This is a genomic window from Halanaerobium sp. DL-01, assembly GCF_003338615.1.
Lineage (GTDB): Bacteria > Bacillota > Halanaerobiia > Halanaerobiales > Halanaerobiaceae > QPJE01.
In genome coordinates, this window is the sequence record NZ_QPJN01000005.1 from 1 (window position 1) to 57,671 (window position 57,671).

The window sequence follows — 57,671 nt, forward strand, 5'->3', positions numbered from 1 at the left end:
AACTAATTCTCATCAGTTTTGAAGGAGAATTATCCACAAATTTGCCTGTTGATAACTTTTGATTTGTTTCTAAATAAAAAATGGGGAAACTCTATTTTATGGTATAGACTTTCCCCATTTTTTATATACTGCTGCAAAAAGGGGAGATGCAGGAATATTGAAATTTTTAGTCAATGAATCTTAACGAAATGAAGGAAGAAATAGGGTTGAACTGCAGGATGGAGTGAGCTAATCATGAGTCAGGAGGACTCATTGATTAGTGTGCCCTATTTCACACCCGAATTGAGTTTTAGATAAATCTAAAAATTTCGTTGATGACTAAAGCCCCCTTTTTGCAGCTTGAAAATAAATTTTGGGGAAACTCCTGTTTATGGTATTGCAGGTGCTGCTTATGCCAATGTCATTGCCCGTGGAGTTGGCGGCATTTTTATTAATCCCCGGCATGTATCTTTTGGGGGAAATGCATCAGAGTTATTAACTGCTGTATTTTTTTTCGTATTCACTTCTCATTATGATATTTTTATTATCTTTAAGATGGTCTGCTGCCATTATTCCATATAAATGATCTATCTCATGCTGAAAAAGTTCAGCCATATCATCTGTAAATTCTCGCTCTATATTTTCTCCTTCTGGAGTTATATAATTTACTCTAATTTTTTTATGCCGCAAAATCTTTACAAAAAAAGCTATATCCATACTGAAACAGCTGTCCCAGACATAAAACATTTCGCTGCTTTTCCAGTTTATCTCTGGATTGATCATTATTATCTCTTCATCAGGCACACTGGCATAAACTACTTTTTTTAAATAAGCTATCTGTGGAGCGGCAAGTGCTCTGCCGGTTTTCTTCTCCTGCTGCAGATTAATTAATGTATCTTTTAAGTCTTCAACAATTTCTTCCAGATCTTTATCAAATTTTTTTATCGGTTCAGATTCTTCCCTTAATATTGGATTACCCAGTTTTAAAACTTCTTTAACAGCCATTTTTTCTCCTTTCTAATCTTCCCTCTTTATTTTAAGATTATTATTTAAAATTCAAGCAGCATTTCAATATGGGGTATACCGTCTTCCAGATAAACTTCAGAAACATTTTTATAACCCAGACTCTGATAAAAATCATTTAAATATTTCTGGGCCGAAATACGGATCGAATCTGCTGCAAATTTTTCTTTAATAAAAGCTGCAGCAGTTTTCATCATCTTTTCCGCATACCTCTTCCTTCTAAATTTTTCTGCCACAAGCACCCTGCCGATTGAAGGTTCACTGTAAGAAAGTCCGGCCGGTAATATTCTTAAATAAGCAGCTATCTCCTCATTCTCTTCATAATAGAGGTGATAGGACTGCTGATCTTTGTTATCACATTCTGCATAAGGACAGTTTTGTTCTACTACAAATACATCTATTCTCGCTTTCAGGATTCTGTATAAAATATCTGTATTAAGTTGATTAAAATGTTTTATCTTAAAGTTCATTATTTAAGCTCCTGTTCTTCAAAAAATTATTTTCAATCATTTCAGCTGGTGCAGGTCTGGCAAAATAATAACCCTGATATAGATAACATCCGTTTGCCGCCAAAAAGTCAAGTTCTTCTTCTGTTTCTACCCCCTCTGCCACAACTTCCAGATCAAGTGTCTGGCCCATCATTATTATTGTTTTTACAATATTAAAGTTATCTCTCTTATGCAGAAAAGATTTATCTATCTTTAACTTATCTATTGCAAAGCGGTTCAAATATTCCAGTGAAGAATATCCTGTACCAAAATCATCTATAGCTATTGATACTCCCAATTTTTTAAGCCTGTTTAAAACATCTATTGTATATTCCACATCTCTAATAGCTGTTCTCTCAGTAATTTCTAATTCCAGAAATGCTGGATTTACATCATAATCATTTAAGATTGATTTTATTTTTTCTATAAAATCATCTTCCTGAAACTGCTGAGGAGCAATATTTACAGACATCTTTAAATCATTATATCCTTTCTCATTCCAAATTTTAAGCTGTTTGATAGATTCGTTTAATATCCAATCTCCTAGTTCCAAAATCATACCTGTATCTTCTGCTAATGGAATAAAATCCCCCGGTGAGATGAGTCCGCTTTCCGGATGTTTCCAGCGAATAAGTTCTTCTACACCAATAATTCTATTTTTTCTGCCGTCAACCTGTGGTTGATAGTAAAGTTCAAACTGCTCTTCTTTGATTGCATAGCGAAGCTTATTTTCCAGATTCATTCTGCCGGAAAGTTTCCCATCCATTTTTCTATTATAAAAAGCTATCTTACTTTTATCCTCGGCAAAATGGACAGCAATTCTGGATTTTTTTAATAGGCTGCTGCAGTTTTCATCTGGAACAGCTGCTTTTGCTATTCCAATTTTAGGTTTTATATATATAAGTACTTCATCTATTTCATATGGAAAAGAAAGATTTTTTAAAATTTCTGAAGCAAAAGACAGCATTTTTTCTCTGCCGCTTCTAGAAGTAAAATAAAAGATAAATTCATCATTTTTGCGGGCTATAATTGTTTTATTGTCCAGTTCCTTATTAAGCCTCTGATATATTTCTTTTAAAAGCTTATTTCCTTTTTGAAACCCATAATTGCTGTTAATGAGATTTAAATTATCTGTTATAAGAGTGAATAAATAAAGGTTTTTACTGGAATTTTTATTGTTTTCAAGTGCATCACGTAGATTCATCTGTAGAAAATTCATATTCGGCAGTCCGGTCAGAGGATCATTATAGGTTAAATTATTTATTTTATTCAGCATAGTGTTAAAACCTCTGGTAAGTCTGCCAAATTCATCCCTGCTCTCATAGGTTAAATTTAAATCCAACCTGCCTTTTTCCACTTCTTTAAATGCAGAAATAAGTCGGTTAACTTGTTTGTTGAAATAACTGGAAATATCCAAAATTATAAAAAACATAATCAGTGTTACAGCTGCAAAAATTACCAGTGAAAGATAAAGTGTCTTATTTCTGACTTCGTTTATTTTTTTTATTGAACTCCCAACAATTTCATTGAATTCTGTTTCATAACCACCTGAACCAACAAAAAGGTCTGTGCCAGCTATCGGCTCTACATAACCATATTTTGTTTCTATATTACCTGTCTGTGGATTTATATAAGGATATGTTACCTGACCTCCACCCTTTTTTACTACTTCTAACATCTCTTTTATCAGATATCTGTTTTTTATACTATACCCCATCCTGTTCTGACCTTCGAGTTCCGGTGTTGGAGGTAGAGAAATCGTTTTTCCTTCCAGACTGTATATATAAAAATAATTGTTTTCCAGATCGGCATTTCTGTTTATATCTGCAATCAAATTCTCTTTTTCTTCATCTGTTAAATTATCATTATTCTTATAAATTTCAGCAAAAACAATTGCCCTTGTTCTTACAAGATTTTGATATTTATTATAGAGCTGTTCCAATAGTTTTTCTTCCAATACTGCCTCATTACTGCTGGATAGATTTTCAAATTGATAGAATACTGCTGCCATTAAAAAAATCATTGCTGCTAAAAAGCTGAGCCCTATACCAAATAAAATTTTATTTTTTATAGATAGATTCCTGAATTTCATCAATTTCAACTACTCCTTTTAAATAGTAATATTAATCAATAAACTGGTGTGATTTATTTCTGTATTCAATTTTTTTATTAATTTTAGGCTGATAATCTTCTGATAGTATAGATATTCAATAGACTTTCCCCATTTTTTATATACTGCTGCAAAAAGGGGAGATGCAGGAATATTGAAATTTTTAGTCAATGAATCTTAACGAAATGAAGGAAGAAATAGGGTTGAACTGCAGGATGGAGTGAGCTAATCATGAGTCAGGAGGACTCATTGATTAGTGTGCCCTATTTCACACCCGAATTGAGTTTTAGATAAATCTAAAAATTTCGTTGATGACTAAAGCCCCCTTTTTGCAGCTTGAAAATAAATTTTGGGGAAACTCCTTAGATATTCAGTTTTGATTTTTTATATTTTATGAGATATAATAAGTTTAGATAAAATTATAAGGAGGGATCATTTATGCCACATATTGTTTTTGACGGACCTAAACTCAGCAAAGAACAGAAAAAAGAACTTGTAAAAAATTTCACTGATACTGCCAGCAAAGTTACAAATATTCCCAAAAAGTCATTTGTTGTAATGATCAAAGAAAATAACCTGGAGAATATTGGTGTTGGAGGAGAACTTTTATCTGAAAAAAAATAAATATTATTTCGGAAGTTAAAAAATAAACTTTAACTAAAAAGCTCCCTGGAAATCTTGTTTGACAGCTTAATTATTTATTTCCCGGGAGCTTAAATTTATAAAAGTCCAAAAATGTCCTTCCCAATCCCCCTGACCACATTTTGAATCCTTTCTTTTTTTGTTTATAAATTGCTACCTCAAACCATAAAATATTGAAATTATTATTTCTACAAAAACTGATCTGATATTAATTTAATTATTACTGATGATTTTCTGTTTAGTATTTTACAGCTGACTTTTCGGATTTAGATAGAAGTATATTACTTGTAAAAAGTGCTATAACAGTATAAACAGCCATAATTAACCAGCTTAAACTGTATGAACCTGTTTTATCTGCAATAAGACCAAAAATCGGTGGCCCAATTATTATTCCAAAACGTACAAAAAGTAGTGAAAGTCCCACACCTATACCTGTATTTTCGTCTCCCAGCTGTTTGGACACAGCAGAAAAATACAGACCATTCCAACCTCTTCCTACACTTCCGAGAACAAAAGCAATAAATAATAATATAGAGATATGAGGATCTAATTTGCTGAGAAATGATAGTACAGCTGCTGTTAAAATTATTAAAACTGCAAGCAGATTAAATCCAGTCTTATCATTACCTCCCAAAAACCTGTCATTTAATATTCCCCAGCCAGGTCTACCTGCCATACTTCCCAGCTGAAAAACCATAAAACCAAATCCAGCAGCAACTTCAGAAAAACCAAAATCTGAGTAAAGATAAAGAGTAAAATGAGTAGCAGTTATTCCTGATGCGACTCCGAACATAATTCCCAAAAAACAAAGAGCCAGCAGATATTTATCTTTAAAAAGTATCTTAAGCTGTACAGAAATAGCCGGTTTTTTATTTTTATCTTTTTTTTCACCATCTTTCCCTTCAGAATCTGCTGATTTTTTATTTTTATAGAAAATGAAAAAGATTAGTGAAACAACAAAATAAGTAAAAGACAGCAAAATAACCGCTGCTTTCCATCCTGCTGCAGATGCAGTCCAGGGTAAAATGCTTGCGGCAATAACTCCTCCTAAAGAAAGTCCCAAAGTTATAATTCCAACTGCAGTAGATCTGTTTTCTTTTGAAATCCATTCTGCAACACCTTTTGTTCCTGTCGGCAGAATAATACTCAATCCAAGTCCTGTTGCTGATGCCAGAAGGAGCATCATCACAAAATTGATAGAATATGAATGCAAAAATATAAAAACTCCCATACAGCTGAGCCCTGCTATCATAGATTTTTTAGTTCCCCATTTGTCAGCTATCCAGCCAGAAAAAATCGAAACTGACACCGAACTTATGTAGATAAAAGTAGAATATAATCCTAATTGAGCTTTACCCAGACCATATTCTGCCTGAATAAATGGAAAAAGAGTCATGATACCATTTCTATAAAGTCCACCAGTCATTGTAGCCAGTGTAATAATTATCAGCACTTTCCAGTTAAAATTCTTCCCTGCTTCATTCTCCTTTTTAAGCATTAATAATCCTCCAATTATCGATACATAATTTAAAATGACCATTTTAAATTATTATATCATCACTTAAATTGCATTAACAGGTTAAATTGAAAATTTTTAGGATTAGATCAATAAATTTGATTTCTGCTTCAAAAAAATTGGTTTCCCGAAATATTTCAAATTTCCCAATGGCAGATTTCGTTCTGATTTCAAATCATAACATTTATTTTTTATTTGAGTTTGTTCTTGAGTTGCAGAAATTTTCCTAATTTTAAATAAAATTCAGATAAAAAAAGAGGGCAAAAAACTAAAACTGCCCTCTCTATAAATATATTAAATTTTAAAGACTATCTCCAAAATCTTCTCTAAATTTTCCCACCAGTTTTTGCTGCCAGTTTGAAGTGGTCTTTAATTTGCCGAAGAAAAATCTCAGCACTTCAGGTTCTTCAGTAAATTCTAATCCACCTATCAATTTGCGGTTTTTATAAAGCCAACTTATTCTGTCAGCAGCATATTTAACCTGAGAGAGGGTAAATACTCTTCTGGGCAGAGCCAGACGGAGCAGCTCCATATTGGATAAAGTTTCATTACCATCTTCATCTCTCTGCTCTGACATTGTACCCCTCTCCATACCTCTAACCCCACTAATGAGATAAACAGCGGCTACCAGTGCTCCTGCCGGATATTCTGTCTGAGGTATATGGTCAACAAACTGCATAGCATCTATATGACAGCCCAGTCCTCCAGGGGGTGTAACTACAGGCACATCATTCTTTTTCAATTCTTCTGCCATAAACTTTATAAATTGTGGTCCCTGATTAACCATGTTTTCATCCATTGTCTCTTCCAACCCAACTGCAATTGCTTCCATCTCTCTTACTGACATGCCACCATAGGTTGAAAAGCCTTCATAAAGAGGCAGCAGTTCTCTCATTTTAAGAAAGATATCCCTATCACTGGTACATATTCCACCACCACGTGCATTGCCCAGCTTACGAGCTGAAAAGTAAATAATATCCATTAAATCTGCTATTTCTTGTGTTATTTCCGCTATACTCATATCTCTACATTTTTCTTCTCTTGTTTTTATAAAGTAGAGGTTATCTGCCAGCAGACTTGCATCAAAAACAATTTTTATATTTTCCTGATTGCATAATTCTCTAACCTCTCTCATGTTTGACAGAGAAACTGGCTGACCACCGATAAGGTTTGTTCCTGCCTCTATACGTACAAAAGGAATATTTTCCGACCCATGCTCTTTAATCAAATTTTTTAATTTCTCCAGATCCATATTTCCTTTAAATGGATGGCTGCTTTCAATATTTAACGCTTCATCTATGTAAACTTCTTCAACCTTACCACCATTTGCTACAATATGTGCCTTAGTGGTAGTAAAGTGGTAATTCATTGGTACAACAGATCCTTCTTCTACCATAGTAACAGATATAATATTTTCACATGCTCTTCCCTGATGTGTGGGGAGAAAAAATTCTTTGCCAAAAATACCATTTAAAGTTTTTTCTAATCTGGTAAATGTTTCAGATCCTGCATAACTGTCATCTGCCATCATCATTGCTGCCTGCTGTCTGTCACTCATGGCATTAACTCCACTATCTGTGAGCATATCCAAAAAAACATCTCTATTATTTAATAAAAAAGTATTATTTCCTGCTTCTATAATTGCCTCCAGCCTTTTTTCGATTGGCGGGAGATTTAATTTCTGTACAATCCTGACTTTATGCATTTCTAAAGGAACATCTTCTTCAGAATAAAATTTAATTTGATTTTGACTTCCGTTAGCTACCATACTACACTCTCCTTTAATATTTTTAGTTTATTAAATATTCCTTGATTACTATTTTTTACCATCCTGCTGTTTGCTCTAATTAAATTAAACTTTAGCCTACTTGGAACAAAGCAACTGAATTTACAAACAGATTCCTACTTTTATCACCCCCAAAAAAACAAAATCGCCCTTTTAACAGGACGATAATATCGCGGTACCACCTGAATTAACCTAATAAAATTAGATTCACTCTTTTGGAAGCAGTTAACTTCCTCACCAAATAACGTCGGAACACGTCTGAATCTACTGTTTTCAATTCAGAAACTCAAGGGTGTATTTCAGTCAGCAGCAATTACCAGTTCCCAGCTTACCCGGCTCTCTTAAAATGCTTAAAGACTTACTTCTCCCCATCATAGTTGTTAGATTTTATTTACATTATATTTATTATATTTAATTTTACCACATCTGTCAAGTTATCTTTCTCGAGGAGTTTCCCCAAAATTATCCTTAAGATTGCAAAAAAGAGGAAAGTATTTATTATCCTCTGCTGATCAAAAACTTTTTTATTAGGCTGAATGTCATCATTATCAGAAAAGCAGCCGTCATCCCAGCAAAAAAAGCTATTATACCTGTAATACCTGTATACAATTTGCTTTCTGTTTTAACCGCACTGTTTAAAAGCTGCAAAGCTGAAAAAACTAAAAGAGCACCCAAAACTCCAAAAGGAATGATATTAACTAATTCTTGAGAAGCAAAGAAAAAAGCAGCAGTTAATATAATAACACCTGATATAATATTTGATCCTCCAGTTCTGGCCCCAAAACGGTACTGTGCAGCCAGTCCACCTGCCCCATGACACATTGGAAATCCACCAAAAGCAGATGAAATTAAGGACATCAGACCAATACTTCCCACTATTTTTCTCTCAGACACATTTCTATCCAGCAAATCTTTTATCAGAAGAGATGTTGCCAGTACTGCATTACCTAGAGTTAAAGGCAGTTGAGCTAATGTTCCTTTAATAAACCCTGACCACAGTTCTACTCCAGCAGGCAATGTTAAAACAGGAAGATTAAATGCTGTGGTTTCCGGAAAACCATAATTATATATGCCCACTCCAAGACCAAGGACAAAAACTATCAGTGAAGATATATCAGATATTGGTAGAAAGTAGAACAATATTATGATAAAAGCTGAAATTAGACCAATTAATAAATCATCAGCAATAAAATTTAGTGCGGTTTTAGAGAGTGTCAGCGCCAGACCAAACTGTATACCTCTAATTAACCAGTGTGGAACATATCTTTTTATAAATTTCATACCATCAGTCAGAGCAACTATTAAAAAAATAATACCTGTCATTATACCTGCACCAGCAATTTCACCTGCAGTTAGGGCTCCACTTATTGCAATTGCTCCAATTGCCTTCATTGGTTCTACCGGCATCGGCAGCTTGTAATATATGCCTGTTAATATATAGCTTATACCAAAAAAGAACAGTACAGGCGCAATATTTATTTTAGTAACTGCTGCCACACCAAAAATAATAGGGATTAAAGTACCAAAATCACCTACTGCTCCTGCTGCCTCTTCTATATTGAATCTAAAATCTTTCTCCACAGCTAAAATAACACCTACTTTCTAATTTTTGCTACAGCACTGGCCGAGCGACCTCTAATTTAATCAATTTCTATAACCTCTACAGAAATACTATTTTCTTCAAATTGAGGCAGAATATCTTCCTTTTTCCCAACAATAACTGTCAAAAATCTACCTGGATAGATATATTTCTCAAAATATTTGTTTACGTCTTCAGCAGACAAAATATTATATGCCTGAATAAATTTATTTATATAATTTTTATCTCTTTCTTTAAATTCAATATTAAAAATCACTGACTGAAGCAAATCTTCTTTTCTGCGGTAGCTTTTGGGAAAAAAAACATTTCTTCTGTTAACTATCTCAAAAATATCATCTTCTGTTATTTGCTCTTTTCCCTGAATAATCTTTTCTATTTCTTTATTTATGGATTCCACGGCCAGATAGGTTTTTTCTGGCTTTACAGATGTATTTAAAATATAATATCCGCCAGCTTTTTTATCTACATATTTTGAATAAATATTGTAAACTAATCCTTTTTCCGCACGCAAATTTTTGGAGAGTCTGGAAGTTAAATCTCCTCCTCCAAATATTTCATTTCCGAGTGTAAAAGCTATTCTGTCTTTAAAATATCTAATATCAAGATTATATCCCATTTTGATTTTAGCCTGTGTTGCATCTTCTTTGTTTATCAAAATAACTTTTCCATAATTACTCTCTTCTGCAGTTACTGTAGGCTGTTTCCAGAATTCACTGCTGTTTTTCCAGCTGCTAAATTCTTTATGTAGTTTTTTCAGCATTTTTTTGCTGTCAAAATCACCATATAAAATCATAATTGTCTTATTAGGTCTAACTGTTTTATCATAATATTTTTTTAAGTTCTCTGGGGTATAATAATCTAAATTATCAAGCAGCAGATCCAAATCATGTGCATAAGAATATGGATGTCCTAAGTAAATATTTTTAAAAAAATACATTTCTAAAAGGCTATTTTGTCTGGTTTTGGACTGCTGTATATTACGCTCTCTTTCAGCTAAGAGTCGGCTGCGGTATTCTGCTGCAAAATTGGGCCTTAATAAAATCTCCTTTAAAAGAAATATTAATTTATTTTTTTCTGAAGTTAATGCATTTCCGCTAAATGATATATAATGATCAGAACTGGACAAATTTAGATCAACAGCATTTAATTCTTTAAACCTGTTCAGCTCTTTTTCTCCATAATTTTGTGTTCCTGTATTCATTACTGCAGTCATAAAATCTGTTATACCTGCATTATCTTCATTCTCTAAAATTCTTCCACCCTTTATATAACCTTTGATATCAATATATGGCAGGCTGTGGTCTTCTAAAAGATAGATTTTAAGCCCATTATGGAAAACAGCAGAATTATAATTAGGAATATCTAAATATGGAATAGGATTGGTGTTTTCCGATAATTTGCTGTAAAGCTCCTGTGTAAAATCAACTTCTGCAGAGGTATGGATTGTAAAAGTTATTAAAAGAGAAGTAATAATCAGAATTACAAACAGCTTTTTTCTCATTTTTATCACCCTTATTAAAATTTAATTATTAACAAAAATAATCTTGAATAAATATCAGCTGCTGATCTCAAATACAAGTTTTTACTTTTAACTTAAACTGCTGTCAGATTTTATTTTTTGGGCATAATATAACCTATTGTCCGACTGCTTTTATTAAAATATTTTTTAGCGGCATCTATTATATCTGCTTCAGTTACACTGTTAATTCTCTCTATTTTTTCTCTGTAAAATTCTGGTCTGCCGTATTTAATGTAATCTCCAATAATCATATCCGAAAAATTACTTATATTCTTCTGTGCTAAAATAAGATTTTTAGTCATTCCTTTTTTCATAATTTTTATCTCTTCTTCGGAAACACCATTTTCTATTATTTTCTGCAGTTCTTTTTCAAAACCCTGTACTACCTTTTCTATATTTATTTCTGAATTAGGAATTAAAACAATTCTAGAAAAATTCGGGACAGATAATGACGTCCTATAAGCATTAGCGTCAAGCAATATATTCTGCTTCTGTTTAAGTTCTTCTATTATTCTAGATGTAGAATTGTTGATCAATATATTATGCAGAAAATCTACTGCTTCCATATCTGGATTATCGCCAGACGGCAGTTTATAAAACATTACTATATAGGGTACTCTTGTTACTTTCCTAATCTTAACCACTTTTTCCTCTTTTTGCTCTGGAAATTTAAATTTAGCTTTTTTAACTTTTTTGGACTCATAATCACCAAAATATTTTTTTACCAGCTGATAAGCTTTTTCTCCTGTTACATCACCACTTATAGATATAACAGCATTGCTTGGTACATAATAATTTTCGTAATAATTATATATATCATCCAGTGTAATCTGTTCTAAATCTTCTTTCCAACCGATTATTCCGTGTTCTAATGGAGTATTTTTAAATGCAGCAGCATTAATTTCTTCGACTGCTGAACTAAAAGCATCATTTTCTATATACATCCTTCTCTCCTGAATTACAACTTCTTTTTCCCGCTGAAATTCTTTTTCAGAAATATTAAGATTTCTCATTCTATCAGCTTCAATAGCAACAGCCAATTCGAGGTTGGATGAAGGAAGTGTTTCATAATATTTTGTTCTCCAGTGAGCAGTTGAAGCATTTTCTGAACCCCCAACATCTTTTATCATTTCCGATATCTGGCCTTTGTTTAAGGTGTCTGTTCCTAAAAACATAAGATGTTCCAGCAGATGTGAAATACCGGTTAAACCTTTTTTCTCATCGATTGAACCAACATCATAATATATCGAAAAATTTACAATCGGAACTTTATGGTCTTCAAATACAAATAATTCTAATCCATTGTCCAAACTATAATATTTATAATCTACTTCAGGAATAAATAGATCACTATCAGCATTTTCAGCCTGAACTGCCGATATTATTATAAAAGAAATTAAAATAAAAGTAAAAATAATAAATAAATTTTTGTTGATTTTTTTCATAATTAATCCAGCTCCTTTTCCAAATTTATATATAATTTTATTTTTTAAAAAATAAAGCATTATTTTGCTATTGCAAATAATTCTACCAGTAGTTTTAGACCAAATTAAAACTATTGATTTTTTACGACTGAATCAATAAGTTGGCTTACTAGCTGGACCACTTTTTCTTTATTGATATTTCTATTTTTATTGTTTACAGTTACAGAAATTGTATAAATCTCACTTTCCGGCGTTTTTTGTAAAATATAAGTAAAATTTAAAACACCTGGTTCCAATCCATTTTTATAGCCTGCCAGATAGTAATTTTTTTTCTGTACAAGCCCGGAATTAATCTTTATTTCTTCTGCATCCTTTAATTCAAAAATAATTCTGGCAAGCTCTTCCGTACTTAAAAACCACTCCAGCTTATCAATTGAAACAGGCTTATCTCCAATTTCAACATTTTTCAGTTTTTCGGAAGAGATTTCTTTTAAAATTTTTCTTTTCTCCTCCACTGATGAATTCAGATACTGCTCTCTTATCTCTTTTTTGTCAGAAAATTTTAAAATAAATAATTCTCTTGTTTTTAAAAAAGGAATGTTTTCTTCAGAGAATTCAGCTTCTAACTTTTTATGACCCAGATAATCAAACAGATGATCTGACGCTGTATTATCATTCTGAGAAATCATTAAAATACTAAGAGTTTTTAATGTAACCGGTGTCCCTTCCGGCCAATTCTGTATAATTCCAAAAGGCAATGATCTGTTTTTTTCATTAAGCTCTATTATATCATGCCAGTTTTTTTCAGTATTAGCAATTTCTTGATACAGTACTTTTAATATATGAAGTTTAAAAGCAGAGCCAACTGCCATCTTCTGCTGATCATTATAAGTAATTATTTTTTCAGAATTATTTTTTATTACTGAAATTGAAACATCACCTGATAAATTTCTAAATTTTTCTACAATATCTGATAAACTATCATTAACAAGACTATAATTTCCAAACCATAGGCTGCTAATCATATTGGCTTCATTTATTTCTATTCGTGCGGGAACACTACCTTTTTCAAAAATTAATAAATATCCATCTTCATTTTTTTCTATAGATTTGATATCACCCAATTTTGTACTGTACTGATCTATCACAGATACAATTTCTTCAAATGATACCTGCTGCAGAAATGATTTGGAAAAAAGATATCTGAGCTGACTTTTCTGAAAGATAAATAATTTTTTAAGAATTTCTTCTTCAAATGATCCTGCCAGAACAGAAAAACTAACAATAAGAAAGATAATTACTAAAATAATCGTTAAATATGTCTTCACATCTGTTCACCTCTGCTTTCATATACTATTATATTATATATTATGTCTTATATCTATTATCCATTTATTAAAATGCAAAAAGTTGAAACATCTTTTTTCTGCTTACACTTCAAAATATTTAATATTTTGAATATTATGTGGGCCACCTATGGGACAGATACAGGAGATAAGGAGATCTGGAGGGAAGAAATAGTTCTACTCTGGGCGGATGGCAGATTATTGTTTCTAAATATTTATAACATAAAGAAGAAGCAGTTGCTGATACAAAAAAATATTAAGCAGATTGTAAGGTAAATGCTGAATATCTATTTTTTTTCAACTTCATTTACACATTCGTTTTTTATCTTTCCAACAAGTTTTTTTAAAGCATCAATAACATGCGGCCTAATATCTCCCGCCTACCAGAATATACACTCCCTCTATAAATTAAGTTTATCTTTTTGAAAATTTTTCTTAGTTATCAGCTGTTTATAAATTTTTCTGCATGATTTTGTAAAATTCCTTTTCGGCTTCAAAAGCTATACATCAATCAGAGTTTGGGTTTACAAAAGAACAGGGAAGAGCAACACAGCATTTTCCACAGGCATCTGTTAGACCCATTTCTGAATAAAGATCATCGTTTTCCAGCAGTAAACTGTAGCATTTATGTCTATCAAAAAAATCTACAGAAAGAGAATTATTTACACATCTTTCAGCACAGACTGAACAGCTTCCACCTGCCTTATTTAAACAATTTTCTTTATTACCGCGCTTTGTTGCTTCCATTTCTAAGTTAGTAATTAAACTGCCCACTCTTCCACAGCACCCTTTTTCTGTTATCAGCATATTGTTAATTCCGAAGGTGCCAACACCTGCAATATAAGCAGCATGGCGGTGAGACCAGTCACTTTTTAAATTCTCTTCATCAAAATTATGTGTTGCAGGGATGAGGGCAGCCTGAAAATTCATTTTTTCTAATTCTTTTTTAATATGTCGGTTCATATCGTCAATCAGAGCATTAGTCTCCACATAGGCTCTGGCCCATTCTCTGGAGCTATATTTCCCTTTTACATTCGATTCTGACACCCAATCAGCAAAAGGAATAAAAAAACATATAACAGTTCTGGCATGTTTTAAAAAATCACCTGGGGCTGCATGAGTAGGGGACACAGCTTTTTTTAATTTTAAAAAAAGTTTATCATCAGCATCTGCAAATCCAACCACAGCTTCTTTCCATTCTGTTTTAATATCATCTCTCTGCTCATAATTTTTTATATAATCACATATTAAATTTCTTATCCATTGCTTCAGCTTGATCACCTCCATATCTTTTATGATATCAACATTTTTAAACTGTAAAAAAATAAAAACTCCCTGTCAGGTAAATAGATTTTAATATTAAATCTATCTACCCTAATAGGGATCAAATTACTTTAAAAAGCAGTTTTTAACTTTAATTAAAACTTCATTCCAATAGAAAGGGTGAACTTATCATATTCCACATCTTCATCCTCACCATTATTATACTCAATTTCTCCACTGTTAACTGAATAAATCATTTCAGCAGTATATCTTTCGCCAAATTCCATACCTGCACCCAGTGCATAGTAGAGGCCACCACTGGTATCATCTACATCATTTTCATGTTCAAAAGTGCTATCTGTTCTGAAGCTGTTGAATCCCAAATGACCAACTAAGTAATATGGATTATTAGCAATATCATACTGTGCCAGTCCATAAAATGGAACAAATCCAATTTCTCCATCCTGACCTGATTCATCAACTTCGCGATCCAGCTGATATGCCAGACCTCCACCAAGTGTCCATCTGCTGGTATAAGGGAACTTGTATTCACCTGCAATAGAAAATCCTCGGTCAATATCCCAGTCCTCTAGTTCTCCACTTGAGTCGATTCCAGCCTTTATTTCCCACTGGCCCTGGCTTAGATAATCCTGTGCCATAACCGATCCACTAAAAATCAGCAGTGAAAGTACTAAAACTACAGTAATAACTTTTTTCATAAAATTTACCCTCCTAATTTTTTTACCTGATTGTTGAATAATCTTAAATATAAAATTATATTTAAGATGTTCCAATAATAATTATTCAACAAAAGACAATATTCTCCTCCCTATTCAACAAAAAAATACCACCAGTTGGTGGCTTTTTAATAACAAAATACTTGTTGTCCTACACAATATCAAAATCAAATTTGTTATCTCAAATCAAAATTTAATTACATGTTTCTTTAAACATCTGTTCAAAATAGCTCTATTCTCTGGTAAGCAGAATTATTATTTAAACTTAATTCTGATATATCTGCTCACCTTTTTTTAACTTGCCTGCCTGAATTATTCTCATAAATGCATCTACAGCTTTTGGAGAAAATTGTCTGCCTTTATTTCTCTTTATCTCTAAAAAAGCTTCTTTTTGTGTCAGTGAGTCCCGATATGATCTTTTAGAAGTCATAGCATCCCATGCATCTGCTACAGCAATAATCTGAGATATTACAGGTATTTCATCTTTCTTTAATCCTTCCGGATAACCTCTGCCATTCCATTTTTCGTGATGATAAAGTATATATTCTGCAATATTCCTTAGTGACTCCGAATTGGCTAGAGCTTTGCTGCCCCAGATTGGATGTTTTTTTATTAAATCATATTCTTCATCTGTAAGTTTACTTTTTTTATTCAATATCTCCAGTGGAATCAAAAGTTTCCCTATATCGTGCACCATACCAGCCCAGTAAGCATCCCAGACTGTTTTTTTAGAATATCCCATCTCCTCTGCAATCTGTAAAGAAAGATTGGCAACATTTTCGGAATGACCTTTTGTATAAAAATCATACATTTCCAATATTTTGATAATTGAGGAAATAAGCTCTTTTGTAAATCTATCCTGAAGGCTGTCATATTTTTTAAAAGCAAAAAAGGACGAAGCTAAAGTTGCAAAAGATTGAAGTGTTTTCTGAGTTGTTTTAGAAAATTCTTTTTCACTTTTAGCAGCAATATCCAGCGCTATCCTGCCAACTATTCTCTGTTCAGCCAATATATTTATATATAAAGAACTTTTAATAGGTTTTAAAGCATTTAAAATTTTTATTTTCATATTATTCGGAATTTTATCAACATCTAACGAATAATCATCTGTAATAAAAACTTCCTTACTATCATAGTGAAAAAGCAATTTTTTATCAAATCTTATATTTTTTATTATTTCGATATCATGTCCTACAGCATCTATAAGTCTACACCTATCATCTTCTATTACATATATTTTTCCATAGTCGGCTTCTGGAACTACTATTAGGGCATTTTTTAAAAGATCTGAATAAAATTTGTCTTCACTCATTTCAACACTATCTTTTAAACCAGAAATTGTTTTGATCATAGTTATAAAGCGGCGGTTCATTTCATTCAATTCATTAATTGATTGATCTAATTCATTGTTCATTCGTAGAATTTCCTGATTATATGCTGTAAGCTGTTCATTGGCTGCCTGCAGTTTTAGATTATTTTTTCTGGCTTTAGTAATATCTCTAAAAATAGTTATAAATTTACCCTTTTCCAGTACAGTTAGTGTTATTTCGAAATATTTATCCAGCCTGCCGAAATAATGATCGAATTTAATATTCCTTTCTTCATATACTGCTTCTTTGTATAATTCCAGTAATGATGGCTCATCTTTCTGATAAATTTCAGATCCAGTTTTACCCATTATTTTATTTATATCTTTCAGCCCCAGCAGATTCTTATAGGCGGGATTATAATTTCTCACAACATAATCTGACGGGGTTTGATCTCTAAAGATAACCTCATTTATACTCAGTCCCTGAGTAATATTATTAAAAACTGATTTATACTTTTTATCAATTTTTTGGGTAACGGAGAGAATTGTGTTTTTCTCTTCTTCATACTTTTTAACCTTAATTTTTTCTACCATAAGTTTAAGCTGTGTTTCTATCAATTCTCTATATTTTAATATTCTTTTTTTGTCATTATTGGAATAATTCTTTTTCTTTTTATGAAAAATGTATAAAAAACCAAAGATACTTTCATTAGGCCATCTAATTGAATACCCTGCACAGGAGTCAAAACCTTTTTGAAAAGGAATTGAATTTTTCCACATATTATTTTTTAATGAACTGTAAACAGTAAAATTTTCGCTGTCTAAAATTAACTTATACTGCCAGTCATTAATTTTAAGAGCTGACTGATCCCCAATTAAATCATCTATATCAGAACCAGAAGCTGCAGCTAAATTTAAATGCTCATCTTTAAACCTGACAATTATTACAGCCGCTGCTTTTTCTTCTACAGCAATTAAATCTGCTGTTTCCTGCCAGCTTCTTTTAATTTCGTCACTAAGGGATAATTTCTGATAAAAAAATTTATTATCCACTATTAGCCTCCTACCACATATTTTTACCATTTATCTTTTATTATTTTCTTTTTCCAATTTTAAAAACTCAGAACCTATCTTAATTAGCCTGTTATATTCAAAGCAATATATCCTTTTTCTTTTATAAGCTGTATCATTCTCATTAATAAAAAAACATCTTTAAAACGTTAGATATTCTCCCTGTCTATATTATCGGTGATTTTAAGTAATTATTAATCTGCTATTTTCTCTTTTTATTAGTTTTATCGCTTCTCTGGCCAAACTAAATGGTATACAAAGCAGCAAGATGCCAATTTGCTCCATGATTCGTCAAATTATATCCATTCAGGATCATCAACAGTTTTTTCCGTCTCAACATTACCTGTATTTAAAGTACCCTTCTTTTCTATCATTAAAATTTGTGCTTCCTTTTCAGCCACAGGTTTATGTTCTATACCCTTTGGCACAATTATAATTTCGCCTTCTTTAAGCAGCTGTTCACCATCTCTAAACTTTAATAAAAGCTCTCCTTTAATAACCTGAAACATTTCATCTTCATTTTTATGCATATGCCAGTCAAATTCTCCTTTAACTTTAGCAATTTTTACATGCATATTATTTACTTCACCAATAATTTTAGGATCCCAGTGCTTTTTAATTAAATTGAACTTTTCATTAAGGTTGATCCTGTTCATATTACAATCTCTCCTTTTAATTGATTGGTTTTAATCTATTCTTTTGTCAATCAAAAAATATAATAGAGTCTTCCCGAAATTATTTTTAGAGTTAAAAAAAAGAAAAAAACCATCTCCCATTGTTAAGTCTATATTCCTTTTTTATTAAATTATTTAATTTCTAACGGCAACTCATCAAACCACCTATTTTACTTTTATACTAATTTTATATCTTATTTTAGTTTAAGAACAAAAATAAAAATAGTTGAACAACAGATTAGGTTAATAAACCATCTATAACTCAACTATTAATCTTCAGATATATAATATTTTTCGCCTGGATTTTTAGTCTGTTATAGCTATAACATCAATGATTATAAAACATTAAAAACAAAAATGGTGGGGTCAAGAGGATTCGAACCTCCGGCCTACAGATTAGGAATCTGTTGCTCTATCCTGCTGAGCTATGACCCCATTATTTAAGATATAAAACAGACTATTTATATTCTACAATAATTATTTAAATTTATCAAGCTTAATCTGCTTAAACTTTATCATATAAAGTTAAAATTTACATTAATACAACCTAACTAAAAATAAAAGCCACCCTGTAAAACAACCAGATGACTTTTATTATTCAGATACTTTATTCTTTATAGTACTAATATTTATTTCTTTTTCTTATTTACTAATGCAGCCAGCAAGATACTTATTTCAAATAATAATATCATTGGTCCAGCCAGAAGAAGCTGAGAAATAATATCTGGAGGAGTAAATACTGCACTCCCAACAAAGATAATTAGAATACTAACTTTGCGGTATTTTCTCAAAGTGTCAGCTGTAATCAAATTAAGCTTTGCCAATAAAGTCACCAGTATTGGCAGTTCAAACACAATACCAAATGAAAGAAGAATTGAACTTATAAAGCCTATATAGCTTCCAAAAGAAAAATTAGGTTCAATATTCATACTCGGCATTGAGAATTTGACAAAAAATCTAATAGACAAAGGTATTATTATTCTATAGGCAAAATAAGCTCCTAAAAGAAAAAGAAAAAAACCAGAAAAAAGAGAAAATAGAAGATATGTTCTCTCTTTTTTCTTCAATCCAGGTTTAACAAAAATCCAAAACTGCGAAAAAATAATTGGAGATGTAACAATAACGCCTACAACTAAAGCAATTTTAATGTAGGATAAAAACAGTTCTGGTGGAGTTAAATATATAAAATCTAGTTCCTGTACTGGATCCAGCAGCAGTTCAATGATAACATCCATGTAAGCAAAGCTTACAGAAGCACCAATAATAATAACTACTGCTATTATAATAAGTCTTTTTCTTAATTCAGTTAAGTGTTCAATTGGTGACAATAATAACTCCTCCAACTTTCTCATCCCCTATTTCTCAAAATTTATTTCTTATCCTCATCATCAAGTGATAGTTCTTCAGAAATATCAGCTTCTTTTTTCACTTCATTTGCAGAATCTTTAAATTTACGAATTGCCTTACCAAAGGCTTCACCAACATCTGGCAGCTTAGATGGACCAAATACAACAAGCGCAATAATTAAAATCAAAACTAATTCCATCGGACCTAATCTTCCAAACATAATTATTCACCACCCTGATTTAGAATATCTTAATATTTTCAAACAAAATTATGATAAACCATAATTTTTTCATCAGTTAAAATCCTATCTTCATGAGTATAAACTATAGGTTTTTTAGACACAGCTCTACCTATTATCGTGATTCCGATTTCTTCTGCTATTTCTAGAGCCAGACTGCTGGGTATACTCCTTGATATGATTATTGGAATTCTACTGCTGACAGCTTTTAATATCATATCTGAAGAAATTCTTCCTGTTGTAATAATAATACTTTTTGCTAATTCTATTCCTTCAAACAAAGCCCTACCAACAACTTTATCTACTGCATTATGTCGTCCAACATCTTCTCTGACAATTAACAATTCATCCTGATCTGATATTGCTGAACAGTGGACACCACCTGTTTTTTTATAAATTACTGCTTTTTTAAGCATTTCTATTGTAAGTTTTTTTACATTTTCAAGTGAAATCATTAAATCTGAATTTATTTTTTCTAGATTATAAAAGTTTTCTTTAAAACCACTATTACTACCACATCCAGTTACCAGAATACTATTGAGACTATATTCTGCTTCAGCAATTGTTCTGCTGCTTTTAATATTTATAATTTTAAGATCTTCACAGGCAGCAAGAGACATAATATCATCTATCCCTTGAATCAAGCCTTTGTTATACAGATATCCTACTGCCAGCTCATTCAAATTTTGTGGAGTACACATAAATGTCAATAATTTTTTCTCATTAACATTTAACTCTACAGGAACTTCTTCACAAATATTTAATTTACTTAATCCCTCTTTTAAAGACATCTATTTATCCTCCCAATATTTACGGCACTTCTTTTCTAATTACTTCTACCCATTCAGTTAAAGCAACTGCATGGTCATCTTCCAGATATTTTGAAGAATAAAGATATGGCACTCCATTTGAAGCATTTAATGTTTTAATATCATTGTATTCTTCTTTATCTCGAATATTATTCATAACTTCTTCAAACTCTTCTTTAGAAATCATATATGGTTCATATAAAAAAACTGAAGCTTTTGTAGGACGCGGATATGTTTCAGAATCATCTCTAACTCGCTCAGCTATTAATTTATAAATATCTTTATCTTCAACCTGGGCTATTATTTTCGCATATTGTATAGTCATTGAATCATCTGAAAAAAGATATGCACCTGCTGAACCTCGTAGAACTCTAATATCATTATAATTTTCATCAGTTTTAATTTCTTCTAGAATATTGTTTGATTCTTCTTCTGATAAGGATAGCGGCTTTTTACTAAAGTCATCATAAATTGTTATTTTGCCTTTTTTTGAATTTTTTCGTGTTATTTCAGCTATTTTTTCTAAAGCCTCATTATTAGCTTTCTTTTCTTTCATCTTATCACACCTTATCAGGCAGGAAAAGATTAATAAAACTTTTACCTGCCCAAATATTATAATTATTTATTACTAATTACCTTTTAGCCAGGAATTAATCCCATGCTATCAAGTTCATCAGCAACTTCTTTCATACCAAGTCTTTCTAGAGTTTCATAAGTTGGAGCACCTGTTTTTCCATCCCAACCCATTTCTTTATAAAACATCGTTTTTGCTTTTTCCATATCATCTCTATCCATCTTAATGGTTCCAGCATCAAAAGCTTTTTTATCTGGATCCATATCAAATACCCAGTTACAGATCTGATCATGTTCATTGCGCATATCAGTTGTACCCATCTGCTTTACAGTCAATGCTCTGTGAAGAGTTATAATCCTTTCGCCCATTTCATCTAATTCCTCTTCTGAAACATCCATACCCGTTGTTAAGCTAAAGTACTGTGCTTCAATAGTAGTATCGCCTCTATAATTTCTTTCTTTTAAAGGTGAAGTTACCATTGGAAACATCCAGTTACAGACTGTCATAGAATCATGTAGTGCATTTTTTACAAGACTCCATTTTGCAAATTTAGCTTTGTACTCATTCATAGGAGTATAGTTTGCAGGTATATCCAGTGCAGCTTCTGATCCCCATACTTCTGCTGCAATTTCCTTGTTCAATTTAATCGGCAGCCCACTGTGAATAAAGTTTTGATGAGAATGACACATGGGATCACGGTTAAATACTAAATTAATAAGTGACCCAACCTGTCCATTTGATTCATTAGCATGATGTAGAGGGTATCCCATTACTGGTGACCACTGTTTCATTGAAACATCATCCCAGTAATCATCCTCAAATCCCCATCTTTTTGCAACTCTTGCCGATCCATCAGAAATATGACTTAATTCTCCTTCAGCATAAGCAAGTCTCCTATAAAAATCAACTAGAAAATCAGGATCACCTGCTTCATACTTATCCCAGGGTATACTATTATATTCATCAGCAGGTAGTACATCTTTTAGAATACCTTTATTATAAGCATACCAGAGATCTCTTCCTAGCTGACCATAATTAAACCAAAGACCATAATCGTCTGCTAGCTGAGCTCCCAGGGTTTTTGTTATAAAAGTTGCTTTTTCTGTTAAATCAGCATTTTTTAGAATATACCAGTGACTAGAATATCCCATACATGTGTTAGCTACATAACGGGACTTACCATACTTTTCTAATTCAGGTACTTCCAAATGCGAATGACAGCGAACAGGACATGACTGACATCCACCCATTCTTACAGTATGTTCTTCACCCATTTCACCAAGATCTTTTATTGCTTTCATAGTTCTAAATCCAATTTTATTTATATTTTTTGGTTCACAGATTCCTGTTTCTACTTCTTTATCTGCTGCACCCCAGTATAAACCTTTCTGAGCTGTCCAGCGGCTGTTCGGATCGTGATATTCTGCCCACGGCTGTGGTGTTGAAGGAACAACATGCTGATTATTTGCACCGATAATTGACAGAACATGATCATTTAACTTGATCCATTCTCTTGTGTCTGCCGCATATTTAACAGAACCGGTACCAATAATTCCAATAGCTTTTAACTTTTTAGAACCAAAAACAGCACCATGCCCACCAGCAGAGTGATTTCCATTTGTCATTATATTTGATAATCGCACCAGATTTTCTCCAGCCTGGCCAATTGCAGCTATCTGAGCTTCTTTACCCATAATGCTGGCAACTTGAGCTGTTGTATCAAAAATACCTTGTCCCCACATTCTGCTCGCATCTTCTATTGTTACTTTATCATCTTCTATTCTCAACCAGACAGGTTTATTTGATTTACCTTCAATAATAATTGCATCCCAACCTGCATACTTCATTTCCGGTGAAAAATGTCCACCCATATGACCATCTCCGACCAGATTATATGGGTTCATAGGTAAAAGCGAAGTAATATTCGTTCTTGCAGTACACGGAACACCAGTTCCTGTAATAGGACCTGCACCAATTACTATCTTATTTGCTTCGTCAAAAGCATCGGTTCCTGCAGGAACTTCATCCCATAAAATTTTGTATCCAAAACCCATACCACCAATATAATCAATATAATCTGCTGTATCTTCAGCAGTTACAGAACCATTTGTTAAATTAACTCTTAATATTTTACCAGCCCAGCCTTTATATTTTGGCATATTTCTTTACCTCCCTATATAACTTTGAATTCTTAATAAATTGCCTGACCTTTGATAATTCTTTCTCTTTCTATTAATGTTCTTTCTACTTTATCCCATGATACAAACTTTAATGAACCGGTTGGACATCCTGCTACACAGGTAGGTTCGCCTTCACAAAGATTGCATTTGGTAGATTTATTAATTTCAGGATCTATTGTTGGAATATCGTATGGACAGGCAGTCACACAGTTTCCACATCCAACACATTTTTTGGTGTTAATTACTCTTGCACCAGTATCTGGATCAGCTGTAATTGCCCCCATTGGACATGCGGCTGCACAGCGAGGAGATTCACACTGCCTGCAGGTTTCTGCAATTATTGTAAAATCACCCATCTGTCCATTTTTTGTCCAGTAATACATGGCAGGACCCTGAAGACCATAATTATAATTTTGACCAACTTTAACTCTGGAAATATAAGGATGTGCTTTATTATCATTTATTGCTGTGCAGTTAGTTTCACACCGACGGCATCCTGTACATATAACTGGATCAGATATTACAATACCATCAGCTACAATCAAAACCTCAGCTTCAGCAGAATCAGTAAACATACTTAAAAATGAAACTGAAAAAGCTGCACCTGCAGCACCTATTACACTCTTTTTTAAAAATTCTCTACGACTGGTTGGCTTTTCTAAAAAATTATTTTTTCCCTTTTTTTCTTCAGACATTTTTTTACTTGCCTCCCTTAGATTAAGGTCTTTTTTAATGCATAATTCATTACTACATTACTTTGCTGAAAAATTGTATTTTTAGTAAAGTAAATAAAAAAGACTGTATTCCAAAGCTACAGCCTTAAAATATATTTGAAAGGATTCTAAAATAAAACTGAAATAACATAATTCCTGCTGCTACAATCGATCAGTGGGTTTCTATTACATTAGTAGTTTCTATCAATTTGAAAGTCAACAATTTTTTTCATTCTTTTTTTTGCCCTGTTATCAGGGAGATTATCAAGATGCTTTTCTACCCTATATATAAATTTCTTTAGTAATTCTTTTGATTTTTCTATTGAATCACTTTCTTTTACATCTTTTATTAGGAGATCAAGTTCTTTTTCTCTGATTCTACCTCCATTAATTAATTTATCATATTTTTTTCGATAATTATTATTCTCTAATAAACATATAACCGGCAGTGTAACTACACCTTCTTTTAAATCTCTTCCTAAAGCTTTCCCAGTTTTACTTTCTTTACCTGTAAAATCCAGTATATCATCCTGTATCTGAAATGCCATTCCGATCTCAAGCCCCAGTTTATAAAGTGTGTTAAGTCTAATTCCTCTTATATCACTGACATATGCACCTAAATGGGTTGCAAAGCCAAAAAACAAAGCTGTTTTGTGGCGAATTATTTTCAGATAATCTCTAGTATTTATATTAAAATCAAACTTTTTTTCTGCTTGTTCAATTTCGCCTTCACAGATGAGGCGGACAATCTTGTTCAATTTCTGCAGCATTTTATTATCCAAATGGGCAGAAAAAATACTGAAAGTTCTGGAAAGAAGAAAATCACCTATCAATACAGACGTATTTTTGCCGAATTTTGACTGGGCTGTTTTATTACCTCTCCTTATATCTGCATCATCTATTATATCATCATGAATAAGAGATGCCATATGGAGCAGCTCAAGACCTGCCCCAAGTTCAAGCAGTTTTTCCCTATCATAATCCCCAAAACTTGCAGATATAAACATCATTACCGGTCTCAGTCTTTTCCCTCCTCCTTTGACCAAATCATCAACTGCTTCACTAATTATTGGGTGATGGGTACTGGTAGCAGAGTAAATTTTATCATTTATTTTTTTAACAATTTTTTTATAATATTCATCTTTAATTTCCACTTAATTCACCCTCAATAAGCTCAAATTCTTCACCTGTTATTTCAACTTTCCCCTTCAGACCTGGAGACAAATAAACTTTCAGATCCTCGGTAATAAATAGTACTTCTACATTTTTTTGATCTTTTATAAATTCCATTCCTTTTTCCAATCCCAGTATAAAAACACTTGTTGAAAGCGCATCAGCATCAAAAGAACTTTCACTTATAATACTTACACTCAAAAGACCGCTGTCAGCCGGATAACCTGTAGCTGGATCAATTATATGATGATAAATATTACCATTTTTTTCAAAATATCTCTCATAATTTCCAGAAGTAACAATTGTTTTATCAACAGCTTTTATTACTGCCATTATATTACCTCTATTCTTACGGGGATCCTGGATTCCAATTCTCCACTTTGAACCATCTGCTTTATGCCCAATTACAAGTACATTCCCTCCCAGATTTACAAAAGCACTCTTTATATTATTTTCTTCAGCAATTCTTTTTACTTCATCAGCTGCATACCCTTTGGCAATAGCGCCCAAATCAAGCTGCATATCCTTTTGTTTAAGAAAAACTTTATTATTATCTATTTCAATATTTTTGTAGTTTACAAGCTTTTTGGCTTCAGCAATTTCTTCTTCTGTAGGTACTCTAGCATCTTCTGTTCCAATACCCCACAACTCTACCAGTGGACCAATACTGGGATCAAATCTTCCTGATGTTAATTCCGCATAATGAATAGATTTATTAAGTACTTTAATTGTATCATCAGATATTTCAACAGGTTCACTGCTGTGATTTATTTTATATATTTCACTTTTTTTAAGGGTTTTACTCATTAAATTTTCTAATTCTTCAATTCTATCAAAACTTAGATTTAAAACTTTTTCGGCGTTTTTACCTGTAACTTTCATCTGAACAAGAGTATCCATCAGAAATTTGCTCCCGGTTTCTGTCGTCTGCTCTTTTGCTGCATTACTGCAGCCGGCAGCAAATAAAAGTATTAAGGCAAAAATTGACATGATAAAAATCTTATATATCTTTTTATTCTTAAACAATCAAACCACATCCTGTTATATAATTAATTGCAAAATTCAAACTAAATTACTTATATTATTTTATCACATTTACATCAGCTTGCAAAATATAATACAAAAACAAAATATCTTTGAACTTTTTTATTACAGTAAGGTTAAATTTTGTTGATTCGAAAATTATGAATCCATAAATTTTATCCACAATAAACCATCTGTTATAATTAAGGAGTTTCCCCAAAATTTATTTTCAAGCTGCAAAAAGGGGGCTTTAGTCATCAACGAAATTTTTAGATTTAGCTAAAACTCAATTCGGGTGTGAAATAGGGCACACTAATCAATGAGTCCTCCTGACTCATGATTAGCTCACTCCATCCTGCAGTTCAACCCTATTTCTTCCTTCATTTCGTTAAGATTCATTGACTAAAAATTTCAATATTCCTGCATCTCCCCTTTTTGCAGCAGTATATAAAAAATGGGGAAAGTCTATGTTATAATTTCTTTGACATCAAAAAAAACTGCCCCTTTTAAAAGGGGCAGTTTTTTTGACATTTGAATTTTACTTAAGACCAGCCTGTTTCATAGCCATATCAAGTGCATCATTAAAGTTATGATAGCTGTCAGTAGCACCAGACACAAGGTCAACATTACCTTGATTTTCTACAACCTTTTTTGGAAAACTATTAAAGTATTCTACAGCTGCCGCATATGAAGAGTCATCGCTTTTAGCAGGCATTAACATTTCACCGTGATCACCCAGCTCAGAGTTTGCTGTAATGAATCGTGCATTTGTAATTTCTTCACCTTCAACAATAATTTCTATAAGAACATGACCAGAAGCAAAGTTTTCTGCAACACCATAATATTTATTACCTTCATAACTACCGTCAGCAATACTCAAAGCCATTTCTGCAGCTTTGTTGTAGCTTTCACAACTGTTTGTAGCACCAGACACAACATCAACATTTGCAGGGTTTTCTGCTATTAATGCTTTATATGGATACTCCAAAAATGCAATTTTTGCTGGTTCATAATCATAATTTAATCTGAAAGGATTTATCATGTTGACATCAACCAGTCTACCTCTTTCAATAACATATTCAATAACTAAGTCACCATAGTCATCCGGTTCATAAGCAACATAAGTTCCGTCTTTATAACCTTCTGCTGCATATACTCCTGATGTAATTGCAAATATTAAAAACACTGAAAATAAAATAAATATACTTTTCTTCACCAACTATATCTCCTCCCTCTCCTTTTTTAAAATAAATTTTTTGAGTTTATGAAGCTGGTATTATAATTATTACATAATTTAAGAAATAAAAAACTTTCTGTTTAATAATATACCACATGAATTAAAAATCGTCAACAACTTATCATAAATAGGGTTTCCACAAAACTATTTTTAGAGCTGCAAAAAAGGGTAAAAATTTATTGCTGAATTACTTACCTTGTCGTTTCAATTTATAAATTAATCTGGTATAATTAGTTATAGTGAAATAACCCCTTTTTGGTGTTTATGTGTATAAATTAATTATGCCAAAACAGGAGTTTATTTCACCTTTTTTACATAATCTGTGAGCCTATTTTAAAAGTTTCTAATCACAATTGATCCACAATTTTGACTGTTGATAACTTTGAGTTTTTGCGATTTCAAAAAATGAGAAATTATTTTTATTACAATATATTTTTATCTACTCAATTTTTCTGTGTTATTTTCTATATTAAAAATTATTGTTTTTTAAAATTTATACTTATTATTTATATATAATTACAGAAATATTCCCGAGTATTTTTATAAGATTTCTTGCTTTTTAAAATAAATATGCTATAATAGATGTGTGAAAAATATAACTACAATATTATTTAATGAAAAAATTAATAAGGAGGAAATACTATGCGCAAACATGTTGTAATATTAGGCGCAGGTTATGGTGGAGTTTCAGCTGCCAAACGTCTGGCAAAGCTGGCAAAGAAAAGTCCTGAAATAGAAATAACTCTGATTGATAAATACCCCACTCATAATTTGATCACAGAGTTACATGAAGTTGCGGGTAACCGCATCCTACCTGAAGATCTTCAAATAAGTCTTAACAGACTTTTTGAAAGTACAAAGGTTAATGTTCTTCAGGACAAGATAAATGAAATTGACTTTGACAGCAAAACCCTATCATCAGATGAACATATATATGAATATGATTATCTGATTCTTGGTGCTGGAAGTCAGCCTGCTGATTACGGTGTTGAAGGTGTTAAAGAAAATGCTTTTACACTCTGGTCTATCGATGATGCAAAAAAAATTAATGAACATATTAAAAATTGTTTTCAAAAAGCGCAGTGCGAATCTGACCCTCAGCGCAGACGAGAACTGCTTTCTTTTGTAGTTGCAGGTGGTGGCTTTACCGGAGTAGAAATGGTGGGTGAATTAATTACCTGGTTTGATGAACTTTCAAAGCAGTATGGAATCCCACGCAAAGATGTCGATCTTTATCTTGTAGAAGGGCTGGATAGAATCCTCCCCAATCTTAAAGATGAATTGGTGGACAAAGCACTTGAGTATCTTAAAAAGAAAAATGTTGAAGTAAAAACAGGATCTTTTATAACAGCTGTTAACGAAAATAGTGTTGTTCTTCAGAATGATGTTGAAATCAGCACAAATACTGTTATCTGGACCTGTGGTGTTAAAGGTGCTGAAATTGTTGAAGAACTTGAATTAGAAAAAGATAAAAGTGAAAGACTTATAGTTAATGAATACCTTCAGCTGACGGATTATCCAGAAGTTTTTGCTATTGGTGACAATTCTGCAGCTCCATGGGCAGATGAAGACACTCTTCCTGCTCTGGTTGAATCTGCTATGCAGACTGGAGAATGTGCGGCAAACAATGTTTATTCAGAAATTACTGGTAAGGAAAAAGAAAATATTGAAGCTGCTTTACATGGTGTAATGGTTTCTATTGGTGGAGATTTTGCCGTAGCTGATGTAACTGGATTATCACTTAAAGGTCGTCCAGCTATGCTGCTTAAACATCTTGTTAATATGCACTATTTGTTTAATATTGGTGGTATAAAAGAAGGATTTAGCCTTATAGATGAATATATCCATGATCAGGCTTCACATAAAGGACTTGTATCTCAATTATTTAGCTTTTTTAGTGCGACTTCAAGATCACTCTGGTTAGTTCCTTTACGTATTTTTGTTGGAATCATGTGGCTTTATGAAGGATATACCAAAGTGAGAGATGGATGGTTATTGAGTGGAGATTATCTGGTTTCGGGAGCTTCATCATCACCTATCGGTGACTATGCTGTCGGCTGGTATGTCTGGCTCAATGAAGCTATTATCTTTAAGTTCCCACTTTTCTTTCAAATTGTAGTAACTCTCAGTATGATAGGAATCGGTATTTCCTTAATCTTTGGTTTATTTGCAAGCCTGGGTGCTTTAGGTTCTGTTGGATTTTCAATTAACTTTTTACTGGCTGGTCAGTATGCACACTGGTCCAGTGAATATCCCGGACACTTTAGTCCATTATTCTGGTTCCTTTTTGCCTCAATCGCTCTAATCGGTTCAGGGCGTTCTTTTGGACTTGATTATTATGTTCTTCCCTGGCTTAAAAAAATAATTTGGAGAAGACCTAAAAATAAAGAATCACACTTAAAAGAAGTTGTCAGCAAAAAGTAAATAATAGATGACAAAAAATATATTATTTGAAAGCAATAATATCTATTTCATAAAAAACTGCCGTTTTAAAACGGCAGTTTTTCAAATATAACGTATTATATTTTTAATATCATTTTTACATAGAAACAGAAGTTTTTTTATTATACCTCTGTTATTTTTTAATCTTTTTTTCTGAGGTGACGCAATAAAATAAAGTCTATTAGAACTATCTTTACCTTTACGAAAGCTAAATGCATTTAGCACTTCAATAGATCGAAATCCATTTTTAGACAGCAGTTGTTTTACCTTTTTTATTTTATAGCCTCTTTCACTGTGCAGTTCTTCATAACAGGGCTGATTATCGCCTTTTAAGCATATTTTTAACCTGACCTGCCAGATATCCTTATCTCTATATACTATATCTTCCCACAGACAGCTGTAGTTGTCACCTTCCAAAAGAGTCTTCTTTTCTTTAATTGTGTTTATTCTTCCAATACTATTCATATCAAAAATAAATAATCCATCATGGGTGAGTACACTAGCAGCATTATTAAACAAATTGGCAAGATCTTCTTCTTTTGTTAGATAATTTATACTATCAAAAAAGGAAACTATCAATGTAAATTTTTTATCAAATTCTATCTCTTTCATATTTCCCTGTACAAATTCTACCTCTGTATTTGCTGTATTTATTTTTTCTGCAGCTTTTTTTAACATTTCTGGAGATAAATCAACTGCGGTAATATGTTTTACTTCCTTTAGTCTGCTCAATCTTACTGTCATATTTGCAGTCCCACATGCTAATTCCAAAATCTTTTCTGTATCTGCTTTGTAATAATCAATAAGATCCTGCAAATAATATAACCAGCTGTCATATGGAACTGCACGCATTATATCATCATAAATTTCGGCAAAATAGCGGGTATAGCTGTCTGACATTTTCACCCTCCTAACTTCTTTTAAAATCCAGCAGAAAATCAATATAATCCAGTACTTCTCTGCTTCCTTCTCCTGTTTTAGCAGAAAAGAAAATAAAATTGTCATCAGGGTAAAGATCCAGCTCTTTAAAAATCAATTTCCTCTGTTTTGCCTTTTTATTATTGGAAATTTTGTCAGCTTTTGTGGCAGCTATTAAAAAATTAACTCCATTTAATTTAAGCCAGTCCACCATCATTTTATCATCATCTGTCGGTTTGTGCCTGGCATCTATAATCTGGATTATTCCAATTAAATTTTCTCTGTAGTTTAAATAGCCGTCTATAAGTTCTGCCCACTGGTCCCTAACTTTTTTCGGCACACTGGCAAAACCATAGCCAGGCAGATCTACTAAATAAAATTTATCCTCTATATTGTAGTAGTTTAGCGACTGTGTTAGTCCGGGTGTGCTGCTTGTTCTGGCCAGCTTTTTCCTGCCTGTAATTACATTTATCAGCGAAGATTTACCAACATTTGATCTGCCGCTAAAAGCAATTTCTGGCTGTCTGATTCTGGGACATTCTTCCAGTTTAAAGACACTTTTTATAAATTCTGCATGCTTAATCTTCACTGTTCTCATCCTCAACAAGAACTATTTCTCTTACCTGATCCATATGTGATACATAGTTTACTTCAACATCTTTTATAATTTCATCTGATATTTCTTCAAAATTCTTTCTGTTTTTTTCGGGAATAATTATTTTTTTAATCCCTGCCCTTTTGGCAGCAAGTATTTTTGTTTTTAGTCCACCAATAGGAAGAACTCTACCCCGCAGTGTAATTTCTCCAGTCATTGCATAATCACCGCGCACAGGTCTACCGGTAAGTGCAGATGCAAGTGCTGTAGCTATGGTAATACCTGCTGAAGGACCATCTTTGGGTACTGCTCCCTGGGGAACATGAATATGAATATCATATTTTTTGTAAAATCCATCAATAAGACTCAGTTCAGTCTGCTTTGATCTAATATAGCTTAAAGCTGCTTGAGCTGATTCTTTCATTACATCACCTAAAGAACCTGTTAAAATTAGTTCTCCGTTACCAGGCACAACTGCAACTTCAATGGCAAGTATATCTCCACCGGCCTGATTGTAAGCCATTCCTGTGGCAACACCAACTCTGTTTTCTAAATCACTTTTTTCGTACTCATAATCAGCCAACCCCAAATATTTTTCTATACTGTTTACAGAAACAAGAGCAGATTTATCTCTGCCTTCTACAAATTCTTTTGCCACTTTACGGGTAATGGCCGCCAGCTTTCTTTCCAACTCTCTCACTCCAGCTTCTCTGGTATATTCTCTAATAACTTTGAAAATAGCATTTGTAGAAATATTTATCTGATCCTCTTTTAATCCGTGATCTTTATATATTCGCGGCAGCAGGTGTCTTTCTGCAATTTTTACTTTTTCGTCTTCCGTATAGCCCGGTATTTCTATCAGCTCCATCCTGTCAAGCAGTGGAGCAGGAATAGTGTAAGCGACATTGGCAGTTGTTATAAATAACACTTGGGAAAGATCAAAAGGGATTTCCAGATAATGGTCTGTAAATTCCATATTCTGTTCAGGATCCAGTACTTCCAGCATAGCTGATGATGGGTCTCCACGAAAATCCGAACTCATCTTATCCACTTCATCCAGCAGAAATACAGGATTTTTACTCCCAGCATCACGCATTGCATTAATTATTCGCCCCGGTCTGGAACCAATATAGGTTCTTCTGTGCCCTCTTATTTCTGCTTCGTCTCTTATACCACCAAGTGAAAGGCGCACAAAATCTCTGTTAAGTGCCCTTGCTACTGATTTGCCGAGAGATGTTTTTCCTACACCTGGAGCACCAACCAAACAAAGTATAGGACCTTTTTTAACAGGTGCTAATTTTCTGACAGCAAGATATTCTAAAATTCTTTCTTTTACATCTTCCAATCCATAATGGTCTTCTTCTAAAATTTCTTCTGCTTTCTTTATATCTATCTCTTCCTCTTTCTCTTTATTCCAGGGAAGTTCCAGTACACAGTCAAGATAGTTGCGGATTACAGTTGCTTCGGGAGACATATTGGGCGTTCTATTGAGCTTTTTTATTTCTTCTTCAACTTTTTCTTTTACCTTTTCCGGAAGCTCTGCTTCTTCCATCTTTTCATAATATTCATCTATTTCATCTTCAGTATCATCATCTTCATCCAGTTCATCTTTTATTACTTTCATTTTTTCCCTTAGATAATACTCTTTCTGATTTTTTTCTACCTGTTTACGGACCCTTTTGTTGATATCCTGCTCTATTTTCAGCACTTCGACTTCATCCTGAAGCAGTTCCAGCATTTTTTCCAGTCTTTCAACAACATCCACTGCTTCCAGAAGTTCTTCTAACTGATCAAATTTGAGATCAACCTGTGAGGCAATTACATCTGCCAGCCGACCTGCTTCTTCAATATTGCTTACCGACATAATTGTTTCTCCAGGAAGATTGCGGTTATATTTAATATATTCTTCAAAAGCTTTAAGAACTGTTCGCATTAACGCCTGTATTTCTCTATTCACTTCCGGTTCTTTTTCTGGAAAAATCTCAGCTTCGACCATAAAATAGTCGTCTTCTCCAAGAAATTCTACTATACCTGCTCTCTGCAGTCCTTCTACAATAACTTTCAACATTCCATTGGGAAGTTTTACCAGCTGTTTTACTTCTGCTACTGTACCAAATTTATATATATCATCTTCAGCGGGTTCTTCTACAGCTTCATCTTTCTGTGCTGCAATCAATATTTTTTTCTCTTCCATCATTGCTTCTTCTAATGCTTCAATTGATTTATCTCTCCCCACAAGCAGTGGGATTACCATATGTGGAAAAACAACAACACCTCTAGATGCCAGCATAGGAAGTTCCTGAATTTTTTCTATTTTTTTATTACTCTCAGCCAATTTACTCACCTCTCAGCTAGTATATTTCTGTTTTTAAAAACAGTTTTCTTTAAACCTATAAGAAAATTAAAGAGATAATACTACCCTTAAAAGAGCAATATTATCTCCTGATTAATCGTTCATTAGCAGCTTTACTTCAATTTAAGCAGATTCTTCAGTATTTTCGTCTATTTCTAATACCGGCTTTTTATTTTCTTCAATTACTTCATCTGTTATAAGGCATTTGCGCACCTCTGGCTGTGAGGGAAGATCATACATAATATCTAAAACTGTATTTTCCACCACTGATCTTAAACCTCTTGCTCCTGTATTTCTTGATAGAGCTTTCCGCGAAATAGCCTTTAATGCTTCTTTTGTAAAGTTAAGCTCTATATTATCCATCTGAAAAAACTTTTTATACTGTTTAACAAGAGCATTTCTGGGTTCAGTGAGGATTCTTACTAAATCTTCTTCTTCCAGCTGATCTAATGTTACAAGTATCGGCATCCGGCCAATGAATTCAGGTATTAAACCATAGTGAAGAAGATCCTGCGGCAGTATATGTTTCAATACATTACCAATATTTTTGCTTTCTTCCTGAGTTTTTATATCTGCGCCAAAACCCATTACCTTTTCACTTATGCGGGAATTTATTAATTTCTCCAGACCATCAAATGCCCCACCTGCTATAAAGAGAATATTTGTTGTATCGATCTGAATAAATTCCTGATGAGGGTGTTTTCTACCTCCCTGTGGAGGAACACTGGCTACTGTACCTTCCAGTATTTTAAGCAGTGCCTGCTGTACACCTTCTCCAGAAACATCCCGAGTAATTGATGGATTTTCTGATTTGCGGGCAATTTTATCGATTTCATCCACATAAATTATTCCCCGCTCTGCTTTTTCTATATCATAATCTGCTGCCTGAATCAATTTTAGCAGGATATTTTCTACATCTTCTCCAACATATCCGGCTTCTGTTAAAGATGTGGCATCGGTAATTGCAATCGGTACGTCAATTATCTTTGCAAGTGTCTGGGCCAGAAGTGTTTTTCCACACCCGGTTGGACCCACCATCAAAATATTACTTTTCTGAAGTTCTACATCATCTATCTTCATGTCTGAGTTTACACGCTTATAATGATTGTAAACAGCGACAGAAAGAGATTTCTTTGCCCTATCCTGTCCGATCACATACTGATCCAGGATACCTTTTATTTCTCGGGGTTTTGGAACACTGCTGAAATTAAAATCCATCTCATCATCGATTTCTTCTTCAATAATCTCATTACAGAGTTCTATACATTCATCACAAATATATACCCCGGGGCCAGCCACCAATTTGCGCACCTGTTCCTGACTTTTCCCACAAAAAGAACACTTCAACTGACCCACTTCGTCGCCAAATTTAAACATCCTATCACCTCTTAAGGTAAATTACTTTGATTTCAAATCATTTCTGCTGATTACTTCATCTATTATTCCATAATTCACTGCTTCTTCAGCAGTCATGAAATAATCTTTCTCTACATCCTGAGCAATTTTTTCTGTACTCTGTCCTGTATGTTTACTTAAAATATCATTGAGCACTTCTCTAATCCGCATTAGCTCTTTAATGTGAATTTCAGCCTCTGTTGCCTTACCCTGTACTCCACCGGCAGGCTGATGGATCATAACTCTTGAATAGGGAAGCGCATAGCGCTTTCCTTCTGCACCTGCTGCCAGCAGCAGAGCTCCTGCACTTGCTGCCTGACCCATACCTATTGTCACTACATCAGGTTTAATATACTGCATTGTATCATACATGGCCAGTGCTGCTGTTACAGAACCACCTGGACTGTTGATATATAGATAAATATCTTTGTCTGGATTATCTGCTTCAAGGAAAAGAAGCTGAGCAATAACTACATTTGCTACATCATCTGTAACCTGAGAACCTAAAAATATTATTCTATCTTTGAGAAGCCGAGAATAAATATCATATGATCTTTCTCCTCTATTTGTCTGTTCAACTACCATTGGAATTAAACTCATTGCTTTTCCCTCCTCATATATAATTATATCATAATTTTTTTATTAAAAAAGTACGTTCTGCCTTCATTAATTGTTTTCTACCAGAAAGTCAATTGTCTTTTTGCGGATAATATCTTCCTTAAGAATTGAAAGCTGGCCCTGAATCTTCAGAATTCCTTTTACTTTTTCAAAGTCCTGATCATTTGCTTCTGCAATTTCTTTTATTTCTTTATCTATTTCTTCTTCACTTACTTCTATATTTTCTTTTTCTGCAATTGCTTCTAATACCAGCAGTTCTTTAGCTCTTTCTTTTGCTGTCTCTTTATTCTGTTCTCTCCACTCTTTTTCATCCATTCCTATATAGTTCAGATAATCTTCAACATCTAAACCCTGCTGAGAAATTGAATGTGATAGGTTTTCAAACATCTGATCCAGCTGTTCTTCTACCAATGTATCGGAAACATTAACTTCAGCATTTTCGCTTGCTTTTTTAATTAACTTTTCTCTAAAACTGTTTTCCGCTGCAGTTTCTTTCTGTTCCTGCATTTCACTTCTTAGGTTATTTTTCCACTCATCTAAAGTTTCAAATTTACTTGCTTCTAGAGCAAATTCATCATCCAATTCTGGAGTTTCTTTAATCTTTATTTCTTTCAATTTTACTTCAAATACAGCTTCTTTCCCGGCAAGATCTTCTGCCTGATATCCTTCCGGGAAGGTGACTTCTATATTTCTTTCTTCCCCAACTTTTAATCCAACAAGTTGTTCTTCAAACCCTGGTATAAAACTTCCAGATCCAATCTCCAGAGTATATTCTTCAGCTGAACCACCGGGAAACTTTTCGCCATCAACATATCCTGTAAAATCAATGATAGCAAAATCACCCTCTTCCAGCTCTTCCTTGTCAGAATTGACAAGCTGGCTGTGCTGGTCTAACATATTTTGAAGACGTGTTTCTATTTCTTCGTCTTTTACTTCACTGTCTTCTTTTTCTATACCCAGATTTTTGTATTTACCAAGCTTTACATCTGGCTTCACTTCTACAACTGCTTTAAATGTTGCAGGCTCACCAGCAGCAATATAAAAATCTTCAATTTCTGGTTGAGCAATCGGTTCAATACCTGCCTCTTCCAGTGCTTTACTGTACCCCTGTGGAATCAATATGTCCAGGGCATCTTTATGAAGAACTTCTTCTCCAAAGCGCTTTTCTACAACCTTGCGCGGTGCTTTACCTTTTCTAAACCCCGGTATTGAAATATCTTTTACTACTTTGCGGTATGCTTTTTCTAAAGCTTCTTCTACTTTTTCTTCCTCTATTTCCACTTCAAGCTGAACCCTATTTCCTTCAAGCTTTTCTTTTACAACTTCCATCAATATTCCTCCTTGCAGATATTAAAATTTCAGTCCAAATAATATTATATTCAATTAACTTTTAAAACTCTATTATATATGATAATAATCCCCGACCTGGCGCCCTGGCCAATATCGGGGTTCATGAACAGTGCTATAAATGGTGCGAAAGGTGGGACTCGAACCCACACGGGGATTACCCACTAGATCCTAAATCTAGCGCGTCTGCCAATTCCGCCACTTTCGCACACAATCTGTGAAAAACTTCAATTTATGTTTATTCACAAAAAGCACATATAATATTAGCATAGCTTTTTGAAGATGTCAAGGTGTTAGAAAAAAATATTTAATTTTCTGTTTTTACATTCATAACCGGGTTTTGTTCATTTTTGCTTTTTCCAGCTTCTTTTCTTTCCTTTTCTTCAGCTGCTGCTTTCCAGGCTCTAAATCTATGAATTTCTTTAGAAATATTCTGATAGGCTATTATAAATGCAGCTGCATCATCTGTAAAACCAATAATAGGTATAAAATCCGGTATTAAATCAGTTGGAAGCATTAAATATGCAAGTGTAGCAATTATCCACCCAAGTGAATTATCATCTATATGAAATTCTCTTCGCGAATATGCCTTCAGCATCTCTATAAATTCCAGTATTTTATCCATAAAACCAAAATCATAATCTTTTTCTTCTAAAAATTGGTGTATTTTATCCAGAATCTTATTAACACTTTCATGACCTGTCCCCCATTTATTTGCCAGTCTACCTATAAATGCAATCAAATCATTATTAGTAAAATCTTTCTTCATCTTATATCACCACCTATTATTTTATTATATCACTTTAAATCAATACTGTTAAATAAAAAACAAAATAGAGTTTCCCCAAAATTATTTTTTAGTGTTGCAAAAATAGGAAAAGTCTTTAAAAACAAAGCTAAAGTCATTTAATCAATTTTTATCACCATTGACAATCAATATTCATCATTCAGCTTATAAACATCCACTCCTTTACACTTCCATACAAAAATTTTTATTAAAAACTATTTATATAAAATCCTGTATAAACTTCTGATTTATTGGAAAATAAACTTATATTATAACAGATTAACTATATTATATTAATCTTTATTTTCACTGTCAAAATAATTCTTTAAATAAAGAATTATTTTATAATTTAAACTTTTTTAAAAGGGGTTTACAAATACATTTAAAGATGTATAATTAAATTGTAAGAGATTTTGTGAATAATTTTATAAAGATTATTCTAATAAGAATATAAATAATATAAGAAAGGATGATACTGATGACAAAATTATTTAGAGGTGTATTTAGACTTGGTTTAGTTTCTGGAATGCTGGCCCTATTTACTGCAGTATTGTTAAGAGCCTGGTCATAATAAAATATATCGACACCTATAATAAATCAATAGTTATTTTTTCACCTAATTTCATTAATATTATTAAAAGCAAAAGCTTATTCTCAAAACTAAAATTTCCATTATGTAAGAGAACCTCCAGCTCAGAGGTTCTCTTTTGCTTTCAAATTACCTGCCTACTTTCTCCCCAGGTAAATTAAATATTTATCCGACAAACAATTTAAGTAAGAAGTTTATCATAATTAATTGAATTATCTAAAAATAGATTGCAATAAAGAGCAAAAAAACAGAAAAGAAAATAAATAAACAAAAATTTAAAAGCCCGAGCTATTTCTCGGGCTTCATTAATGAAAGATCGATTTTTCTATCTTTTAAATTCAGGGATCTGCTCATCACCTCTTCTACTGCTGAAAACTTTCCTTTATACATCTCTTCTGTAGTAAGGGTGGCATAATGTTTGTGCAGAAATCCATCTACCCCCATAAACATTATATCAGTGACTTCTTCCGGATAATCAGTCTCAAAATCACCTTTTTTTATTCCTTCTTTTACTACTTCAGTAAATATTGGTATAAATTTATCTCTAAATTCTTTATTTCTTTTTTTCATTATTTTTGCGTTTTCATCTATCTTAAAAAATTCATATATTTTAAAATTATCCTGTCGGTCAAATATTAAACGAAGCAAAATTCTTTCTATCTTTTCTATTGGAGTAAATCTATCACTTTCAGCAATTCTTAATGCTTTTTCTTCAGTTTTTTTATATCTTTTTTCCAGTAGTGCGGTAATTATATCTTCTTTTGTGTCAAAATAATAATAAAAAGTACCTTTTGCAACTCCAGATTTATCAGCGATATCTTTTACCGTTGTCTTTTCAAAACCCTTTTCAACAAAAAGTTTTTCTGCTTCCTCCATTATAACATTCCTGCGCTCAATTGATTTTTTTGTAAATTTAGCCAATCTTAATTCCCTCCAGCATTTTTGACTTCAGGTCAACAAGACCTTTATATTATAACATATAAAGATAAAAGATAACAAGGTTCAGAAGGAATTAAATAAAACTGATAATAAATTTAAAAAATCATATTAAGAAATAAGTTTTTTTATCTCCTCTACTGTTGCCACACGACCTTTAATCTTAACTTCATCATCAACTGCAATAGCAGGTGTGCTCATTATGCCTGCCTGGGCAATCTCTTTCATGTCTTCTACCTTGATTATTTCTGCCTCAACACCTGTTTCTTCCACTGCCTTTTTTGCATTATTCGCCAGATTAACGCAATTTTTACATCCAGGACCAAAAATTTTAATTTCCATTTACACCACTCCTAAATTAATTTTTATTTTGTACCTGGTACCCGGTACAAACAACCCAAACAACTAAACAAAATTCATTACAAAATTAAACATATAGCCGACTCCAATTATAGAAAGCCCCACAACAGTTACAAAAACTGTTATTAGCTGTGTTTTTATTACCTTGCGCAAAATTATCATAGCAGGGAGAGACAAAGCTGTTGTTGCCATCATAAAACTAAGTGCAGTACCAAGTGCAACTCCTTTGCCCATCAGCGCCTGCACAATTGGTATTGTTCCAACTGCATTTGCATATAATGGTATTCCAACAATAACTGCAGCGATTACAGAAAGAGGATTGTCCGGGCCAGCATATTGGGCCAGAAGTTCCGCTGGAGCATAACCATGAATCAGTGCCCCCAGGCCAATACCTATAATAACAAATTTCCAGACTCTACCAACAATATCTTTAACCTCATTTTTAGCAAAACTAATTCGCTGATCCCAATTGAGTTCTTCTATATCTTCTTCACCAGTACTTATTTCATAAACATATTCCTCAACATATTTTTCCATTCCAAGTTTTTCTATAATTATTCCACCAATAACACCAACCAATATTCCACTTATCAAATAAAGTAGACCTATCTTCCAACCGAAAAGGCTAAAAAGCATAACAAGAGCAACCTCATTCACTATTGGAGATGTAATTAAAAAAGAAAATGTTATACCAAGCGGTATACCTGATTCAACAAAACCTATAAATATAGGTACCGAGGAACAGGAACAAAATGGTGTGACAACACCTAAAATTGACGCAAAAATATTACCAAATATTTTTTTATAATTGCTGAGCAATTTTTTAGTTTTTTCAGGTGGAAAAAAACTTCTTATAATTGAAATAACAAATATCATAATACTCAGCAGAAAGATAATCTTTATACTATCATAAAAGAAAAAATGAACTGAACTGCCCAGGCGCGTTGCCTCATCAAGGCCCATCCAGTTGTAAACCAATAATTCAGCAAACTTGTTAATCATCCACAGCACCTCATTATATTGTTTTTTTCTCTTTCGAAACTGTTTTCCGCTTTTATTGCTTCTATTTCATCTTTCATTTTTTTCATTTTCATATACTCTAAATCTTTAGTTGATAACGATAACAGCTCAGATAGATAGTAATCATACTTTTTCCTGTTGATAGAAAAATATGTCCATTTGCTGTCATGTTCTTCATCAACCAGATCAAGATTTTTAAAATATGCTAGATGTTGAGAAATGCTGGACTGTGATTTATCCAAAATTTCCTGCATCTGACACACACAGAACTGCCCCTCCATAAGAAGTTTAAGCATTTTTAGCCTTGTTTCATCTGATATACACTTTAAAAAAGATAGAATTTCTATCATATAACCACCTTCATATTAATTTATACTAATGTCATTATATAGTGATATTATTCCCATGTCAAGTTAAATATCAAAAAAATTTATTGTCTATTTTTTAATATACTGTCGAAAATAGTTTGTTGACCAATGAACAGGGATTTTTCTCTGTAATACTTTTTTGAAATATTGATATTATTGCTTTGTATTTTTTAAAAATATCTGGAATAGATTAATTAATATTAATATGTGCTAAAATAAAAAAATAACACCCTGCTGGGTGCTTAAAAATGGGGTGGGTGATGGGGCTTGAACCCACGGCCTCAGGAGCCACAATCCTGCGCTCTAGCCAACTGAGCTACACCCACCATATTAGACTTTAATTTTAAATGGTGCGCCCGACAGGATTCGAACCTGTGGCCTACGGATTAGAAGTCCGTTGCTCTATCCGGGCTGAGCTACGGGCGCATGGAGCGGGAAACGAGACTCGAACTCGCGACCCTCAGCTTGGAAGGCTGATGCTCTAGCCAACTGAGCTACTCCCGCAAAAAGTTATTAAGATTAAATGGTCGGAGCGAAAGGATTTGAACCTTCGACCCCCTGCTCCCAAAGCAGGTGCGCTACCAAACTGCGCCACGCTCCGATATAACGACATTTACTAGTATAACCTATATTACAGCATTGGTCAAAAAATATTATAATAGATCAGAGGCTTAAAAATTAAATTATAATTTAAAAACTACTAATTACTCGAGATATCTCTGTATAAGTACTTCTTTCATTTTCTTAAGTGCCTTCGCTCTGTGACTGATTTTATTTTTTTCTTTCGGACTCAGCTGCGCCATTGTCTTACCATATTCTGGCAGATAAAATATAGGGTCATAACCAAAACCATAGTCACCAGCTGGATTAAGAGTAATTACACCCTCCACCCGTCCTTCAACAACAATTTCGTCTCCTTTTTGAGGATCGACCAGAGCAACTGCAGATACAAAAGCTGCTTTTCTTTCATCTATTCTGCTGTCTTTCAACAGTGAAATAATTTTTAAATATTTTTCTTTATCACTACTTTCTTCACCAGCAAAACGTGCCGAATATATACCTGGAGCCCCATCCAGATAATCAACCGATAATCCAGAATCATCGGCCAGCACTGTCTGCTGCAGCTCTTTAGATCTCTGCCTGGCTTTTTTAAGTGCATTTTCCCGATAGGAACTGCCATCTTCAATCACCGGAGGTAGATTTATATCTTCCGGAAGACCAACAAAATCCAGTTTTAAATTAGAAAAGAAATCTTTTATCTCTTTAATTTTATTTTTATTACCACTGCCGATAATAATTTTTTCCATACTTATTCACTCTCCAGGCTGATTTTCTGCTTTTCTATCAGCTCCATTATTCCTTTTTCTGCCAGATCATAAAGTTGATTTAATTCTTCTCTACTGAAAGGACTTTCTTCAGCAGTACCCTGGATCTCAATGATTTTTCCTTCAGAACTCATAACTATATTCATATCCACCTGAGCCTCAAAGTCCTCATCATAACATAAATCCAGCATAGGCTCACCATCAACAATACCAACACTTGTAGCGGCCATGTAGGTGTTTATTGGATTTTCCTCGAGTTCTCCACTTTCCATAAGTTTGTTAATCCCATCAACAAGTGCTACATATCCTCCTGTTACAGAGGCTGTTCTGGTCCCCCCATCTGCCTGAATGACATCACAGTCTACCCAGATTGTCCTTTCACCCAGTTTTTCCAGATCTACTACAGCTCTCAGGCTGCGTCCAATAAGGCGCTGAATTTCCTGGGTTCTGCCGTTCAATTTTCTCTTGGCAGCCTCTCTTATTATTCTATCCTGTGTTGATCTGGGCAGAAGAGAATATTCTGCTGTCAGCCAGCCTTGATTTTTCCCACGCAAAAAATAGGGCACACTGTCTTCTATAGATACATTACATAATACCATAGTGTCCCCAGTTTCGATCATTACAGATCCTTCTGCATATTTTGTAAAATTCCTCTGAATTCTTATTTCTCTAAGTTCGTCTCTTTTTCTTCCATCACTGCGCATTATTATTAAATCCTCCTTTAATTTTGGAAGTCGCTACTGCTGAGCAGACCCCTTCCAGCTGCATAAATATCATCTATAACCATCTGGAAGTCGACTTCACGCTTCTCCTTATCTGCTCTTTCCTCAATTTTTTCTCTGTGAAATTCTTTTATCTCATCATTAAATGGAAGGCATCCTGTATTAAAAAATCTTACCGCCCCCCTACTGTCTCTGCAGGGCATTACTTCTCCTCTATTGAAAGTGCTGGAAGAAAAAGGAACATCGATAATACCCATATCCACTGCCTTAACAGCACCCTTTGCCCAAAATCCATCCGCAATATCTTTAACCCTATCAATGATAGCTGATGCTTCTTTGATAATAATGCTTTTTTCCTCTTCTACAAGCTTCATATCAAAACAATCCTGTCTTTTAGCAATTTTTAAACAGTGTTTGGTCGTCCTGATACCATCTGCCAGATCTTCCCTACAGGAGGTATTTATTGCTTCTCCTGGAGATCTAACAACTATTTTATCTGTTTCTGCTGCTGCAGCCGACAGTATTCCAGTATTTATAAGGGCAAATCCAGCTGCTCTATCTTCCGGGAATCCCCCCAGCCATTCGTGAAAAACAGTGCTTATAAAAATATCATCTGTTAAATTTAAATCATCATTTATATATTTATCTGCCATTTCTCTCAGGGCCATAAGTGCAGCTGTATCCTGAATTAAATTTCCGTTTTGACCATAGCCCAAGCTAAGGTGAATTACTCCCTGCTCTGCAGCCAGAATGCCTTCAATAATAGAAACAGCAACACTGATAGCCGGTGGAACCATAGTTCCTGTAAGTGGGCCAAAAGTTTCACGATTAATGTTTACACCTCTGTCTTCATAATATCCTGTTAATCTGTCCACATACTGCCACCAGGAAACAGTGTCAGCAGGATTTTTATCTTTTGCATAGGGGAAATTATAGGAAATACCTCCACCTACAAAATCATTAAATCCTGATGCATAGGCTATCTCAGCCATTAAACGCGAGTCCGGAGTTCCATGTCTTAGTTGAACAGGAATATCTAAATTTAAAATTATTTCTCTGCAGTTATCTACTCCATGGCTCACGATAGGAAAACCATCCAGAAGTGATTTTTTAATTTCCCTGCTCTCTACCAGTCCATTTTCTGCATCCTGATATCTGTTCTGTCTTGTCATAGTATCAACATTTGTGGAAAGTATATCTGCTTTTGCATTTTTCTTCAGAAAGTTAAGAAGTTCTAAATGATGATCCAGAAGAGTAAGACCGGCCCTTGGCTGACAGAGTATTTTACCTTCTGATGCTGCTTGTTTAAGTACAGAAGATGTTCTGCGGCCTTCACTTAAACTGCGTTGAAATTCTACAGCTGAACGCAGATCAACTTCACTACCTGTTTTCCAGCTTTTTAGAATTTCTTTTCTTTTTTCCATAAATTCTTTTTTTTCTATTTTTCCCTTAAATAGCTGTGGCAAAAAAAATCCCTCCAACACTTAATATTCTGTAAAAATATTATCTTCTACAAAATGAAGATTATCAAGTTTTAAAAATTTTCTTCCCTCTACTAAAAATTTTTGATATATTTTGTCAATATCACTTACAATAAATTGATGTTCTGCAGCATGTGGGCTGATATTTAATAAATCATTTTTTATTAGAAATTTTTTTAAATCTCCAGCTATCTCAAGGGATGGATCAATAAGTTTAATTTTATTTCCCACAATTTTTTTTAGAACAGGAGCCAAATAAGGATAATGAGTACAGCCTAAAATCAGCACATCTATATCATTTTTAATAAGATTTTGCAGATATTTCTCTGCTGTTTTTTCTATTTCCCTACCTGTAAATTCTCCTTTTTCCACCATCTCCACAAAAAGTGGACACGGTTCTGCATAAATTTTCTGCATTATATCATAAGACCTAACAGCATTTTGATATGCCATACTGGAAATAGTACCCTGAGTCCCAATTAATCCAATTCGTTTCTTTTTACTAATTTCTACTGCTTTTCTGGCACCACTATCTATTATACCAAAGATAGGAATAAAAAACTCTTTTTTTAAAATTTCGAGAGCAGCTGAAGTTGCCGTATTACATGCTAAAACTACTACTTTAACTTTCCATTCTTCAATCAGATATCTTACTATTTTTTTAACATATTTTCTTACATCATCCAAATTTTTAGGACCATAAGGAAGATGGAGTGTATCACCATAATATATAATTTTTTCATTTTCTAATATATCTAATATTTCTTTTGCTGCTGTCAGCCCACCTACTCCTGAATCTAGAAGTCCAATCGGTCTGTTTTTTTCATACAAATAAATCAGCTCCTGTTTTCTTAAGCTTCAAATTAAATCTAACTTCTATAACATTATAATAAGAGATAAGCCCGGCTGCAAGTTATTTCTGCAAAACCAGGCTGTCATTGAATACAAATGATGACGTCAGATCCATATGCCCTGCCAGAGTTTCAATTTCTTTACCTTCAATCAAAATTTTAACTTGATCAATATTTTCAAGGGAGGTGTAACTATTCACTATTGAATAAACCGTCAGCCTCTCACCTGTACTTCCTCCCCAGTGGTTTTCTACCAATGCTCTATTATAATTAAGAATAAGCAGACCATCTTTAATCTGATAATCTATCAGCTCAACTTCCTGAGGAATGGTTTTCCTCAAGCTTTTATTATCAGGTCCTCTGCTGAGTTCAGCCGCTATCTCTCGGTATATGTCTTCACCTGTCAGTTCTCTTTTTTCTGCCTGTAGATACATTGCATCTGCAGTGGAAAAGTATATTTCTACTTCTTTTTCGGTAAACAACCCGTTCAAAAATATCAGCAAATAAATAACACCTGCTGTAATTAGAGCAATTCTCAAAAGTACTAGTATTTTCCTTTTTTTAGAGGGATTTTTACGATTATATTTCTTTTCTATCATAAGTTATCTCCCCCTTTACTAATAGTGTTCATGTACTTTATAATACCTCTATAGATGGCTCGAGCAGCTTTTTTTCTGAACATATCTTCCGAAAGAAGACTTTCTTCATGAGGATTTGACAAAAATGCTGTCTCCACAAGAACGGCCGGCATCTGAGTATATTTAATTACATAAAGATTTTCTTCTTTAACACCTCTTCCTAAAAGATCCATCCCTGTTTCCAGTTCCTGCTGCAGATATTCTGCCAGCTTCCTGCTTTTTTCACTTTTTGCCCTGCTGTAATATGTCTCTGTACCACTGGACTGTGGATCATTAAATGAATTGGCATGGATGCTCACAAAAAGAGCTGCTCCGGATTTATTGGCCTTACTAACCCTCTGCTTTAAGGATATAAACTCATCCCCATCTCTGGTCAAAATTACATCCTGACCGGAATCTCTAAGCATTTGAGCTAAATGTAAGGCAATCGCAAGATTTACTTCTTTTTCCTCAAGGCCGCTTTTCCCTATTGCTCCTGGATCAAATCCACCGTGTCCTGCATCTACAACTATTCGATCTTTTCTGGTTGGATTTACAAAACTCTGATCTTTTGCCAGGGCAATATTTATTCTTCTCCCCTGTTCTGTCTTAGTTATTTCGTGGTTGTAATATTTATTCAGTTCAAATACCAGCCTTATAACTTCTTTTCCATCTTTATCAAATCGGCTTGTCCTGATATCTCTTATCATCGATCCATATTCTGGAAGTTCAATATCTTCAAGATTATCAACAGCGTTTTTAATGTCTACTACAAGTCTGTGTGGATAGTTAAATTTTTTTACCTCATATTCAGCATTACCGGTTAAATTTATATTAATATACTGAAAACCATCAACTTCTTTACTACTAATACTGGAAAACTTATTTTTGAAGCTGACCGTATAGCTATATCCATCATTGGTTTTTTCTTCCTCCCAGCTGTAGCCTGTAAGCTCTTTAAGATCTGCCACAAAGCGTACTGTCTGCTGATCAAAACGGGCAGTACGAATTTTTTCTATCAGAGAATCATTCTCTATTTCTACACTATCAGAAATATTTTCTCCTCTTTCGGCATTAAAGAGATTGATTACCAGCCGAGGTGGTTCTGAAAGAAGAAACATATCCGGCACTAGAGAAGAAGTAGAATTAAATTTTATTTTCCTACCACTATAGACCAAATTATTTATCTCTGTCTGTACGGTAGGTTTAAAGACAAGAAGGTCTTCCTTCTCCCGGCTTAACGGCTGCAGAATCTTTTCACCTTTTAGTTCCAGTACTATTCTTAAGGTTACTGGGTCATATTTAAACTGTGAAACTCTAACATCTTTAACCCACTCATTTTCTGGCAGGTTAAGTTTATAATCTCCCAGCATCAGATTGGGAATATCAATAACCATTCTTCTTGGTTCCTCCAGATACATAATATCCGGTTTAAATATTTCTCCATTTGCCTCCACCATCAGCATATCCTTATCTGACCAGGATATCGTCTTAATCTGGGGTAGGAAACTTAGCACAAGTCCTTCTTCCTCTTCATGTACACCACCATCCAACTGAAAAGGTATAGGATACTTACTTTTAACAGTAAGCCGCAGAAGTGCATTATCTGGAACATTATCGATTTTTAAGTAAAAGTTATCATTAGAAATATTATCTGTAAAACCTTTAGCAATCTCAGCCTTGTCTATTTCTACAATAATTTCTTTTTCATTTTCTCCTTTGAGTACCCGATAGGGGGTAATTTCATCCATCTCAATCTTAAGCTGGTTTCCATCTTCTGACCAGCAGACATTATCTATAGTAGTCTCAGGTTTGAAAATATAAAGTTCTTCTTTACCTCTCTGAAATTCAAGCAGAAATCCAAAAGCTTCTATTGATCTGGCCAGCGGAACAAATGCACTGCCGTCCATCAAAACCAATCCTGCTTTTGTCTTTAAAGCTTTATTGCCTATCTGAATATAGGGACTGTCAGCCATCAGTTTAATCTTTACTCCATCTGATTTCATTTCCAGAGTTTTTATAGCAGACTGCCACTTCAGCTCTGCATCAAGCATTTCTTCTAAATCCCTGGCTTTAATTAAAAGCTCTCCCTTTCTTTCAAGAGTTTCTATTTCCTCTGTTATATCTCTGCCATTGAAGAAAATTCTATTTTGAGCCACAGCAGATTGATTTAATATTAAAACAATAATAAATATAAATATGTAAATATAGATATTGAATACTTTATTTTCCAGATTTATCAAAACAGTCCCCTCCTTTCAGTAAAGCTTTATTTACTATATATATTAATTCAACAGTTCTCTCCTTTTTCCTGCCATATTAACGATATTTAAAACCCTACATTATAGATATCATTAGATATCAGAAAATTCTAAATCAACTTTATTAAACAGATTATCCGCTTTATATTTTTCGCTATCATTATCTTCTTTAATAACTTTAAAATCAGGCAAATAAAAACTAAACTGACTGTATTCGCCAAATTTACTTTCAACCCATACTTTTCCATTATGCATTTCAATAATTGACTTTACCAGAGATAGGCCAATTCCACTGCCCTCTTGCTGTTTGTTAAAGCTTTTATTTATCTGACGAAACTGTTCAAAAATCACTTCCCGTTCTTCCTCTTTGATACCTATACCGGTATCTCTTACACTTATGACAATTTTTTCTTCCTTTTCTTCTACACTAACTGTGATTTCATCTCCCGCTTCTGTAAATTTAACTGCATTTGAAAGAAGATTAAGCATAACTCTTTCAATATTAAATGGATCACATGCAATAATTTTACTTTTAATATCAGTACTGAATTTCAGCATCCTATCTCTACTGTCAATAAAATCACTAACAGATTCTATTATACCTTTTATAACAAAAATAATATCATAATTGCCTCTATTAATTTTAAATGAATCTGCACCAATTCTGATTATATCAATCAAATTATTTGCAAGCCTCAGCAGTCTAAATCCGTTCTGTTTTATTAAGTTTAGATATTTATCCAATCTTTTGTCATTTTTAAGGTAGCTGTGCTGTTTTTTGTAATAATCTATTACCTGAAGTGTGGAAAAAATCAGATTAAGTGGAGTTTTTAATTCATGTGAAACATTGGTAAAAAATCTTGTCCTCAATTCATTATCCTTTAACACTTCTTTCTGTGCTTTAATCTTTTTTTTAGCTGCCAGTTTTTTTGTAATATCTTCAGCAAGACAGAGAATATAATCCACTTTCTCACTATTATTTTTATGAGGAATATATTTTACCTCAAAAAACCTCTCTTCTCCACTATCTCTAACAAAACTCCTGCAGACATTTTTTTCCTCACCCTGTTCAAAAAGTTTTTTATGAAATTTTTTTAGATTTTTCAACTCTTTATCATTAAAAAATGCTGATATATGCTGATATTCTATATCTTCTTTAGAAAGATTACATATATCAGCCATCATTTGATTAACAGGGCCAAAATGCTCCATATCTATTAAATAATATGCTATATGATTTATATTTTGGAATAAAAAGCTGTGTTCAGGTGAAATTTTCATAATAAATTTCCTCCTGCCTAACTTATTGATTTAGTTCTTTAAATACTTCCAGTAAAGTGACCTCTTCATCTCTGCTTTTACTCAGCTCTTTTTCAAATTTTTTCGGGCTGCCAATAGCCATAGCAAGCAGTTTACCCTGATTGATAAAAGCCACTCGATAACATATTCTGTCTGCTTATTCCAGTAACTGCCTATAAATTAAATTGAAGTCCTTTAGACAGATTATTATATTATGGAAATCTTTAAATGTTCCTTTTCTGCTGTCTACTAATAATCAAACTTGTACAGCCCTCCTGTTCTTATGCAGTCTTATCCTGCAAAATTTTGGTCATAAATTATTTTTCCAGAATTATCTACATCAATTCCTGGCAGCATTTTAATAAACTCAACCGGCAGAAGCAGATGTCCATTCAGATAAAAAATATTATTCTCCAGCCTAATTTCTCCACCTTCAATTTTTATATTTTTTGTCTCGACATTCAGCAGATAAAACCTTCCTGCAAAAATTATCAGAAATTTATTATCTTCCATTCTGTGAAAAGATAGCGGAAGATTTTCTTTCAATTCTGAGGCCGGAATTAAAGTTGATTCCTCAATATTGTCAGGTTTGATTGAAAACTTAAAAGAATTTAAATCTATTTCTTCTGCAGAAAGAGACAAAGAATAAAAAACAAGAAAGAAAACTACAATAAAAAACAGATATCTTTTCACCTATAACACCTTCTTTTCTTATCTTATTAATTTACATATTCTCACTTAAATACATATTCTCACTTAAATTTAATTTTCCTGCACTATACACCTTTTTTTGAAAATTTACTTGTTCAAAAAAGTTTATTCATGTATAATTGGTATATACCACTTATCCTATATACCTATTTAGGGGGGATATTTTTGATAAAAAAAATGAAAAAAATAAGTAAAAACAGTCCTCTTCCGCTCTATTATCAGCTTAAAGAACTGCTTTTTGAACTAATAAAGGAAGGCAGACTTAAAACAGGTGACAGACTTCCGGCCGCAAGAAAGCTGGCAGAATATCAGGATGTCAGCAGAATGACAGTAAAAAAAGCAGTTGATGAACTTGTCAACAACGGCTATCTCGTTCGAAAACAGGGCAGCGGTACTTTTGTAGCAGAATTAAATAAAGAATATGAAATTTCTCCTATAGCCAGTTTTTCTGAAGAAATGAAGAAAAAAGGCCTCAGCTTTAAAACAGAGTTAATTAAATTTGACATAATAAATGACAAAAATGCAGCAGAAAAATTGAATATAGAGGCTGAAGACAGAATTTATCATCTGCAGCGGCTGAGAATTATAGATGATCTACCTTTTTTACTGGAAAACACCTATCTCCCTATAAAAGATTTTCCTTCTCTAGAAAAGGAAAATCTGCAGGAAAGCTCACTTTTTAAAATTATGAAGGAAAGATATGGCTGTATTTTGAGCAGAGCAGAAGCTGAAATAGAGCCAGTAATTATAAATAAAGATACTGCAGAAAAAATGGGAATCAAAAAACAGGTGCTGGGTTTATACTTAGAACAATTTACCTACAGCAGTGATAACAAAATCCTTGAATATACTTCCGCCTACTACAGGAATGACAGCTATAAATTTAAACTAAAATTTAAACTCAACAACCTTGAGGAGGTTTAATGATGAGATTAATTATTGAAGAAAATTTTGAAGAAATGAGTAAAAAGGCTGCCCTTATGGTAGCAAGTCAAATTACATTAAAACCTGACAGTGTGCTTGGTCTTGCTACAGGCAGTACCCCCCTGGGCATGTATAGCGAACTTATAAAGATGTACAGAGATGATGAAGTTGATTTTTCCGAAGTTGTAACCTTTAATCTTGATGAATATTATGGGCTGGATCCCAAAAATGAAACAAGCTATCATTATTATATGAAAAATAATTTTTTTAAACATATAAATATTAAAAAAGAAAATATAAATATACCCAATGGAATGACAGATGAGGTAATAAATGAATGCAAGGAATATGAAGAAGCAATAAGTCGTGCTGGTGGTATAGATCTTCAGGTGCTGGGAATAGGTGCAAACGGTCATATTGGTTTTAATGAACCGGACGAAAAATTAAATGTTACAACTGGTCTTGTGAATTTAAGAAAAGAAACTATCGAAGCCAACAGCAGATTTTTCGATTCAAAAGATGAAGTTCCCCAAAAAGCACTATCGATTGGAATGGCAACTATTTTAAAAGCAAGAAGGATTATTCTGCTGGCGAGTGGCGAAAATAAAGCTGAAGCTATTAGGTCCACTGTGAGCGGCTGTATATCTACCAGGGTTCCATCTTCACTTCTGCAGACACATCCAGAAATTACACTTATCGTAGATCATAAAGCCGCTTCCTTAATTGATAGGGATAAGCTGTCAGATAATTTCCACTTCAAAATCTGTGAGAATAAAACCAGGTAGTGTTTCAACAAAATTTATATACTTATTCATCATACTTTCTAAATAGCGTCGATCATTTCCAACTGCTGCAGCTCCAATTACTGCACTCTGCCAGTAGTCATTGTTCTCAACTTCTGCAACTGCAATATTAAATTTATTGCGGCTTTTATCAATTAAACTTTTTATAATCTTTCTCTTTTCTTTTAATGATGAAACAGCCGGTAGATAGAGAATTAGCTCACAGCTGGCTATTACCATATTAATAATCCTCCTTAATGGATTGAAAATAAGCAAATCAAGCCCTGTGCATTCTACACGTTTTTTTATCTTTATTTTGTTACATTATAACATATTAGTTTAATAAATTTAATTAATATTGCTTTTTTAACAAATTTTATAAAATCTAAATATTTAATTATTCCGACAAAATTTCTTTAAACAATCCTTTAATACCCGGTGCTAATTTTCCCATTAAAAGTTCCATATTTTCGGAAGATATAACTTCAGGATTATATTCACCGGCAGTATCTGTTATCACAGAAACAGCAAGAACATCCAGCCTGCTCTGCACCGCAGCAATTATTTCCGGAACAGTTGACATTCCAACACAGTCTCCACCTATCCTGCGCATATACTCTGCTTCTGCTGAACTTTCAATTTCCGGGCCACAGATAGCTGTGTATATACCTTCATGAATATTAAGACCATACTTTTCTCCCAAACTGATAATTTTCTGCCGCTCTTCCTCCTTATTATAATAGGCTTTTTCCAACAGCGGGAAGCGTATTTCATCTTCTAAAGCTGGTCCTCTTAAAGGGCTTGTTCCCTGCAGGTTAATATGATTTTTAACCACCATAAGATCTCCTCTGTGATAGTCTTCATTAAGTGCTCCTGCTGCATTTGTCAAATAAATCTTTTTTACTTTAAGATATTTAAACACTCGTATCGGAAAAACAACTTCTTCCATACTGTACCCCTCATAATAATGGTATCTTCCCCCTGTAATAATAGTATTTTCCCCATTAATCTTCCCAAAAATAAGGCTGCCTTTATGTCCTGGGGCAGTAAGAGGTGGGAAATAAGGAATTTCTGTAAAGGACAGTTCAATTTCCTTATTCAGTATATCCTTTAAAAAAGAAAGACCACTTCCGGCAACTACTGCCGTATTTAATTTATTATAACCGGTTCTTTCTTTAATATAATATGCTGCTTTTTTAGCTTTTTCCAGATAATTCATTCGTCTGTCCTCCCAACTTCACTATTGAACTTTATAAATTCAGATAATTTTTTTAAACCTGTACCTTCTAGAGCACTTGTAAGAAATATTTTCTCTGCTCCAGCCATTTCCAAAATTGATCTTGCATATTCAATATCTGCATCTTCTGCATCTATTTTTGTAATAATACCTACCACAGGTCTCGCAAAAACAGAAGCAAAGCCTGGTGGCAAAAAATTTTGTTCTGCCGTGGCATCTGCAACAAGACCTATTATTTCAGCTTCCTGTGCAGCTGAAATTAAGGCTGTGTAATAATGCTTGTTCTCTATATATTCTCCAGGAGTATCAATAGCTTTATCATTAAACTCAAGACTTTGTGTTCTGTAATCTATATTTTTAAATTCTCCATTCTCCAGAACTTTTATAAGTGTTGTTTTTCCTGCTCTACTGGCCCCTATAAGAATTATTTTTACCATATCAGGACCTCGTAATATCTGTTATATCAAAATCCAAAACATGTTCTAATAAGTTAAGAATATTTTTTAAAGCTGATTCAACACTGGACACCTTACCACTTATAACAAGAGAACCACTAAATCTGTCAATAAAACCAATTTCAATATTTGCTGCTTTACTTGCTGCATCTGCAGCAATAATTGCGGCTTCACTGGGAGTAATAGTTAAAATTCCTAATGCTTCGTGTTCCTGGTTTAAACCAATTTTTTTGTAGATATCTTTGGATGGATGGGCAATTAGATGTACCAGAGTAACCTGTTTACCAGGTACATATTCCTGTATCATCCGCTGTTTTTCTTTTTCTGCTGCCATTTTCTCTCACCCCAGTTGCTTTTTAATTCTTTTTTAATTACCTGCAAGTATATCCTCCAGTACTGATTTAATGTGATTTTCTATTATTTTTTTTGTTTCTCTAGCTATAACCAGCTCTTCATTTGTTGGAATAACATATACTTTAACTGCTGATTCTTCTTTACTTATTTTTATTTCCTCACCCCGACATTTATTTTTTTCTTTATCAAGACAGATACCAAAATACTCCATGTCAGATAATATTATTTCTCTTACCTCCACAGCATTTTCTCCTATACCGGCTGTAAATACTATTATATCAACTCCACCCATCACTGCTGTATAAGATCCTATATATTTTTTTACTCGACGGCAGAAAATTTCAAGGGCCAGCTCGGATTTGCGGCTGCCTGCTTCTGCTGCTTCAGATAAATCTCTAAAATCATTGCTGACTCCAGAAATTCCTAGTACTCCACTTTCTTTATTAAGAACTTCATCAACATCTTCGATGGACAAATTTCTTTCTTTCATAATATAAGGTATTATACCGGGATCAATATCTCCAGATCTGGTTCCCATTACAAGTCCTTCCAGTGGAGTAAGACCCATACTGGTATCAACCACTCTGCCTTTATCAATCGCTGCTATACTGGCACCATTACCCAGATGACATGTTATTATTTTTAGATCTTCATAATTTCTTCCATCCAATTCTGATGCTCTCTCAGATACAAATTTATGTGATGTTCCATGAAAACCATACCTTCTTACCCCATTTTCTTTGTACCAGGAATAAGGTACTGCATAAAGAAATGCTTGTTCAGGCATAGAGTAATGAAATGCTGTATCAAAAACACCAACATTGGGAGTATCTGGCATCAGCTTCTGACTTACTTCAATACCAATTAAATTAGCCGGATTATGCAGTGGAGCCAGTTTGATATTTTCCCTCAGTGCTTCAGATACTGCATCATTTATCAGCACAGAACCTGAAAATTTTTCTCCTCCGTGCACAACGCGGTGGCCGACAGCACTAATTTCATCCATATTTTTAATAACTCCAATTTTTTCATCCTGAAGTACATCTAAAACCATTTTAATAGCTTTATTGTGAGCAGCTATTTTTCCCGAAATCTTTATTTCTTCTTTATTTAAAGCTTTATGTTTTAAAACTGAACTTTTTTCTCCAATTTTTTCCACAAGTCCTTTTGCCAGAACTGTTTCACCTTCCATATTTATTAATTGATATTTTAATGAAGAACTGCCACAGTTAAGCACAAATACTTTCATAATATTACCATCCTCTGCTGAAATATATTTATCTATTATCTCCTTGAATTCATAATTTTATCCGTAAAAATTCTTCATCAGTAAACATCTTTAAGAATCTTTATAATATCTTCTCTTTTTACAGGCCTTGGATTACTTCTGAGCATAAGAACTTCTTCAAGAGCTAAATCTGCAACTTCTTCAAAACTGTCAACACCAAACTCTTTTAAACCTGTTGGCAGTCCAATATCTGCAGTGAGCCTCTTGACTTCATCTGCAGCTCTTCTAGCTGCTTCCATTTCAGTCATATTCGAAATATTAACGCCCAGCAAACGAGCAACATTAGCAAATTTAGTCGGGTTGGTAATTATATTAAATTTCATAACATGTGGAAGCAGTATAGTATTTGCAAGCCCATGAGGAATTTTGAATCTTCCTCCAAGCGGATGGGCAATAGCATGTACCAGACCCAGACCACAGTTGCTTAGAGCAATTCCTCCAAAAAGACTGGCAAGAGACATCCCTTCTCTTGCTTTCATATTATTTCCATTACCTACTGCTGGACGCAGATAATTTTTTACCATTTCTACTCCTTTAGTTGCTATCATTTCAAAAGGCAGTACTGCATCCTGTGATACATAGGACTCTATACAGTGGCTTAAAGCATCCATTCCACTAATTGCAGTCAAATATGGTGGAAGTGTTCTGGTAAGCTCTGGATCAACCACTGTTATATCCGGTATTAGACTTTCATCTACAGCGGAAAACTTATTTTTTGTTTTTTCATCTTTAATCACTACTGCTTTTGTTACCTCACTGCCAGAACCAGAGGTGGTGGGAACTGTAATTAAAGGTATCCTACTGCACTTTTCATTCAGTTCTTTCTGCTGACAGACAGCTCTAACTGCCTTTGCAGAGTCAATAGGACTTCCCCCACCTACCGCAAGCAGTGCATCTGCAGTGTTTTCTATTGCAAATTTAACACCCTGATCTATAATATCTATAGTAGGATCTGGTTTAACCTTGTCAAAAACAACATAATTAACTTTACCATCCAGCTCTGCTGTTATCATATCCAAAATACCAGCTTTTTTTATACCTTCATCTACAACAATCATCAAAGTTCTGCATTCCAGATCGGCAGCTGTTTGAGGCAAAACCTTTCTCTTCCCAGATCCGAACTTTATTTTTGTCTTTATCTGGAACTCAAAATTAAAAGAATTCATCCAACCATCTCCTCTTTATAGCAACAGCAGCATATATTTAGATTATTTTATATCTGCAGTTTAAAGCAGTGTTTTAAATACATCCTTATCAGGAGAAGAAATAAATACTTTATTATAGAGCATACCATTGTCCTTGCCGGCAGCTGCTCCTGCATTAAGAGCCTGTTTTACTGCACTGACATCTCCCGTAAATGTCACATATGCCTTTCCTCCCAAACCCGTACCCAATCTAACCTGTATAAGATCAACCTGAGCTGCTTTGGCAGCTGCATCTGCACCAATTATAGCACTTGCTATACTGAAATATTCCAGCACACCAACTGCATTAACTTTTTCTATCTCTGTAGTTGCATTAATTGCATTTAAAAGCTGATTGTGTATTCTTGAGATAACAAGATGGTCTACTACAAATGGATCACCTTTTTCTATTCCTGATTTTACAGAAGATTTAACTGCACTTACATCTCCAGAAATTAAAATAGTATATTTACCCGGACAGGTTGGCTGTGCCAAAATCAGATCTACATCTGCTGCTTTTTTCATTATATCTGCTACTTTTATACCCTGGCTGATTGAGTTAAACTCAAGTAAGCCTATTGTAGTAATCATAATTCCACCTCAGAACTTTTACTTATTACTATTTCTTTCTCGTCCACCTTAATAATTTTCCCCTCTAAACTGGCATGTAT

At 33.5% G+C, this 57,671-nt stretch carries 54 protein-coding genes, 6 tRNA genes, 1 pseudogene and 1 other annotated feature (1 of these 62 running past the window's edge); of the genes and pseudogenes, 4 read left to right on the plus strand and 57 right to left on the minus strand.

Annotation, left to right across the window (positions count from 1 at the left end; all coding sequences use genetic code 11):
• Window positions 1-474: 474 nt before the first annotated feature.
• From def to DER71_RS02745, 3 genes are read right to left on the minus strand one after another with little or no spacing between them, the layout of a single operon-like run.
• Window positions 475-984, minus strand: coding sequence for a peptide deformylase (def, locus tag DER71_RS02735; protein WP_114458038.1), 510 nt, complete (start codon window positions 982-984; stop codon window positions 475-477).
• A 44-nt stretch (window positions 985-1,028) separates the two neighbouring features.
• A complete protein-coding gene (locus DER71_RS02740) occupies window positions 1,029-1,472 on the minus strand; it encodes a GNAT family N-acetyltransferase (RefSeq protein WP_114458037.1) in 444 nt (147 codons plus the stop codon).
• On the minus strand, window positions 1,462-3,582 hold the full coding sequence (locus DER71_RS02745; protein WP_233487009.1) for an EAL domain-containing protein: 2,121 nt from the start codon (window positions 3,580-3,582) through the stop codon (window positions 1,462-1,464). The genes DER71_RS02740 and DER71_RS02745 overlap by 11 nt, the downstream gene beginning before the upstream one ends.
• A 456-nt stretch (window positions 3,583-4,038) precedes the next feature.
• Here DER71_RS02745 and dmpI point away from each other — a divergent pair, with 456 nt between their 5' ends.
• Window positions 4,039-4,224: a 4-oxalocrotonate tautomerase DmpI gene (dmpI, locus tag DER71_RS02750; protein WP_114458035.1), complete on the plus strand. Its 186-nt coding sequence runs from the start codon at window positions 4,039-4,041 to the stop codon at window positions 4,222-4,224.
• A gap of 256 nt (window positions 4,225-4,480) precedes the next feature.
• Here dmpI and DER71_RS02755 read toward each other — a convergent pair whose 3' ends face one another.
• The 21 genes and pseudogenes from DER71_RS02755 to DER71_RS02855 form a co-directional block, all read right to left on the minus strand.
• Complete coding sequence (locus DER71_RS02755) at window positions 4,481-5,740, minus strand: MFS transporter (protein WP_158531725.1); 1,260 nt, start codon at window positions 5,738-5,740, stop codon at window positions 4,481-4,483.
• Between the two features lie 319 nt (window positions 5,741-6,059).
• Window positions 6,060-7,526 carry a tryptophanase gene (locus DER71_RS02760; protein WP_114458033.1) on the minus strand — a complete coding sequence of 489 codons (1,467 nt, stop codon included), beginning with the start codon at window positions 7,524-7,526 and terminating at the stop codon, window positions 6,060-6,062.
• Window positions 7,527-7,698: 172 nt separating this feature from the next.
• Window positions 7,699-7,928 (minus strand) — a binding site (T-box leader).
• A 114-nt stretch (window positions 7,929-8,042) separates the two neighbouring features.
• A complete protein-coding gene (locus DER71_RS02765; protein WP_114458032.1) occupies window positions 8,043-9,125 on the minus strand; it encodes a putative sulfate/molybdate transporter in 1,083 nt (360 codons plus the stop codon).
• A 59-nt stretch (window positions 9,126-9,184) separates the two neighbouring features.
• Window positions 9,185-10,645: a pitrilysin family protein gene (locus tag DER71_RS02770; protein WP_114458031.1), complete on the minus strand. Its 1,461-nt coding sequence runs from the start codon at window positions 10,643-10,645 to the stop codon at window positions 9,185-9,187.
• A 110-nt stretch (window positions 10,646-10,755) separates the two neighbouring features.
• The gene (locus DER71_RS02775) at window positions 10,756-12,108 is read right to left on the minus strand and encodes a pitrilysin family protein (protein ID WP_158531724.1); all 1,353 of its coding nucleotides are present in this window, start codon (window positions 12,106-12,108) and stop codon (window positions 10,756-10,758) included.
• 110 nt (window positions 12,109-12,218) lie between these two features.
• On the minus strand, window positions 12,219-13,415 hold the full coding sequence (locus tag DER71_RS02780; RefSeq protein ID WP_114474267.1) for a serine hydrolase: 1,197 nt from the start codon (window positions 13,413-13,415) through the stop codon (window positions 12,219-12,221).
• 305 nt (window positions 13,416-13,720) lie between these two features.
• Window positions 13,721-13,829 (minus strand): annotated as a pseudogene (locus DER71_RS12460) (molybdopterin biosynthesis protein); the annotation flags it as partial.
• Window positions 13,830-13,940: 111 nt separating this feature from the next.
• Window positions 13,941-14,714 carry an epoxyqueuosine reductase gene (locus tag DER71_RS02790; protein ID WP_233487064.1) on the minus strand — a complete coding sequence of 258 codons (774 nt, stop codon included), beginning with the start codon at window positions 14,712-14,714 and terminating at the stop codon, window positions 13,941-13,943.
• A gap of 137 nt (window positions 14,715-14,851) precedes the next feature.
• Window positions 14,852-15,415, minus strand: coding sequence for an outer membrane beta-barrel protein (locus DER71_RS02795; RefSeq protein ID WP_114458958.1), 564 nt, complete (start codon window positions 15,413-15,415; stop codon window positions 14,852-14,854).
• Window positions 15,416-15,698: 283 nt separating this feature from the next.
• A complete protein-coding gene (locus tag DER71_RS02800; RefSeq protein WP_158531770.1) occupies window positions 15,699-17,795 on the minus strand; it encodes an HD-GYP domain-containing protein in 2,097 nt (698 codons plus the stop codon).
• A gap of 314 nt (window positions 17,796-18,109) precedes the next feature.
• Window positions 18,110-18,469, minus strand: coding sequence for a cupin domain-containing protein (locus DER71_RS02805; RefSeq protein ID WP_114458960.1), 360 nt, complete (start codon window positions 18,467-18,469; stop codon window positions 18,110-18,112).
• A 376-nt stretch (window positions 18,470-18,845) separates the two neighbouring features.
• Window positions 18,846-18,922 (minus strand) — tRNA-Arg (locus DER71_RS02810).
• A 194-nt stretch (window positions 18,923-19,116) separates the two neighbouring features.
• The gene (tatC, locus tag DER71_RS02815) at window positions 19,117-19,815 is read right to left on the minus strand and encodes a twin-arginine translocase subunit TatC (protein WP_199505622.1); all 699 of its coding nucleotides are present in this window, start codon (window positions 19,813-19,815) and stop codon (window positions 19,117-19,119) included.
• 41 nt (window positions 19,816-19,856) lie between these two features.
• Window positions 19,857-20,054, minus strand: a complete 198-nt coding sequence (locus DER71_RS02820) for a twin-arginine translocase TatA/TatE family subunit (protein WP_114458962.1) — start codon at window positions 20,052-20,054, stop codon at window positions 19,857-19,859.
• A 38-nt stretch (window positions 20,055-20,092) separates the two neighbouring features.
• Entirely contained in the window at window positions 20,093-20,863 is a 771-nt protein-coding gene (fdhD, locus tag DER71_RS02825) for a formate dehydrogenase accessory sulfurtransferase FdhD (protein ID WP_114458963.1), read from the minus strand.
• 19 nt (window positions 20,864-20,882) lie between these two features.
• Complete coding sequence (locus DER71_RS02830) at window positions 20,883-21,437, minus strand: hypothetical protein (RefSeq protein ID WP_114458964.1); 555 nt, start codon at window positions 21,435-21,437, stop codon at window positions 20,883-20,885.
• 83 nt (window positions 21,438-21,520) lie between these two features.
• Window positions 21,521-23,614, minus strand: a complete 2,094-nt coding sequence (locus DER71_RS02835) for an aldehyde ferredoxin oxidoreductase (protein ID WP_114458965.1) — start codon at window positions 23,612-23,614, stop codon at window positions 21,521-21,523.
• Between the two features lie 32 nt (window positions 23,615-23,646).
• The gene (locus DER71_RS02840; protein WP_114458966.1) at window positions 23,647-24,330 is read right to left on the minus strand and encodes a 4Fe-4S dicluster domain-containing protein; all 684 of its coding nucleotides are present in this window, start codon (window positions 24,328-24,330) and stop codon (window positions 23,647-23,649) included.
• A gap of 209 nt (window positions 24,331-24,539) precedes the next feature.
• Window positions 24,540-25,502 carry a polyprenyl synthetase family protein gene (locus DER71_RS02845; protein WP_114458992.1) on the minus strand — a complete coding sequence of 321 codons (963 nt, stop codon included), beginning with the start codon at window positions 25,500-25,502 and terminating at the stop codon, window positions 24,540-24,542.
• Window positions 25,492-26,547 (minus strand): FAD:protein FMN transferase, encoded by a 1,056-nt coding sequence (locus tag DER71_RS02850; protein WP_233487072.1) that lies wholly within the window; start codon window positions 26,545-26,547, stop codon window positions 25,492-25,494. Before DER71_RS02850 ends, DER71_RS02845 begins: the two co-directional genes overlap by 11 nt.
• Before the next feature lie 535 nt (window positions 26,548-27,082).
• Window positions 27,083-27,763, minus strand: a complete 681-nt coding sequence (locus tag DER71_RS02855) for an FMN-binding protein (protein WP_114458993.1) — start codon at window positions 27,761-27,763, stop codon at window positions 27,083-27,085.
• A gap of 660 nt (window positions 27,764-28,423) precedes the next feature.
• Here DER71_RS02855 and DER71_RS02860 point away from each other — a divergent pair.
• Window positions 28,424-30,205 carry an FAD-dependent oxidoreductase gene (locus tag DER71_RS02860; RefSeq protein ID WP_114458741.1) on the plus strand — a complete coding sequence of 594 codons (1,782 nt, stop codon included), beginning with the start codon at window positions 28,424-28,426 and terminating at the stop codon, window positions 30,203-30,205.
• Window positions 30,206-30,286: 81 nt separating this feature from the next.
• Here the strand turns inward: DER71_RS02860 and DER71_RS02865 are convergent, their stop codons facing one another.
• The 25 genes from DER71_RS02865 to DER71_RS02980 form a co-directional block, all read right to left on the minus strand.
• Window positions 30,287-31,123 carry a class I SAM-dependent methyltransferase gene (locus DER71_RS02865; RefSeq protein ID WP_114458740.1) on the minus strand — a complete coding sequence of 279 codons (837 nt, stop codon included), beginning with the start codon at window positions 31,121-31,123 and terminating at the stop codon, window positions 30,287-30,289.
• A 10-nt stretch (window positions 31,124-31,133) separates the two neighbouring features.
• On the minus strand, window positions 31,134-31,730 hold the full coding sequence (gene yihA, locus DER71_RS02870; RefSeq protein ID WP_114458739.1) for a ribosome biogenesis GTP-binding protein YihA/YsxC: 597 nt from the start codon (window positions 31,728-31,730) through the stop codon (window positions 31,134-31,136).
• Window positions 31,720-34,026, minus strand: a complete 2,307-nt coding sequence (lon, locus tag DER71_RS02875) for an endopeptidase La (protein WP_233487046.1) — start codon at window positions 34,024-34,026, stop codon at window positions 31,720-31,722. The genes yihA and lon overlap by 11 nt, the downstream gene beginning before the upstream one ends.
• 186 nt (window positions 34,027-34,212) lie before the next feature.
• Complete coding sequence (gene clpX, locus DER71_RS02880; RefSeq protein ID WP_114458737.1) at window positions 34,213-35,466, minus strand: ATP-dependent Clp protease ATP-binding subunit ClpX; 1,254 nt, start codon at window positions 35,464-35,466, stop codon at window positions 34,213-34,215.
• Between the two features lie 21 nt (window positions 35,467-35,487).
• Window positions 35,488-36,084 carry an ATP-dependent Clp endopeptidase proteolytic subunit ClpP gene (gene clpP / locus DER71_RS02885; RefSeq protein WP_114458736.1) on the minus strand — a complete coding sequence of 199 codons (597 nt, stop codon included), beginning with the start codon at window positions 36,082-36,084 and terminating at the stop codon, window positions 35,488-35,490.
• A 66-nt stretch (window positions 36,085-36,150) separates the two neighbouring features.
• Complete coding sequence (tig, locus tag DER71_RS02890; protein ID WP_114458735.1) at window positions 36,151-37,431, minus strand: trigger factor; 1,281 nt, start codon at window positions 37,429-37,431, stop codon at window positions 36,151-36,153.
• 140 nt (window positions 37,432-37,571) lie between these two features.
• Window positions 37,572-37,657: transfer RNA gene (locus DER71_RS02895), tRNA-Leu, on the minus strand.
• 99 nt (window positions 37,658-37,756) lie between these two features.
• Window positions 37,757-38,218 (minus strand): YkvA family protein, encoded by a 462-nt coding sequence (locus DER71_RS02900; protein WP_114458734.1) that lies wholly within the window; start codon window positions 38,216-38,218, stop codon window positions 37,757-37,759.
• Window positions 38,219-39,113: 895 nt separating this feature from the next.
• Window positions 39,114-39,746: a TetR/AcrR family transcriptional regulator gene (locus DER71_RS02905; RefSeq protein WP_114474268.1), complete on the minus strand. Its 633-nt coding sequence runs from the start codon at window positions 39,744-39,746 to the stop codon at window positions 39,114-39,116.
• A gap of 126 nt (window positions 39,747-39,872) precedes the next feature.
• The gene (locus tag DER71_RS02910; RefSeq protein WP_114458732.1) at window positions 39,873-40,103 is read right to left on the minus strand and encodes a thioredoxin family protein; all 231 of its coding nucleotides are present in this window, start codon (window positions 40,101-40,103) and stop codon (window positions 39,873-39,875) included.
• Between the two features lie 63 nt (window positions 40,104-40,166).
• Window positions 40,167-41,123: a permease gene (locus tag DER71_RS02915; RefSeq protein ID WP_114458731.1), complete on the minus strand. Its 957-nt coding sequence runs from the start codon at window positions 41,121-41,123 to the stop codon at window positions 40,167-40,169.
• The gene (locus tag DER71_RS02920) at window positions 41,120-41,491 is read right to left on the minus strand and encodes a helix-turn-helix transcriptional regulator (protein WP_114458730.1); all 372 of its coding nucleotides are present in this window, start codon (window positions 41,489-41,491) and stop codon (window positions 41,120-41,122) included. Before DER71_RS02920 ends, DER71_RS02915 begins: the two co-directional genes overlap by 4 nt.
• Before the next feature lie 267 nt (window positions 41,492-41,758).
• Window positions 41,759-41,835 (minus strand) — tRNA-His (locus tag DER71_RS02925).
• Between the two features lie 22 nt (window positions 41,836-41,857).
• Window positions 41,858-41,935, minus strand: a tRNA-Arg gene (locus DER71_RS02930).
• A 1-nt stretch (window position 41,936) separates the two neighbouring features.
• A tRNA-Gly gene (locus tag DER71_RS02935) sits at window positions 41,937-42,013 on the minus strand.
• Window positions 42,014-42,033: 20 nt separating this feature from the next.
• Window positions 42,034-42,110, minus strand: a tRNA-Pro gene (locus DER71_RS02940).
• Between the two features lie 103 nt (window positions 42,111-42,213).
• Window positions 42,214-42,816: an XTP/dITP diphosphatase gene (locus tag DER71_RS02945; RefSeq protein WP_114458729.1), complete on the minus strand. Its 603-nt coding sequence runs from the start codon at window positions 42,814-42,816 to the stop codon at window positions 42,214-42,216.
• 2 nt (window positions 42,817-42,818) lie between these two features.
• Window positions 42,819-43,538, minus strand: a complete 720-nt coding sequence (gene rph / locus DER71_RS02950) for a ribonuclease PH (RefSeq protein WP_114458728.1) — start codon at window positions 43,536-43,538, stop codon at window positions 42,819-42,821.
• Window positions 43,539-43,555: 17 nt separating this feature from the next.
• Window positions 43,556-45,022: a methylaspartate mutase subunit E gene (locus DER71_RS02955; protein WP_233487363.1), complete on the minus strand. Its 1,467-nt coding sequence runs from the start codon at window positions 45,020-45,022 to the stop codon at window positions 43,556-43,558.
• Between the two features lie 18 nt (window positions 45,023-45,040).
• A complete protein-coding gene (gene murI / locus DER71_RS02960) occupies window positions 45,041-45,868 on the minus strand; it encodes a glutamate racemase (protein WP_114474269.1) in 828 nt (275 codons plus the stop codon).
• 82 nt (window positions 45,869-45,950) lie between these two features.
• On the minus strand, window positions 45,951-46,487 hold the full coding sequence (locus DER71_RS02965) for a GerMN domain-containing protein (protein WP_114458726.1): 537 nt from the start codon (window positions 46,485-46,487) through the stop codon (window positions 45,951-45,953).
• Window positions 46,484-48,748 (minus strand): N-acetylmuramoyl-L-alanine amidase family protein, encoded by a 2,265-nt coding sequence (locus DER71_RS02970; protein ID WP_233487044.1) that lies wholly within the window; start codon window positions 48,746-48,748, stop codon window positions 46,484-46,486. The genes DER71_RS02965 and DER71_RS02970 overlap by 4 nt, the downstream gene beginning before the upstream one ends.
• Before the next feature lie 111 nt (window positions 48,749-48,859).
• On the minus strand, window positions 48,860-50,047 hold the full coding sequence (locus DER71_RS02975; RefSeq protein WP_233487043.1) for a PAS domain-containing sensor histidine kinase: 1,188 nt from the start codon (window positions 50,045-50,047) through the stop codon (window positions 48,860-48,862).
• A gap of 22 nt (window positions 50,048-50,069) precedes the next feature.
• The gene (locus tag DER71_RS12340) at window positions 50,070-50,201 is read right to left on the minus strand and encodes a hypothetical protein (protein ID WP_255416542.1); all 132 of its coding nucleotides are present in this window, start codon (window positions 50,199-50,201) and stop codon (window positions 50,070-50,072) included.
• Window positions 50,202-50,356: 155 nt separating this feature from the next.
• Window positions 50,357-50,758 (minus strand): hypothetical protein, encoded by a 402-nt coding sequence (locus DER71_RS02980; RefSeq protein ID WP_114458724.1) that lies wholly within the window; start codon window positions 50,756-50,758, stop codon window positions 50,357-50,359.
• 183 nt (window positions 50,759-50,941) lie between these two features.
• On the opposite strand from DER71_RS02980, the gene DER71_RS02985 reads away from it, so the two are divergent.
• Window positions 50,942-51,700, plus strand: a complete 759-nt coding sequence (locus DER71_RS02985; protein WP_233487042.1) for a GntR family transcriptional regulator — start codon at window positions 50,942-50,944, stop codon at window positions 51,698-51,700.
• Window positions 51,701-51,702: 2 nt separating this feature from the next.
• Entirely contained in the window at window positions 51,703-52,485 is a 783-nt protein-coding gene (nagB, locus tag DER71_RS02990) for a glucosamine-6-phosphate deaminase (protein ID WP_114458723.1), read from the plus strand.
• Here the strand turns inward: nagB and DER71_RS02995 are convergent.
• From DER71_RS02995 to DER71_RS03030, 8 genes are all read right to left on the minus strand, one after another.
• Entirely contained in the window at window positions 52,441-52,722 is a 282-nt protein-coding gene (locus tag DER71_RS02995; RefSeq protein WP_114458722.1) for a DUF503 domain-containing protein, read from the minus strand. The two genes, nagB and DER71_RS02995, sit on opposite strands and share 45 nt — an antisense overlap.
• 157 nt (window positions 52,723-52,879) lie before the next feature.
• The gene (locus DER71_RS03000; protein ID WP_114458299.1) at window positions 52,880-53,701 is read right to left on the minus strand and encodes a purine-nucleoside phosphorylase; all 822 of its coding nucleotides are present in this window, start codon (window positions 53,699-53,701) and stop codon (window positions 52,880-52,882) included.
• On the minus strand, window positions 53,698-54,156 hold the full coding sequence (locus DER71_RS03005; RefSeq protein ID WP_114458300.1) for a EutP/PduV family microcompartment system protein: 459 nt from the start codon (window positions 54,154-54,156) through the stop codon (window positions 53,698-53,700). The genes DER71_RS03000 and DER71_RS03005 overlap by 4 nt, the downstream gene beginning before the upstream one ends.
• A 1-nt stretch (window position 54,157) precedes the next feature.
• On the minus strand, window positions 54,158-54,508 hold the full coding sequence (gene eutS / locus DER71_RS03010; protein WP_114458301.1) for an ethanolamine utilization microcompartment protein EutS: 351 nt from the start codon (window positions 54,506-54,508) through the stop codon (window positions 54,158-54,160).
• A gap of 33 nt (window positions 54,509-54,541) precedes the next feature.
• Window positions 54,542-55,777 (minus strand): acetate/propionate family kinase, encoded by a 1,236-nt coding sequence (locus DER71_RS03015; protein ID WP_114474270.1) that lies wholly within the window; start codon window positions 55,775-55,777, stop codon window positions 54,542-54,544.
• A 77-nt stretch (window positions 55,778-55,854) separates the two neighbouring features.
• Complete coding sequence (locus tag DER71_RS03020) at window positions 55,855-56,982, minus strand: iron-containing alcohol dehydrogenase (protein WP_114458303.1); 1,128 nt, start codon at window positions 56,980-56,982, stop codon at window positions 55,855-55,857.
• A 60-nt stretch (window positions 56,983-57,042) separates the two neighbouring features.
• Window positions 57,043-57,591, minus strand: coding sequence for a BMC domain-containing protein (locus DER71_RS03025; protein ID WP_114458304.1), 549 nt, complete (start codon window positions 57,589-57,591; stop codon window positions 57,043-57,045).
• Window positions 57,588-57,671, minus strand: the 3' portion of a protein-coding gene (locus DER71_RS03030; RefSeq protein WP_114458345.1) for a 4Fe-4S dicluster domain-containing protein. The gene runs 1,254 nt beyond the window's last position; only the last 84 of its 1,338 coding nucleotides appear in the window; its start codon lies beyond the right edge, outside the window; it ends in the stop codon at window positions 57,588-57,590. Before DER71_RS03030 ends, DER71_RS03025 begins: the two co-directional genes overlap by 4 nt.

What these genes read in the sequence shown, in the direction of transcription:
- def (WP_114458038.1), bottom strand. Translation starts at nt 984, where the DNA reads ATGGCTGTTAAAGAAGTTTTAAAACTGGGTAATCCAATATTAAGGGAA.
- DER71_RS02740 (WP_114458037.1), bottom strand. Translation starts at nt 1,472, where the DNA reads ATGAACTTTAAGATAAAACATTTTAATCAACTTAATACAGATATTTTA.
- DER71_RS02745 (WP_233487009.1), bottom strand. Translation starts at nt 3,582, where the DNA reads ATGAAATTCAGGAATCTATCTATAAAAAATAAAATTTTATTTGGTATA.
- dmpI (WP_114458035.1), top strand. Translation starts at nt 4,039, where the DNA reads ATGCCACATATTGTTTTTGACGGACCTAAACTCAGCAAAGAACAGAAA.
- DER71_RS02755 (WP_158531725.1), bottom strand. Translation starts at nt 5,740, where the DNA reads ATGCTTAAAAAGGAGAATGAAGCAGGGAAGAATTTTAACTGGAAAGTG.
- DER71_RS02760 (WP_114458033.1), bottom strand. Translation starts at nt 7,526, where the DNA reads ATGGTAGCTAACGGAAGTCAAAATCAAATTAAATTTTATTCTGAAGAA.
- DER71_RS02770 (WP_114458031.1), bottom strand. Translation starts at nt 10,645, where the DNA reads ATGAGAAAAAAGCTGTTTGTAATTCTGATTATTACTTCTCTTTTAATA.
- DER71_RS02775 (WP_158531724.1), bottom strand. Translation starts at nt 12,108, where the DNA reads ATGAAAAAAATCAACAAAAATTTATTTATTATTTTTACTTTTATTTTA.
- DER71_RS02795 (WP_114458958.1), bottom strand. Translation starts at nt 15,415, where the DNA reads ATGAAAAAAGTTATTACTGTAGTTTTAGTACTTTCACTGCTGATTTTT.
- DER71_RS02805 (WP_114458960.1), bottom strand. Translation starts at nt 18,469, where the DNA reads ATGAACAGGATCAACCTTAATGAAAAGTTCAATTTAATTAAAAAGCAC.
- DER71_RS02820 (WP_114458962.1), bottom strand. Translation starts at nt 20,054, where the DNA reads ATGTTTGGAAGATTAGGTCCGATGGAATTAGTTTTGATTTTAATTATT.
- fdhD (WP_114458963.1), bottom strand. Translation starts at nt 20,863, where the DNA reads ATGTCTTTAAAAGAGGGATTAAGTAAATTAAATATTTGTGAAGAAGTT.
- DER71_RS02830 (WP_114458964.1), bottom strand. Translation starts at nt 21,437, where the DNA reads ATGAAAGAAAAGAAAGCTAATAATGAGGCTTTAGAAAAAATAGCTGAA.
- DER71_RS02835 (WP_114458965.1), bottom strand. Translation starts at nt 23,614, where the DNA reads ATGCCAAAATATAAAGGCTGGGCTGGTAAAATATTAAGAGTTAATTTA.
- DER71_RS02840 (WP_114458966.1), bottom strand. Translation starts at nt 24,330, where the DNA reads ATGTCTGAAGAAAAAAAGGGAAAAAATAATTTTTTAGAAAAGCCAACC.
- DER71_RS02860 (WP_114458741.1), top strand. Translation starts at nt 28,424, where the DNA reads ATGCGCAAACATGTTGTAATATTAGGCGCAGGTTATGGTGGAGTTTCA.
- DER71_RS02865 (WP_114458740.1), bottom strand. Translation starts at nt 31,123, where the DNA reads ATGTCAGACAGCTATACCCGCTATTTTGCCGAAATTTATGATGATATA.
- lon (WP_233487046.1), bottom strand. Translation starts at nt 34,026, where the DNA reads ATGCTGGCATCTAGAGGTGTTGTTGTTTTTCCACATATGGTAATCCCA.
- clpX (WP_114458737.1), bottom strand. Translation starts at nt 35,466, where the DNA reads ATGTTTAAATTTGGCGACGAAGTGGGTCAGTTGAAGTGTTCTTTTTGT.
- clpP (WP_114458736.1), bottom strand. Translation starts at nt 36,084, where the DNA reads ATGAGTTTAATTCCAATGGTAGTTGAACAGACAAATAGAGGAGAAAGA.
- tig (WP_114458735.1), bottom strand. Translation starts at nt 37,431, where the DNA reads ATGGAAGTTGTAAAAGAAAAGCTTGAAGGAAATAGGGTTCAGCTTGAA.
- DER71_RS02900 (WP_114458734.1), bottom strand. Translation starts at nt 38,218, where the DNA reads ATGAAGAAAGATTTTACTAATAATGATTTGATTGCATTTATAGGTAGA.
- DER71_RS02910 (WP_114458732.1), bottom strand. Translation starts at nt 40,103, where the DNA reads ATGGAAATTAAAATTTTTGGTCCTGGATGTAAAAATTGCGTTAATCTG.
- DER71_RS02915 (WP_114458731.1), bottom strand. Translation starts at nt 41,123, where the DNA reads ATGATTAACAAGTTTGCTGAATTATTGGTTTACAACTGGATGGGCCTT.
- DER71_RS02920 (WP_114458730.1), bottom strand. Translation starts at nt 41,491, where the DNA reads ATGATAGAAATTCTATCTTTTTTAAAGTGTATATCAGATGAAACAAGG.
- DER71_RS02945 (WP_114458729.1), bottom strand. Translation starts at nt 42,816, where the DNA reads ATGGAAAAAATTATTATCGGCAGTGGTAATAAAAATAAAATTAAAGAG.
- rph (WP_114458728.1), bottom strand. Translation starts at nt 43,538, where the DNA reads ATGCGCAGTGATGGAAGAAAAAGAGACGAACTTAGAGAAATAAGAATT.
- DER71_RS02965 (WP_114458726.1), bottom strand. Translation starts at nt 46,487, where the DNA reads ATGATAGAAAAGAAATATAATCGTAAAAATCCCTCTAAAAAAAGGAAA.
- DER71_RS02975 (WP_233487043.1), bottom strand. Translation starts at nt 50,047, where the DNA reads ATGAAAATTTCACCTGAACACAGCTTTTTATTCCAAAATATAAATCAT.
- nagB (WP_114458723.1), top strand. Translation starts at nt 51,703, where the DNA reads ATGAGATTAATTATTGAAGAAAATTTTGAAGAAATGAGTAAAAAGGCT.
- DER71_RS02995 (WP_114458722.1), bottom strand. Translation starts at nt 52,722, where the DNA reads ATGGTAATAGCCAGCTGTGAGCTAATTCTCTATCTACCGGCTGTTTCA.
- DER71_RS03000 (WP_114458299.1), bottom strand. Translation starts at nt 53,701, where the DNA reads ATGAATTATCTGGAAAAAGCTAAAAAAGCAGCATATTATATTAAAGAA.
- DER71_RS03005 (WP_114458300.1), bottom strand. Translation starts at nt 54,156, where the DNA reads ATGGTAAAAATAATTCTTATAGGGGCCAGTAGAGCAGGAAAAACAACA.
- eutS (WP_114458301.1), bottom strand. Translation starts at nt 54,508, where the DNA reads ATGGCAGCAGAAAAAGAAAAACAGCGGATGATACAGGAATATGTACCT.
- DER71_RS03015 (WP_114474270.1), bottom strand. Translation starts at nt 55,777, where the DNA reads ATGAAAGTATTTGTGCTTAACTGTGGCAGTTCTTCATTAAAATATCAA.
- DER71_RS03020 (WP_114458303.1), bottom strand. Translation starts at nt 56,982, where the DNA reads ATGAATTCTTTTAATTTTGAGTTCCAGATAAAGACAAAAATAAAGTTC.
- DER71_RS03025 (WP_114458304.1), bottom strand. Translation starts at nt 57,591, where the DNA reads ATGATTACTACAATAGGCTTACTTGAGTTTAACTCAATCAGCCAGGGT.